The organism is Candidatus Chloroploca mongolica, from assembly GCF_004762035.2.
In the GTDB taxonomy this organism is placed as follows: Bacteria; Chloroflexota; Chloroflexia; order Chloroflexales; family Chloroflexaceae; genus Chloroploca; species Chloroploca mongolica.
In genome coordinates, this window is record NZ_SIJK02000006.1 from 57,672 (window position 1) to 115,342 (window position 57,671).

The following is a 57,671-nucleotide window of genomic DNA, read 5'->3' on the forward strand; positions in this document are numbered from 1 at the left end:
CGCTCGCCACGTTGAGTTTGAGCAGTCAATCAGGGAAATAGGTCGTCATCCTCACATTCACGTCTCTGTTCGTTGATCCAAGCCGCCTGCGTTGCAGGCGGCTTTTTCGCGATCGAGTCAGGTGACGATGCGCTGCCTCGCCTGTCTACACTATGGTATGATACGATATACGTATCATGGCAAAGGTAAGACTGCATGAGACAGCTTCGTTTTGATTGGCGTTGGGTGGCGCTGCTTGGTTTCATTATTGTACTGGCTAATGCCCAGACCTTGCCCTGGCCTGTGACTGTGCTGACCTTCTGGGGTGGCGGGGGCTACCTGCTCTGGCAGGCATGGCAGGCCTGGACGTTGAGCGGGGGGCGCTTGCCCGGTGCCCGTGAGACAACCCGGGTGACCTACTGGCGTGGTCAACGCATCGAAACGGCAGGATCACCCCGTCGCTTGCGTTCATTCAGTTGGGCCGAACTTGCCCCCGTTGTGCTCTATGGCTTGATCGGGCTGGCCCTGGTTTTTGCTGGCTTCGCCTCGCTGTTACGCGCTCTTTAACGCGCCGTCTAAAGCAAAAAACTCTGGGGGTAGTGCCATTGGCACTACCCCCAGAGTGAGAGGAGAAGGAGATGCTGTCTAGGATAGCACCTTCTGAGATGGGTTGCATGTGGGCTGAATTACATCAAATGTGACATATAAGGATATGAATTGAGTGAAAGCGTTAGGTTATGACATTTATGGATGGGCTGCTGCAACGCAAACGATTGATCACCGATCGCCAGGAGGCTTTGCTGGCCGAGTTACGATCAATCCTGGAACAATTGGCTGCTGCGCTTGAGTCATTTGGGGCCGATCTTGATGCAGCCGATCAGCGCACGCTGAACGAGACGCTTGAGCATCTTGAGGGCCTCTTTCTGATTGTGGTCGCTGGCGAGTTTAACTCGGGCAAGTCGAGTTTTCTCAATGCGTTGCTCGGTGACCAGTTGTTGCCCGAAGGGGTGACCCCGACCACCGATGCGATCACGCTCTTGCAGCATGGCGATGAGATAACAAGTAACCTGCGTTCCAGTGGGCTACGCGTGACGACCTTCCCTGCCGACGTACTGCGCCAACTGACCATTGTGGATACACCGGGCACCAATGCGGTCATTCGGCACCACGAGCAACTGACCCGCGATTTTATCCCCCGCGCCGACCTCGTGCTCTTTACAACCTCCGCCGATCGTCCGTTTACTGAGAGCGAACGCGGTTTTCTGGAGTTGATCAAAGAGTGGGGCAAGAAGATCATTATCCTGCTGAACAAAATTGATATTCTAAGCCCGGCTGAGCAAGAACAGGTGCTCGAGTTTGTGCGTGACAATGCGCATACCTTGCTTGGTGTCACCCCCGAGATCTTTCCCGTCTCGGCACGCCAGGCGAGCCGCGCCCGCCAGAGCGACGGCGAAGAGCGTGAGCGCCTCTGGGAGACGAGCCGCTTTGGCAAGGTGGAAGAGTATGTCGTTGATACGCTTGATGAAGAGACCCGCGTCAGGCTGAAATTGCTTTCGCCGCTCGGGGTGGCCCAGCGCCTCAATCGCAAATACCAGGGGGCAACCGAAGTTCTCCTCGCAACGCTGCGCGAAGATCTGGTGACGATTGAGAATGTCGATCAGCAGTTAACCCTTTTCCAGGAGGATCTGCAGAACGATGCACGCTACTATCTGGGCGAAATCGACCAGATCCTGCAAGATCTGGTGACGCGTGGCGATCACTTTTTTGATGAGCATATCAGGATTCAGCGGTTGACTGATCTGATGAATGGCGATAAGTTTCGGGCTATGTTTGAAGAGGAGGTTGTCGGTGACCTCAATAGCGCGATCGAGGACAAGGTTCATGCGCTCATTGACTGGATCATCGAGAAGAACCTGCGCCTCCAGCAGAGCATTGATGAGTATATCAAACGACGTTCGAGTCAGCACACTGATAAATTGATTGGCACGGTTGGCGGAAGTTTTGAATACAACCGACGGGCCTTGCTCGACTCGGTGGGACGCACGGCCAGTGCGGTGGTCGCAAGTTATGATAAAGAGCAAGAGTCGGCTCTGCTGGTCGATGAAGTCCGTGCGTCCATTGCTGCAACGGCGTTGACCGAAGCGGGCGCCGTCGGCCTCGGCGCGGTCGTCGTCACGCTTGCCTCGGCAGTCTGGATTGACTTCACCGGTATTCTGGCGGCGACGCTGATGGCGGTTGGCGGCTTTGCCTTGCTACCTGCCAAGCGACGGCAGGCCAAAAAAGCCCTGCGCGAGCGGGTTGATGATATGCGAGCCAAACTGCGCCAGGGGATTGAGCAACAGGTCACCCGCGAAGTCGAACGCTCGATGAGTCAGATCCGCGAACGCAATGCCCCCTTTACCCGCTTTGTGCGTGCGCAACGTGGGCAGTTGAGCGATCTGCAACAAACCTTCACTGATCTTGATGTCCGCCTGGCTCGTTTGCGCAAAGATATCGAGGGGTAAAAAACCTTGACACCACCTGAAACTTCGTGCTACAATTCACGAAATCAGCCGAGTGTCAATCTGTGGGCGGAGGAGTGGAGTGGAACGTCTTGATGTACCCCCTGATGTTGTCATCCGCCGACTACCGCTCTATGCGCGAAGTCTTCGTTATTTGCTGGATGAAGGTGTGCTCTCCGTCTCTTCCCAGGAGCTTGGAGAGCGCATTAATGTAACGGCAGCGCAAATCCGCAAGGATCTCTCCTATTTTGGTGAATTTGGCAAGCAGGGCATTGGCTACGATGTGGAGAAGCTCCTCACCCACATCGAACGCATTCTGGGCTTGAACCATCGCTGGCCCGTCGTGCTGGTGGGTGCTGGCTATCTCGGTCAGGCGATTGCCCGCTACGAAGGCTTCCAGAAACAGGGTCTGCAGATTGTCGGCCTCTTTGACACCGATCCAGCAAAGATTGGACAGCAGGTTGGCGAGAATGAGATCCGCGATTATGCCGAGATGCCCGTAATCATTGAAAAGCATCAGGTGCGCCTGGCGATCATTTCAGTTCCTGCAGCCCACGCGCAGAGCGTGGCTGACCTGCTGATCAAGGCTGGTGTGCGCGCCATCCTCAATTATGCCCCGATTATTCTCCAGACACCCGATGACGTGTGGGTGCGCTATATCGATCCAGTTGCGGTTCTCCACAGCATGACCTATTATCTCGCCCGCGAGCAAAGTTAATACGTGGGATGGCACCAGGCTGCTTGCTTTAACCCACGCGTATCCGTGAACGTAGCGAGAGCGCCGAGAGGCTGACAAGCCAGCGCGTGGCCTGTTCAGCCCGCGTTAGTGGGGCGGCTGGCTCAACCACGATGATCTGCTCACGCTTGATGATACCTCCCTGTTGGCGCGCGGTCATGGTCGTGAAGTGCCAATAAATCGAAGGGGGAAAGGGCTCGACAGAATACCGTGGCCCGGATGTCTGGGACTCCGGGCTGCTATACCAGCGACGCGGCTTCATCGAAAACTCCACACTCATATGATTCGGAAACAACCTTGAGGTCAGGTTTGCCCTAACTGTACTATAGTGGCACAGAGATGGCAATACATTAGCAGAAGGACTGACTGATCATTGCAGAAAAGTGCAACTGACTGGCCTGATACGACTAGGTTCGCGGGCGTTGGGGCGAAGTGCGCTGCGCCCTTACCGGAAGATGGCTATCCATCCGCAGAAGATAGACGGCGTACTAGCTTATGCGCTGATTGTGGGCAAAGAGGGCGAGTTGAGTCCGATGTTCGAGGTGGAGTTTATCGAGCAGGCTGCGAATATGGGTATGCACGGTACGGATCGAGATATGCAGTTCATCGGCGATCTGCTGATTGGTCAAGCCCTGCCCAACGCACCGTAACACATCACGCTCGCGTCCGGTCAGCGCGTCAAGCGGCGCTGGAGGTGGCGGGGCAGGATGTTGCAGGCGTTGGAGCAAGCGGCGCGCCACCAGCGGATGCAGCGCACTCTCACCGCGGGCCACGGCTCTGATGGCCCCAAGCAGGTCATCAGGGTTCGAGTCTTTGATAATGCATCCGGCAGCACCTGCCTGCAATGCGGCCAGTAACTTCTCATCATCGGTAAAACTGGTCAGAATGAGCACGCGTACGTGGGGTGCCGCCTGTAACAACCCGTGAATGGCCGTCACGCCATCCATACCGGGCATGATCAGGTCAAGGATCACCACATCAGGCGCGAGTGAGGCAGTGAGCGTGATCGCCTCGGCGCCACTGGCCGCTTCGCCAACCAGTTCAAATTCTCGCGTCGCCGAGAGCAAGAGCCGCAAACCTTGACGCACGATCGGATGATCGTCAGCTACCAGCACTTTCAACACGCTTCACCTCATCATCACTGCACTCTCAGCGAAAGGCTTTGTGCCGGGGGCCGCTCCGTTACCCAAGGCCAGCAAGGGTACCGTTACGCGCACCACCGTGCCATGACCAGGGGCACTCGCCACATGCAACTCACCACCGATCGCTTCGGCCCGTTCGCGCATGGTGATCAAGCCAAGCCCGGCCGAGGGGGCAACGGTCAGAAAGCCGCGACCATTGTCGTTCACCTCGAGCAAGACACCGTGCGCTTCATCACTGCAGAGCACCACCGAAAGCAGCGAAGCCCCAGCGTGGCGTAACGCATTATTCAAAGCCTCCTGCGCAATCGCATAGAGTTGCGGCTCAACCATCGAAGGCAGCAGGCGTTGGTAGCGATCTGCATCCAGACATACCTTGATCCCTGTTCGCTCTTCGACCGCCTCAAGGCGGAGCCGCAGCGCTTCGGCAAGCCCCTGCTGATCGAGTTGGGGCGAACGCAATTGATAGATCAGCAGGCGCATCTCTTTGAGCGCTTGGAGCGAGATCTCCTCAATCTGGCGAAACCAGTTGGTAAGATCTTCGGTCGTAGCCTCGTGAACCGTCATCGTCCAGGCACGAGCCAGCAACGTCATGCTGTAGAGCGACTGTGTAATCGAATCGTGCAGTTCACGCGCCAGGCGGCGCCGTTCTTCCTGTGCGGTACGTACCATCGTATCTTGATAGAGGCGGGCATTTTCGATGGCACTACTCAGCATGCCCGCAATAATCTGGGCGAGTTCACGTTCGTTCGTGCCAAAAGTCGTGCGTTCTGGAGGCGCATGGATGACAAAGAGTCCGAAGCCTCGTTTACGCGCAATCAACGGTTGCATAAGGTACGTACCTGTTGAGGGGGCTGTGCCATCATCAGGGCCAAGCAGTAGCGCACATGCAGGTTCTGTCGTAACCGTGCCATTGAGACTTGCCAGAACCATCTGGGCAGGGGTGAGCGCATCCATCGGAACAACCTGACCACTGCTGATTGCATCAGTATGACCAATGACCGCCAGTGCGACCAGGTTTTCAGTCTGCTCTTCACAGAGCCAGATAGCAATACGGTTCGCTTCAAAAAGTGGCAGCAACGCCCTTCCAACTGTGCGCAGGGCCATCGGCAGATCGGTCCAACTCATCAGCGACTGGGCAATCTGATTGAGGGCGGCCAGGCCATCGAGGCGCTGACGCAGCATGCGATTGGCTTCGAGGCGGCTCAAGAAGGCCCCGACCATCTCGGCCATCGCACTCAACAGGGCCAGTTCTTCGGGTTCGAGCGGTCGATAGGGTCCTGCGAAGCCAAAGCCAACGAAACCCCAGGGACGCCCTTCGACGGTAATGAGGGTCGCGGCGATCCCAGCGATCTTGCGGCGTTGCCAGAAGGCATGTTTCGGTGAACCAGGAATGAAGATCTTTTCCGCCGGGCCGCCAACAGGCTCACCTCTGAGCAGGCGCGCAAGAAAGACCGGATTGACTTCAGCGAGAGGGGTTCCATCATCGATTCGCATTGGATCGGGAGATTGAAAGAGTGCCCGATAGGCAGGCACGCCGTTGATCGGTTGCAGGATATAGAGGCCGATATGATAGAGATCAGTGGCCTGACGAAACTCCTCGAAGACCCTCATCAGCAGCGCCTGATGCTGCATATCCTCGACATTGGCACGCAACAATTGACGGGCACAACGCGCAATGGCGAGTTGCACGCGCAACTGGTAGGCCAGGCGGCCTTCGGCCAGTTTGCGCGGGGTCATATCATAGGCAATGCCACCGACAGCCATCATCGCTCCGGTCGCATCATAGATGGGGAATTTGGTAACGTAGTAGGTATGCAGTGTGCCATCTTGCATATGTTCAATTTCACGTTCAATCGGTCGACCACGGGCGATGGCCTCCTGTTCCTGGATCCGCCAGGGCAGCGCCCGTTCGCCAAAAAGATCGAGATCGCGCTTGCCTTCCAGTTCCTCCTGGCTCAGGTTCAGGGCCTGTTGGGTAAAGGCATTGGTCAACAGGTAATGCCCATCACTGCTTTTGACATAAACCGCTATAGGAGAATTGTCAATCAATGTCTGAAGCAGCGCCTGACTGCGACGCAGTTCTTCGGTGCGAGCTTCGACCAATAATTCAAGTTGGCTATTCAAGCGATCACGTTCGGCAAGGGCAGTTGCCGTTTCACGCAAGCTACGGGAGAGCCGGTTGATCAACCAGCCAATGGCATTGCCGATCAAGACCGCATAGGTAATCAAGGCAACTGTATTGACTAGCAACGCATCGGTGCTCACCACCCGAACACCAAGATCAGGGGCTACTGGCACGATGCCGACAGCCATTCCAACAAGGATGCCTGCTACCAGCGTCACCGCAAATACAGTGAAAGGGACAGCACGCCGTGGCTCAAGGAGAAGGCTGGCGAGAATGACGGTAAAGAGAAGGTGCAGGCGACCGATGCCGACCAACCCGTATTGGAACGTACTGATGATTGCCAAACCCAACCCGATGCTCAAGAGCGTGTAGAGTTGGAGGCGATACCTATTCTCGGGTATGAACACCAGGACAAACAGTGCGATCAACAGGAGCGTTCTGATTCCCAGGGACACAAACTGTTGGGTTTCCCATCGCTCGACAAAATAGAGAAGATAGTGGAGGCCAAAGAAGACCAGGGCAACACGGATCAACACTTTGAGCAAGCGATCACGCCAGCGCTGCAACGCATCAGGCTGATCAGGTGTTATCGTCGAGGCACTCGTGGACTCTCCAGTGAACATTTTGCTCTCGCCAAAGCTGACTACTATCAGTCCAAGTATAACATCTGCCCAGGGGCATGTAAACGTGGAGTTGGCGGGGGCCTAGAGCAGCAACAGAAAAGCCCCAAACTGACACAAGGCGGTGCCAACAATCAGGCCAATGCTCCAGAAGCCGAGCGCATCCCAGGTGGCAGGTTTGTACCATGCCCCGCGGATCACCTGGAAGCCGAGCCACAGCGCAATCGGTGCCGTGATAAGCACCGCAAGCCCAACGGGCCATGGCAAGCCAGTGACAACGAGCAAGGGCAAACTCAGGTAGGCAAGGGCAAGCATTGCCAGATAGGGGCCACGCATACGATCCGGGCCAAGCCAGACGATCAGCGTATGCTTGCCTACGAGCCGGTCGCCTTCGGCATCGGGCACATTGACGGTTACCAGTTGCCCGAATTGCATCAGGCAGAGCGGGGCGGCCACAAGCAGAGGCAGCAGTTCGAGGTTGCCGCGTTGCACCACAAAACCAAGGAGCAACGTAGAACCAGGCACGGTCACGGCACCAAAGAACTCGCCGAGACGACGCCGATTCAACCAGAGTGGCGGGCTGCTGTAGCTCCACGCAAAAAAGGCCGCGACAAGAAAAACAACGATGGTCAACCCTGGTGCAGGCGTTTGTGGGGCAAACCAGAGGATCAAGAGCAGACCGAGCACCGCGAAGACGAGCGACGCAATCAGGGCAACCTGCGGGGGAAGATGCCCCGCAGGCAAGACGCGGCTCCCCCCGGACCATTGAGTTGGATTGGGATTCGCCAGATCGGCATCAAAATCAAAGAAATCATTGCTGTAGTGCGCCATCAACTGGGCCGCGAGCATCGCCAACAGACTCCCGAGCGCCGTAACCCAGTTGAGCGCCGCCCCGGCATAGATCGCTGTCGCCGCCCCCAGGCTATAAAAGAGCGCCCCACCGAGCAGGTGCAACGGGCGCCCCAGGGCAATAAGACTTGCCGTCTGCCTCCAGAGGGTGCGTGGCATCATCACAAGCTTACCCGAATGAGTTCATAGATGCTTAAGACTACAAACTCAGCATAAAAGAGCGCCCATATCAACATATAAAAACGAGTAATATTCTGATTGTCACTCAAATCCACCCGTATACTGCCCCACCAGAAGATCGCACTCAACACGGCGTGGCTCAAGAGCAGAAAGAAGGGGGCCGCACCAGGCAACCAGAGGAGCGCAAGCAGCATCGGGATCGCATAACAGACCGTCAAAATCACCCGCCCGCTATTAAGTACTTGGCGTGGCCCGAGGCGGGTCGTAAAGGTCTCGATCTGGTGCAATTGGTCGCCCTCGCGGTCGGGCAGATCTTTGTAGATTGCAATAACGAGGGCAAAGCCAAAAAAGAAGAGCCCGAGCAGACTCAGCGTCACCACCGGGATTTGGCCACCAAAAACTTGATTGTAGTGCAGCGCAAGACCGAGGTTAGCGATCAAACCACGGGCCAGTGCAATGCTCAGTGCCGCAGGAATAGGAAAGCGCTTGAGGCGCAACGGCGGCACCGAATAGATCGTCCCGATCGCCATGATGAGCGCAACCGTCACAAAGAGATAGGGGCCAGCAATCAGCGCTAGCACTAACCCGAGTGCGCCAGCGGCAAACGTAATGCGCCGCCCCTCTTGGGGCGAGAAGTCGCCCGCGGCTAGAGGCAAATGAGGCTTATTGATGCGATCAATGCTCACATCGGTCAACTGATTAAGCCCAACGACATAAAGATTCAAGGCAAGGCATGTGATCAACGCCAGACCAACCGGCCCCAGCGCCGCTGGCAGCGCCTGCAAACTCCCAACAACGATCAGGAAAAGCGTGAAGACCTGTACACTCGTGGCAATAATCGTATGCGGTCGTGAAAAACGCAATAAAGTACGCAGCATATCGGTTCCACAGAGGAGCCAGGCCCCTCCGCACCTCCTTATCAAGGGTTACCAGGCTCACCAGTATCATGCACAACGGTTTGCTGCTTCATATGTTCTTCTTCGATCAGCAACCGTCGGAGCACCTTGCCCACAATCGTCCTGGGCAAATCATCGCGGAACTCGATCTCGCGCGGCACTTTGTAATGCGCAAGGTGCAACGCGCAAAACGCACGGATCTCTTCAGCAGTAGGATGGGTATCGGGCCTGGGCACAATGAACGCCTTGACCGTATCGTCGCCGCGCGCACGATGCGGAATGCCAGCAACTACCGCCTCCATCACACTCGGATGCATATAGAGCACCTCTTCGACATCACGGGGCAGCACCTTAAACCCCGAGGCAATCATCATATCTTTCTTGCGATCAACGATATAAAAATAGCCTTCGGGGTCAGCTTTGCAAATATCACCAGTATGGAGCCACCCCTCGGCATCGATCGTCTCAGCGGTCTCTTCTGGGCGTTGCCAATAGCCCCGCATCACCTGCGGGCCACGCACGCACAACTCGCCTTGGGCCTGGTCATCAAAAGGCAAATTGGCACCAGTTTCAAGATCAACCAGCCGCGCATCAGTATCGGGAAAAGGCACGCCAATGCTGCCCACCTTGCGACGGCCGTGGACAGGATTGCCGTGGGTCAACGGGGAAGCCTCGGAAAGACCATAGCCCTCAACCAGGCGTCCGCCAGTCAGCGTCTCGAAACGCTCTTGCACCTGCACAGGCAACGGTGCCGAGCCACTGACACAGACGCGCACCGAGCGCAGATCATACGAGGCAATATCTTTATGGTTAATGATACCAATATACATGGCCGGCACACCCGGAAAGATCGTGCAACGCTCGGTCGCAATAATCCGCATCACATTCTCAATTGGCCGTGGATTCGGCACCGTCACCAACTCAGCGCCCAGACGCACCCCATACAACATCGCCGTCGTCATGCCATAGACGTGAAAGAACGGAATCGCCGCAAGCAACTTCTCGCGCCCCGGCTGCCCATCAACAACCCACGCATCAACCTGGGTCACATTGGCAATAAGATTCTTATGCGAAAGCATCGCGGCCTTGGGAAGACCCGTGGTGCCGCCGGTATACTGGAACAGCGCAACTTCATCAGGATCGATATTCACCTTGGGTGGAGTCGGCGGATAGCGGAGTAAGTCACTGAAAAAGAAGATATCCTTTTCAGGACGCACTTCTACCCATTCTGCCGAGCGCTGCTGACTCCGCTTGACCAGCAAGCGCGAAGGGAACGTGAGGGTATCAAAGACATGCGCAACAATAACGCGCTTGACTGATGTTTCAGGACGAATTTCGCGTAGGCGCGGCCAGAAGAGGTTGAGCAAGACAATCGTTTCGGCGTCTGCATCAGCGAGTTGATGTTGCAACTCACGGCTGGTATAGACTGGATTGATATTGACTACCACCGCCCCGATACGCATCGCGGCAAAAAAGGCGATCAGGTAGTGCGGTGAATTGGGCAGCATAAGCCCAACCCGCTCGCCCTTGCGCACACCCAGTTGATACAAGGCTGTCGCCATACGGTCGACCAGGGTGTCGAGTTCCTTGTAGCTGAGCTTGCCGCCAACCGTAAAACGCCCTCCCAACATATATTTGAGGACGAAATTGGTCGCAGTATGCTCAGGATAAAGGCGAGCTGTCTCACGAAGCAGATCGCTCAAGGTTTGTTGCGGATAGGTGAGGGTTGGCGCAACACCCTGCTCATACGACGCCAGCCATGGTTTTTCCATTGTAGTGTAGATCTCCTTAGATGAACAGCTCCAGGTGCCACATGCTGCATCTATTCCAGTATACCACTGCAACAAAAGCACGGTATACTGCATCATGATGAAAGATCTTCCCCACGACAACAGTTACCGGGTTGCGCCCAATTTCATTGCGGGTGAGTATCCAGGCGCGGCGGTGCCGGATCTGGCGCAACGGCGCATTGCCTTGCACCTCGATGCCGGCATTACGTCGTTCCTTGATCTCACCGAGGTCGACGCGCTTGTGCCATACGAGGCGCTGCTCGCCACCGAGGCTCAGTTCCGCCAGATGACCGTGCGCTACCGGCGTATGTCGATTGATGATGGCAGCATTCCGCAGTCGCGGGCCGTGATGGAGGCGATCCTGGACTACCTTGATGGCGAAATCGCCGCCGGGCAGACGGTCTACCTTCACTGCTGGGGCGGCATCGGGCGAACAGGCACCGTGGTTGGTTGCTGGCTGGTACGCCGCGGCATGCGCGGTGAAGATGCGCTGGCAACGCTTGCCCGTCACTGGCAAGGGGTCGCCAAACGCATCTACCATCCGCACAGCCCCGAGACCCAACAGCAACGAGACTATATTTTGAGGTGGTAAGGCTCACTCTTCAATGCGCGGCATCAAGGGCAAATCGGCATCAACCCAGGCTTGCCAACCGCCGACGAGGGCACGGGCACGGGGCCAGCCTGCTTTATGCAATTCTCGCGCCACCCGGGCGCTTGTCTCTTCGCTCCCTCAGGTGCAGTAGGCAACGACCCACGCCTCGCTCGGCACCCCAAAGGCTTTGAGGGCCGCAACGGCGCGATCGGGTGGCACACGCAGCGCACCATCGGCCATCGTTTCCGTCGCCCGATAACTGCGCTCGGTACGCACATCAATCAGCACCACTGGCTCGCCACGCGACCGGTGCAGACGCATCTGCTCCAGGTTCATCCGTTCCGGCAGACCTGGCGCAGGCATCAGCGGAATCGCTTCGACCTGGCCCGCGGTGGGCATCAGTGGGATGAACTCACCCTCGGTTAGGCGCTGCTGGGGAGCAAGCACCGGCGCTGGCGCACTAGACGGGGTGCGCCGCCGACGCCGCAGCAGCGGCCAGCCGCCCTGCAGGGCCACTGACACAAGGACAACCAGGCTCGCCAGGGCGACCACTCGTTCGCCATCGGGGAGGTCGCCAAAGACGGCGATCAGCGCCAGCAGCAGCACCCCGAGGCCACGCGGCCCGTACCACCCCAGGGTCAGGCGCTCGCGGAGGGTCAACCCGACCGCGCCGAGGGCCACGGCAAAGATCGGCAGACGCACCAGCAGCACGATCGCCACAAAGAGCAACGCCGCCGGCCCGATTACCCCGATACCACTCCAGATCGGCGATGTACCGAGCAACACATAGGTAAAAAGCAGCGCCATCTCGGCGGTAACCTGCCCATACTCAAGAAAGCAATCGCAGAGTTCAACGTCAAGCGACGAGACCACAAGGCCAGCGGCGAAGGCCGCGAGAAAGCCGCTGCCACCGAGGGCTTCAGCGGCGGCAAAGGCAGTCAGCGCCACGCCGATCACATAGAGCGACTCGTACTCGCGGCGCACCCCAAAGCGGTCACGCACCAAAACAAGCAAACGCACCGAGGCCACGCCAACAAAGATCCCGGCCAGCGGCCCAAGCAAAAAGAGGCTGACCAGCAGACTCACGAGCGTCCCTGCGGGCGGCGTTCCTCCGGCGACCCCAAACGCCAGCGCAATCATCACAATCGGCAAGAGCAGCACATCATTCATTCCGCTCTCGAGGCGCAGCGCAAGGTGCATCCTGGGTGGCATGCCGCTGCCCTGAAGCATGCCGCGCAAGACGACCGGATCGGTCGAAGCCACCGCAGCACCGAGAATGATGGCGGCAACGAGCGGGAGATCAAGCAACCACCAGGCTGCGCCGGCAAGGCCAAAAGCCGCTACCAGCGTCCCGGGGCCAAGAATCAATGCAGCGAGCGTCTTATTGCGACGCACCTCACCAAGATCGAGCGTCATCGCATCGGTAAAGAGCACCAGCACCAGGCTGAGCGTCGAGACAACGCGCAAAAAGGGATCATCAAGGGTCATATTGACCAGGCCCAGCCCAAACGGCCCGAGCACGAGGCCCAGCAGGAGAAACACCGCTAGCCCCGGCAAACCGGTACGCTCGGCAGGCCCTGCCATCAGTGCGCCGCCAATGATCACCGCGCCAATCAACCCGAACATCGCGATCAGTGTCTGCGTGTCAAAGATCATATGTTTTTGTGGTTCCTAGGTTACTGCTCGTGAAAGCTGCCAGCAAAGCTGGCAGCTTTCACGAGCAGTAACCTGTTTCCTGGCGCAACAGGCCCTCTTTCTCCGCATCACAACGCACGACGTGCTGCCAGTTCTTGGGGGAGCAGGCAGTGGTAGATGAAGCTGTTGGTTGGCGTAGGGACACCTGTGGCTGCACCGAGACGCACAATGGCACCGTTCTGGGCTTCGAGTTCCGACGGGCGGCCTTCCATCATGTCGCGCTGCATTGATGAGGTGCCGCCAGCGGGCATTTCGTCAATGAAGTTCATGACGGTGGCAACACGCTCGATGCTCAGGGCAACCCCACGGGCCTGGCCTACGGCAACAACTTCGGTCAAGACGGCTTCGGCAAGAGCGCGAGTACCAGGCGTGGCACGCCATACGCCAATGGGCACTCTTGTAATCGCCCCGAGACCACTCCAGGTACAGATTAACATAAATTTTTCCCAGGTTGCCACCTGAATATCAGGCGGAACCGAGGCACGGATCCCGGCGGCTTTAAAGGCCGCCGCGAGCGCTTCGGCGCGTGGGGTACGGCGGTTATCACGTTCACCAAAAGCGAGCGACGGCTCAATGCCGCTATGCTTGATCAGGCCAGGCCCACCGATTGACGCCAGAATGCGACAGATGCCATCCATCGTGTGATCCGGGCCAAGCACCTCGGCAAGCGTGTCGCTCGCCTCAACCCCGTTGAGCAACGGGACAACAGCCGTCTCGGGGCCAAGCAGGGGTCGCATCGAAGCCGCTGCCTCGGCGAGTTGCCAACTCTTGACACCGACCAGCACATAATCAACGGGACCCACGTCAGCCGGGTCATCAGTTGCCAGCGCCGGCTGGATCGTGAAATCACCCTGAAAACTCGCGACGCGCAACCCATGCTCGCGGATAGCCGCAAGATGGGCACCACGGGCGATGAAATGAACCTCGTGACCAGCCTGCGCGAGGCGCCCACCAAAATAACCGCCGACACCACCAACGCCAACGATGGCAATACGCATACCCAATCCTTTTTCTGCTGGCCTCGTGTACATGAAGTTGAGTAGTTTGTGAAATAAGGTTTCTGCTCTGCTGTCGAAGGGAGTGCCGGCTTCAGCCGGTTCATGGCTTTTCAGCATGACATCAGGTAGTGCCGACTTCAGTCGGCTGAGCCGGAAGCCGACTGAAGTCGGCACTCCCATTGACCCAATATCTTGCAAAGAAGGCGATTGTTTTGACGCAAAGGCGCAACGTTTTTCGCGTACGTGAGCGAACCCTTCGCGCCTTCGCGCCTTCGCGTGAGCTTATTTGAAAAGTATTGGCCCTAGACCCCGTGCTTATACTGGCGAGAACATTGCAAAGCTCAACCTCTTACGAGCGCTTGCTCGCAATGGCAGCTATCACCATACCACCTGCAAGGCCAGGGTAGCGACGTAGCTGAGCCCGAAGAACCTGGCTTGCTGAGGCTCCGGCGATGAGCCCCCACCATGCGTTGCCGGTCAGACAACGGCCTTGCGCGATGGTACCGTGTGAGCGCATAAAGTCTAACACGTTTTTGTCGTTTGTTGTCAGAGCCGGCACTATCTCGTTCTGTTCCAGCACTTGTCGCGTCTGGCTCTCGATGCTTTGCAGGCTACGTGCGAAGGCATTGAGATCATTGACTGCGGCAGCAGCAAAAAGTTGTTCGCCAGATTCTTCCGGATCTTCGATGGATGCAGACACACGGGCGATCTGAGCAAGCAGAGCGCGTTCGTCTGGCACCGAGGCACCAGGGGCGAGACGCGGCAAGACGAGGACAAAGACCCAGGCCTCACGCTCGGGATGGGCAATGCGCTGCTGCCGCACAAGGGCAGGCAGGCCAGACATGCGGCTCGCCTCATCCAGCGCAACCTCGACACCCAGCAAACCACCTTGCATTGCACCGTAGATGGCAAGCGCATCAGTTGCATCGAGGCCCACAGCAGCCGCGAGATCGACGAGATCGTCATCAGGCAGAGCATAAAATCGAGCAAGCGTTTGCGCCACCGTCAACGCCAGCGCGGCATCAGAGCCAAGTCCCTGCCCAACGGGGACCGCCAGTTCAACCTGAAGTTCAACGTGCGCAGGTAGGCCATGGAAATTCAGGAAAGCTTCGGCATACTGCAATGCCGCATCAGCACGCGCCCCGGTGACCAGCAACCCATTGCAAGGTTGCGCAACAAGATGCACCGGTGGATGCTGCAACGAAAGCCCGACCAGGCACGGCACTGGCTGGGCTTGATGCGCCACCTTCGCCACACCAAAGGGCAAAAGAGCAGAGCCAACGACGCTCGCTTTCATGACTTCACATACGCATAGCTTGCGGTCTCGCGAATATCCCGTAACACCTGGCCCTCAAGTTGGGCAATCGCGTCCACCAGTTCTTCGCGGGTACACCCAACAACTTTGAGCACAACATCCCAGTCCTCGGGCTTCTTGGGTGTACGCACATTGCCTAGGGCCATAATCGTCCAGCCGCGATCAGTCACGGCACGAATAAGGCGGAGCAAATCACCGCGTTTGCCCTTGATCCGCACGGTCACGCGCCAACCCGGCTCGAAGGCACCGAGCAGATTGCTCAACTCGACCAGCAGATGATTGTCAGTAATCAGGCCAAGCACAATCTGGCCTTCGAGCACCGGCAGCCCGCCAACTTTGGTCTTGATCATCAGATGCGACGCTTCCTCAAGTGTTGCCTGCGGGCCAATCGTCGGCAAATCTCGAGCCTTCAGCATCACCTTTTCGACAGTCAAGTTTGCTAGATAATTCGAGATTTCCCACACATCCAGACTCGCCATACGCTCGGGTGGTATCGCGAGACGCGGAGGCGTGATCATCCCAAGAAAGCGCTTGCCATCGCCCACCACAGGCAGATAATAGATATCATTTTCAACCAGCAACGCACGCGCATCGGCAAGACGTTTATGCGGTTCGATCATAATCGGATGCTGGAGCATATAATCCTTAACCAGCATAAGGCTCCTCCTGCGCCAGGGGGCGCTATTCCTGAGACATCTTGACGGCAGGCTCAAAGGCACGGAGTTGATCGAGCGGAATATGGCAGAAAATTCGATGACCATCACCGACATCTTGCCATGGTGGGACGGTCGTTGTGCATAGTTTACCATCATCGGGTAAGAGGTGGCGGCGAGGGCAACGGGTATGAAAACGGCACCCCGACGGCGGATCAAGCGGGCTGGGCACATTGCCCGAAAGCCGCACGTGCGCCTGTTCAACCGTGGGATCTGGGATAGGCACAGCCGCCAGCAGTGACTCGGTATAGGGGTGGTACGGAGGAGCATAGATCGCTTCGGCAGGGCCAAACTCGACGATCTGCCCAAGGTACATCACCGCAATGATATCAGAAAAGAAGCGCACCACACTCAGATCATGGGCAATCATCAAGAGCGTTGTGTTCTGCTGTTGCTGGATCTCGGCGAGCAGATTGAGCACTGCGGCCTGTACCGAGACATCCAGCGCCGACACGGGCTCATCGCAGAGCACAAGATCAGGCCGTCCGGCAAACGCACGGGCAATGCCAACCCGCTGCTTTTCGCCCCCACTCAATTGATTGGGCAAACGATCATAGTAGTGTTCATCGAGCTTGACCGCTCGTAACAGGCGCACAACCTCGGCCCGGATCTCACTCGGGGGGACAATCTTGAAGCGCCGCAACGGGCGTTCAAGCTGGCGTCCAATGGGATAACTGGGGTTCATCGTTGCATTCGGATTTTGAAAGACCATCTGCAACTCACGGATCGTCGCCATATCGCGTTTATTGACCTTGACCCCCAGATCAACACTCATAAATTCAATCTTGCCCCCCGACAGTTCTTCAAGCCCAATGATTGTCTTGATCAGCGTGCTCTTGCCACAGCCTGATTCGCCAACAACGCCGAGGGTAATGCCCTTGGGCAAGCTAAACGAGACATCATCAACCGCCTTGAGATAACGCGGTTTGGCGAGACCAATCAAGCTCAGCGGTGACGAACTCGCCTGGCGATAGTAGGTCTTGAGTGAATCAACCTCAAGGATTGGCTCGGCATCGCACGAAGTCTGCACAAGGGGCGTCATCGGCTCATTGGGCGTCCACTGTGAGGCGTCGATCTCTTCGGCGAAGAGGCAGCGCACGCTATGGTTGGGCTGAAACTGGCGCAATGGCACGCGCTTGGCCCGACACGACTCGTGGGCATACGCGCAGCGCGGCTCGAAGGTGCAGCCGGCGGGTTGGTTATCGGGTGAAGGCACACGGCCAGGGATCGGATAGAGGACACTGCTTGCCTTGCTGCGGCCAAGTCTCGGCACACAGCGAATGAGGCCCTGGGTATAGGGATGGCGCGGGTTGGCAAAGAGTTCATGCACGGATGCGATTTCAACCACTTCGCCGGCATACATCACGGCAACCCGATCGCAGACACGTGCAATCACACCGAGGTTGTGGCTGATGAACATGATCGCCGTATCAAACTCGCGCCGCAGATCATCAACAAGATCGAGCACCGTTGCCTCCACGGTGACATCCAATGCCGTCGTCGGCTCGTCCATCACCAACAATGCCGGATTATTCAACATCGCCATCGCGATCACCACCCGTTGCTGCTGCCCACCCGAAATCTGGTGGGGATACTTCTGCAGCACCAGTTCGGGGTCGGGCATATTGACTTTGCGCAGCATCGTGACGCAGCGTTCGCGGGCTTCCTCCTTCGCCATCCCTCGGTGCGTCATCAACACCTCGGCCATTTGCGTGCCAATGCGCAGCACCGGGTTGAGCGACGTCATCGGATCCTGGTAGACCATGGCAATCTGGTCGCCCCGCAGACGTCGTAACTCTTCGGGGCTTCGACCAACCAGCGACTGCCCCTGGAACGAGATCGAGCCATGGGCAATCTTGCCATTGCGCCCAAGATAATTGACCATGCCAAACGCCACGGTACTTTTGCCGCACCCCGACTCGCCCACAATGCCAAGCGCCTCGCCCCGAAAGATCTCGAACGAGACATCACGCACCGCAAGCACATCGCCAACACTCGTCTCGTAAGCGATGCCAAGGTTTTCGACTTTGACGACCGGGCGATTGGCGATGTCTTCTGACCTTCGCATAGCTATTCCTCTTTCTTCGACACGGACATTGATCGCAAGCCCTTAGCGATAGCGCCGCGTTTCCTCGGACATGCCATCGGCAATCAGATTCAGCCCGACGACAACCATCGCAATTGCCAGCGAACCCCAGAGTGCTTCCCAGGGGCGTCCGGCCTGGATTGAAGAACGTCCAGCCTGGACGATACTCCCCCAATCGGGCGAAGGTGGGGGCAAGCCGAGGCCAAGAAAGCCGAGCGTTCCAATTGAAAAGACGGCATAGCCCACGCGAAGCATCGAGTCAATAATGATCGGGCCACGGGCATTAGGCAGGATCTCAAAAACCATGATGTACCACGAGCGTTCGCCCTGGGTTTGGGCGGCAGCAACATAATCGCGGGTCTTGATGTCGAGGGTGAGGCCACGCACCAGACGGGCAATGCCTGGCGCACCGGCAATCGTGATGGCGATCAAGACATTGGTTGCCGACGCTCCAAACGAGGCAATAATGACGAGGTAGAGCAAGATCTGCGGAAAGGCAATGATCGCATCAAGAATGCGCATCGTCACCTCATCAACCATGCCGCCATAATAGCCCGCGAGCAAGCCCAGCGTGCCACCAATCAGCAAAGCCACCATCACCGACAGCGGGGCCAGGGTTAGGATCAGCCGTGAACCGTGGGCAAGGCGCGCCCAGATATCACGCCCACGGGTATCGGTGCCGAGCCAGTGATCCCATGAAGGACCTTCACGGGTACGTCCACGAAACTGCTCAACCGGTGAATAGCGCGAAAGCCACGAGCGATACTCGTCCGATGTTGCCCAGGTTGTAATATCATCGCCACGCACAATGCCCGCATAACAGGCCGGCGTAACAAGGCAATTATCGGCAAACAGGGCAACCACCACCCAGAAGCCAACCAGACAGAGGCCAACGAGGGCAATGCGTGAGCGGCGAAAGAGACCGAGTTGCGTCCCAAGGCGCTGCCAGCGCGACGTGCTCGTCGCTGGAGGGCTGGGCAACTGGTCACCAGCGGTCTGTTCTGCAGTAGCCATAGGCAGGTTCGCTCATGTATAACGAATACGCGGATTCAAATAGACATAGATCAGATCGGCCAGCAATTGCGAGACAACCGCAATCACGACCAGGATCATTGTTGCGGCCTGGAGGGCAAAGACGTCATTGTTGAGGGCCGAGGCGAGCACATAACTGCCCAATCCGGGAAAACCAAAGAGGGTTTCGACCACCACAATGCCCCCAATCAGCCAGTTGATATGCAGCATGATCACCGTAATCGGGGCGAGCAGCGCATTGCGCAGCGCGTGACGCCAGATGACTTTCCAGTAGGGCAAGCCCTTGAGCACAGCGGTACGAATATAGTTTGTGCGCAAGACTTCGCTCATGCTGGCACGGGTGACGCGCAGCACATAGCCCAGTTCAACCAGCATCAAGGTCATAATGGGCAAGATCAGCATCTGAGGCTGCTCAAAAATCGAGGTTCCTGGTGGAATGACGACCGCACCAGGGAACCAGCCAAGCCAGACCGCAAAGATGACGATGAGAAAAACGCCGCTGGCAAATTCTGGGGTTGCGGTCGCAACCAGGCCACCAACCGACAAGATACGGTCAAGGGGGCGGCCTTCGTACAGCCCAGCAATCACTCCAAGAAAGAGCGCCAGGGGCATAATGATCACAAACGCAATGCCGGCGAGAAAGAGCGTATTGAGCAAGCGCGGCACAAGCGTCTCGATCACAGGCTGCCGCGTGATCAGCGAAATCCCAGGATCGCCCCGTAAAAGACCCTTCTGGAGCGGAATATACGCGCTTGGGGCACCAGCTGTGCTAATCCAACCGGCCCGTGTCAAACGCTCCTCGCTCTGGTTCAACCCACGGATCCACATCGCGGCACGGCCATCTTCATTGACACCCCAGAAGATCTCTTCGCCTTCGTCATTCGTCACCCAGATCTCATCGCCGAGGGTGACAATGCGTGATGGGCCAAGCTTGCCATCGGGCAACGTGTCCCGTTCAAGCTGTAAAATCGTTTCACCATCCTCTGAGCGATGACGATAAATCGTCCCCTCGGAACCACCCACCCACCAGCCGGTCTGGTTATTTTCAGCATCGTAAAACCGATCGACAGGGGCACCGATCAGACGTGCCGCCTCGCGGTCACTGCCCAACATCCAGCGGCGATAGCGGGTCAGCGCTGGCTGATCGAGACCATTCTGGGCATTAAACGACGCCCGCTGATCCGGGGTGATCGTATTGCCAAGCACATTGGTTGCCATATCCCCTGGTGCCAGTTCTGAGATCGCAAAGACTATCACGGATACGGCAAAGAGCGTCACGATCAAGAAGAGGAAACGACGTAAGAGGAGTTTGAGCATAAAAGATCCTCTTCTAACGCATACGGTGCCTACGGCACCGTATGCGTTAGGGTTGGGGTTGGCGGCTCCAGAGCTTACGCCCTTGGGTCAAGGTCGGGATCGTACCAGACTCGCAACCACTGATTGTGCAGCGTTGGATGCGCAACCACGCCCTGGAAGGCCGGGTTAAAGACTTCCCAGACACGTTGCCAGACCGCGATCGCCACCGGGCCACGCTCGTTCTGGATGCGCTGCAGGTCAGCCATAAGTGACCGTCGAGCTTCGATATCGAGCGTGCCCTGGGCCTGGCGCAGCAATGTCGAAAACTCTTCGTCAACCCAGCGCGTCTCATTCCACGGCACGGGATTGCCCGCCTCATCGGCAATATAGGCCAGCGGCAACAGCATCACCGCCAACGGGCGATGCGTCCACGGCGTAATGCCAACCGTCGTTTCGGTCCAGATATCCCAGTAGGCATTGTTGGGCATCGTGTCCAGGGTAATATTGAAGCCACCTGGCTGCGCATCCTGCTGAAGCGTCTCGGCGTACGCGACAACATCGGCCCAACCCGTGCCAACCGAAAGATTGAAGCTGAGACCATCCGGGAAGCCTGCCTCGGCGAGCAGCGCTTTGGCTCCTTCAGGATCATAGGCAGGGGTATCCATCGGCGCAAATTCCGGCTGAACTGGTGAGACGTGAACATCGTGACCAATCAGACCTTCGTTGTTGTAGGCGACGCTGAGGATCTGTTCGCGATCCTGACACATTTTGAGGGCAGTGCGTACCCGATTGTCACTCCACGGCTCTTGGTCAACCCGCATGCGCAGCACGCGTGACTGTGAGGTGTCAATGCTGTAGACGACGATATTCGGGTCATCACGCAACGAGAGGTAGTTCTCGACATTGGGTTCGTACATCGTGTGGATGGCCCCAGTCTGCATTGCGGCCACATACGAGGTACGGTCAGTGCCAAGATCGATGAACTCCACTGCGTCAAGGTAGGGCAACGGATCGCCATCATCCCCCAACTGCCAGTAGTCCTCACGACGGGTGAACTTGGCTCGTTCGTCAACAACGTACTCGGTGAGCGTGTACGGGCCGGTACTCGGGTTGGTGCCAGTCTTGACGTCGCCATTGAAACTGGGATGCATGATCACGGCTGGATAGTGATAGAGGTTCTCGGGCACATCCAGTTTCGGCGCGTTCAAATTGAGGCGAACCGTATAATCATCGACCACCTCGACACCATCGATCGTCAGGAACCCCTCCCATAGACCGAGGATCGACGAGCCAACATCCGGGTTGAGCCACTCGCCAAAGTTATAGCGAATATGCTCGGCGACCAGTTCATCGCCATTCGTCCACTTGATCCCCTGACGCAACTTGAGGGTCCAGACCGTCAGATCATCACTGGCTTCCCAACTCTCCAGCAGCAACGGGTGCGTAATATTATTCTCATCGGTCTCAGTCAGATACTCAAAGACATGGCGAAATGCATTGGCGCTCTCAGTCCACGAGAACCGTGCCGGATGATCAACTGCCTGGACAGCAATGCCAACCCGTAGTACACCGCCACGCTTGATCGCACCAGGGGCCGGCTCGGCAGGAGCCACAGGGTCAACTGGAGGGGGCGCAGTCGTGGTTGTGCCGCCGCCACAGGCAGCCAGCACTGACGCAAAGGGAAGGGATGCGCCAAGTAGCGTTGCCACGCGCAAAAAATCACGCCGACTGATGCGGCCCTGTTGTAACTGCGCTTGCGCCTGTTCGATCCCCGGGTGAATGCGAGAAGTGGTGTCTTCCTTCATCAATGTGTGTTCCTCCTGAAGCTACGTAGTCTTCGATAGCGACCAATCAACCGCTCGTGAACCTGCGCCTTGCGCAAGTTAGGTGAAAGCTCAAAACGCTGCCCACAGCAAAGCGAGAGCTGCTGCCCTACGTTCAGCATAGAGTCATACGCACTTCACCACGATATGGAAAAGGCACGCGAGGAGAGGCAACACTGAACGCTACCAGTACAGGCCTGGCAGGTACACGAGTTTATGAAATCAGACGATCAGGGTAATTTAGGAGAGAGAAGTGGCAACCACTGCAGGCTACATCTGCTCAACTCTGAAATCAGACGCCATGCATACAACAACAAGCTTACACGAATCAGACTGCCTATGGGTATGCTACAAGCATTGGAAAATCATTCCTTGGCCGTATGCAAAAACGCAAAATGTACCCCTTTATGCATCTGTTGTTGCCCAGTATAACACAGCTATACAGAAATGGAACCTGCAAATCACTACGAATTTTGATGAATCAGCCATAACTTCAGGGCTACCGGCCTAAAAACCCGGCGTTCTTCTGACGCACGCTGCCAGCGTGCGTCAGAAGAACTCTTCCCATTCCCCTACAACTGAATGGTGATCACGAGCCGCCCCAGGCGCAATTCGTCGCCGTTGACGAGGGCAACCGGCTGACGAGGGGTAAGCCGGGCGTTGTTGCGAAAGGTGCCGTTGGTACTGTCGAGGTCTTCGAGGTAGATCTGGCCGCCATGCACAAAGATGCGCGCATGACGGCGACCAACGCCGTGCTCGACGGCACCGTAAGGGGTTAGATCGAGATCGGGGAAGAAGTTGCTCACCGGGTCGGCCCGCCCAAGAAGTGCTTCAGCCGCAGGGGGCAGCGAGAGCCGGGCGTTGTTTGCCTGCATGATCAAGACCGCCGGGGCGAGCATGGTGCGTGGTGGTGGCGGGGCCGGGCGTACCGGGGGCGGTGACGCTGGAACGACTGGTGGGGCCGGGCGCACTGGCGGCGGTGGTGGCGGCGGCGGCGCCTGGGGCACCGGACGCGGTTGCTGGGCCGGGATGACTGGCTGGGGTGGAGGGTAGGTTGGCTGGGCTGGGACGCCACCAAAAGGGAGCACCGGGGCTGCCGCAGGCGCACTTGGCCGCATCGGGCCAAGCAGGGCCGCTCCACAGTTATCGCAGAACGCCTCGCCCGGAATCACCGATGTGCCACACTGCGGACAGACACTCGGCCCTGGTGAGGCAACCGCAACGCCCCCCTGCACGCCGGGGCTCGCCGGAACGACCGGAGGCACCGGGCGCGCTGGCGGCGGTGCTGGCGACGGTGCCGGTGGCAATGTTTGGGCGGGCAAGGGGATCATCTGTGCGCCACATTGATCGCAAAAACGCGCTGAAGCAGGGTTCTGTGCCCCGCATTGAGGACAAAATGGCATTGGTTGTACCTTACCGTGCATCTGCTGGCACCAGAGGCCAGCGCAGCTGGCCTCTGGTGCCAGCAGATGCACGCTTCTGAGGACGTATCTTCCACAAATATTATACGTCAGGCAACCGCGAAATGATGCATCTCTCTTGCCTAAAAGCGTCTGACTGGTATGCTAAAAAGTGGTACAATCAACCGCGTTAGGAACACTCATAGCCGCGCACCTTGTGTGCCAGGACATGTAAGGAGTTGGGTATGCACATTGTCGTGTGTATGAAGCAGGTACCACGCGATAACTCGGTCAAGATCAATTCTGACCTCAGCATTAACGCCGATGGGATTGAGAAAATTATTAATCTCTTCGACGAGTACGCCATCGAGGAGGGTCTGGCCTGGAATGAGAAGCACGGTGGCAAGTTGACGGTGCTTTCGATGGGTAGTGATGAGTGGGTTGAGCAGATGCGCCGTGCGCTGGCGATGGGGGCAACCGATTCGTTGTTGCTCAAGGATGCGTCGTTCGCGAACCTTGACACCCTCGCGGCCGCCAAGGTTGTTGCCACTGCCATCAAGAAACTGGGTGATGTTGACTTGGTCTTCTGTGGCCGGAATAGTACCGATGATGAGAGTGGCGCTTTTGCGCCAGCACTGGCCCGTGCTCTGGGATGGGCGCAGTTGACCTATGTGGGCAAGGTGCTCGAAGTGGACCCCGCTGGCAAGAAAGTGACGGCGGAACGCCACCTCGAGACGGTGATCGAGACGGTGACGGCAAGCCTGCCGGCTGTTGTCAGTGTGATCAAGGATATTAATAACCCACGCTATCCGTCGTTGTTGAAGATCAAGAAGGTGGCGAAGATCCAGCCTCCGGTCTGGACGGCTGCTGACCTCGGGGTGAGTGGGTTGAGCGCAGCAGCTACGATTTCGAGCCGCGTTCCACCGCCTCCACGGCCTTCGGGTGAAATCATTGATGGCCCTGATGCCGCAGCAAAGGTTCGCAAGCTGGTCGATAAGTTGCTCGAAAATCAGATCATCTAGAAGGAGCTTCCCAATGGCGGGTGTTCTCGTCTATATTGAGCAGGTCGGCGGTGATGTCGCCGCTGTCTCGCGTGAGTTGATGGGCAAGGGCCAAGAATTAGCGGCAAGCCTCGGCGGGCCGCTCAATGCCCTGGTGGTCGGTGGCGATGTGGCGGGCCTGGCAAATCAGGCGGCCGCCCTCGGTGCGGCAACGGTCTATACGGTGAGCGATGCCTCGCTGGCGACCTACACAACTGATGGTCACGTAGCCGCCGCCATCGCCGCTGTCGGGGCTGCTCAGCCAGCCTTGATGCTGGCGAGCGCCAGTTTCCAGATGCGCGATTTCGGCGCAGCGCTGGCCGCCGATCTCGATGCCGGGTTGGCCGTTGATGTGACCGATCTGAAGGTTGAGGGTGGGGCCGTCAGCGCAGTGCGTCCGTCGCACGGCGGCAATGTGATCAATACCTACACCTTTGCTGCCGGGCGCACCGTGGTTGCCCTGGTGCGCAAGCAGAGTTTTGCCGAGGCGGCAGGTGGCGCAAGTGGCGGTACGGTCACAAGCCTCCCGTTGCCCGCTACAACCATGCGTACCCAGGTCAGCAATGTGGCCCCGAAGACTGGTGCCGTCAACCTGACCGATGCGGCGATCATCGTCAGCGGTGGCCGCGGCCTCAGCGACAAGGATAATTACTACAAGCTGATTCCACCGCTCGCCGAGGCGCTCGGTGGGGCCTATGGGGCCTCGCGTGCCATTGTTGACGCCGGCTGGGTGCCCTACGAGCACCAGGTCGGGCAGACGGGCAAGACAGTCAGCCCCAAGCTCTATGTCGCCGCTGGCGTCTCGGGGGCGATCCAGCATCTTGCGGGAATGCGGACCAGTCGCAATATTGTTGCTATCAACAAAGACCCCGAAGCACCAATGTTCCGCGTGGCAACCTTTGGACTCGTCGGCGATGTGAATGAGGTCTTGCCCCTACTCACTGCCGAGTTGCGCCAACGCCTCGGGCGTTAGGGTCTATGTGCAAACACAAACAGGCCAGCAATGCTGGCCTGTTTGTTGTTGTCCTGCAAAGGACAAGCATACGGTGTTTTAGTTCTACCGTTACCTCCTAGACCAGATCCCGGATCAGAGGTGTACTTGCATGTATTGATCCGAGTCGATGCGCATGTGGTCGATGTGAGTTTGCTAGGCATGATTTTCCTCATTGCTATGGCTCGGCTGGTTGATCGTTCTGATCCCAGCCTACCTCAATGAGGGTTCACAAATGCGCACGCCTAAAATCGGGGCACGGCCTGCCCGTGCCCGTACCTCCCACCGTGCCCAAACGATGCCCGTGCCCACCCACCAACCCAATCGTAGGGGCACGGCGTGCCCGTGCCCCCCACCGTGCCCGTGCCCCCCACCGTGCCCGTGCGCACCCCGCTGCCTGTGCCCCCCGCCGTGCCTGTGCCCCCCGCCGTGCCCGTGCGCACCCCGTGGCCGTCAGGCCGAAGCACGCGCCCCACGCGCTTCGCTTGCACCACGCATCGAGTGGGGCGCGTGCTTCGGCCCTACGATGCCACCGTGCCCCGCTGCCCGTGCTGCGATGCCGTGCCCGCCGCCCGTGCTGCGATGCCATGCCCGCTGCCGCCCTGCGGACGTGCCCCCTGCCGTGCGCGAGGGTGAATCACGGCGATAGGGCGGACACGCACAGGCGCCGGGGATGGATGCAGATGCAGGCTGCTACAATACGCACATCATCGTTTCAGGGTCGCAACCAGGCAAAGGAGGGCAGGTTGTCGCAACGCACACTCCTCGCAGGGTTGCTCGTTGATAGCGTTGGCTTTCGCCTCATGTTCATGATCTTTGCCATCATCCACATGCTGGTGCTGCCGATCATTGTTGCGATCTTCCGGCTGAGACGACCAGTGCTTCAGGAGCGTTAATATGCAAACTGGGGCAAACATCAACTGGAGCGAGATCGGGAACGAAGCAGCCCACGTGCTGAGCGGCTACCTGAAGATCAAATCAATCAATCCGCCCGGTGACGAACGGGCAACGGCCGCATACCTGCACGATCTGCTCGACGCACGAGGCTTGAAGGCGACGCAGTACCAAGCTGCGCCGCATCGAACGAACCTGGTCGCCCGTCTCTGCGGCGACGGTAGCAAATACCCGATCTTGCTCTATCACCACACAGTTACGGTCTCTTCCTGTCCATCATCACCCCCGGCGAACTGGCGTGCTTTCACGGCATTGACGAACGCAGTTCAATCGATAACCTGCGTCTGGGGACACAGATCTTCTACGAGGTTCTCTGCACTATGAAGCGGTAGACCCTCGGTCGATGTGCTGGAGGCACGTGTTTCGCCCACACCCCGCGCCGCAGAACAAGCCCGTCGGGGCACCGCAGCGCCGTGCCCTGACAGGTGCGTGCGCAGAGTCGGCGTAGCGCTGCCCGAGGCTCTTACGCGAGATTCTTGGGCGCGGCAGTTGCTTCGCCCACACCCCGCGCCGCAGAACAAGCCCGTCGGGGCACCGCAGCGCCGTGCCCTGACAGGTGCGTGCGCAGAGTCGGCGCAACGCTGTCTGAATCTCTGTTGTTGCAACAACGCCGCAACAACGCCGCAACAACGCCGCAACAGTGTCTGATAATAGGGGAAACGCGCAAGCCTGGGAGCGAGGGCGTCTCGCCCTCGGTGTGCGGTCGACGGCAAGATGCCCCCGCTCTCAGGAGAAGTGTGAACATGTAGGTCGCATCCTGGACTTGTAGTGGATAGAGGATATGGTATGGAACGGCTTGCTTTGAGGATCTGTTTGCTTGCTTTGTTGCTCGGTTTGCTTGGTGGCTTCGTGGGGACAACCAGTGCCGTTACCGATTGTGCCGCTCAGACCCAAATTTCTCAGGCCGAGTGTGAAGCCCTGGTCGCGCTCTATGATGCTACCGACGGCGCAAATTGGGTGGACAATACCGGCTGGAAAGAGACCAATACGCCCTGCAGTTGGCAGGGGGTGAATTGCAATCCTGAAAATCAGGTCATCAGTCTGTGGCTGCATGAAAACAACTTGACTGGCGTCTTGCCCCCAGCGATCGGCAATCTCAGCCATCTTGAATCGCTCTTTATGAAGGATAACAAGTTGAGCGGCACCATACCTGAACAACTTGGCAGCCTTGCCAACCTCAGGTGGATCGAATTGCAGCGCAATCAGTTGACTGGTACGGTTCCTCCCGTACTCGGCGATCTTGCCAACCTGCGGCTCCTCTGGCTGAACGGCAACGAGTTGACCGGCACGATCCCCACCGAGCTGGCCCAACTCACCGAGCTTCAGTATCTGAACCTACGTGACAATCAGTTGACCGGCACCATTCCGACCGAACTAACCAGCCTGTCCAATCTCAAGGAGCTTGTGCTGAACGGCAACGAGTTGACCGGCACGATTCCCCCTGCGCTCGGCAATCTGGCGAATCTGGGCACTTTGAATCTCGGCGGCAACGAGTTGACCGGCACGATTCCCCCTGCGCTCGGCAATCTGGCGAATCTGGGCACTTTGAATCTCGGCGGCAATGAGTTGACCGGCACGATCCCCGCTGTGCTTGGCAATTTGGCGAATCTGCAACGGCTGGAAATGTCGGGCAATGTCTTGAGTGGTACGCTGCCGCCAGAGCTCGGCAATCTGACGAATCTACAGATTTTGAACCTCGGTGAGAATCGACAACTCAGCGGCGCTATTCCCGATACCCTGGCGAATCTGAGCAATCTAATTCGTTTCGAAGTTGATGGCACGCAGCTCAGTGGCAATATTCCAGCCTGGCTCGGATCGCTGTCAAAGTTGGAAAATATTCAGTTAGATAATAATCAGTTGACCGGCACCATTCCGCCCGAACTCGGCAATCTTCCGGTGCTGGCGATTATCGAGCTCGATGACAATCAACTGACCGGCGCCATTCCGCCCGAACTCGGCAATCTCGCCGCACTGACCCAACTGGTGCTCCATGATAATCAGTTAACCGCTGCCATCCCGGCTGAACTGGGCAATCTGAGCAGGCTTGAACGTCTGGAACTCCAGCGCAATCAGTTGACCGGCTGCATCCCGCCGACCCTGGGCAACCTTGCGAACCTGCGCATCCTCAATCTCAGCGACAACCAGTTGAGCTGCGGCATTCCTCCAGAGTTGAGCGCAGTGCCGGTGCAGGCACCAGGTTTGGCTGCAACAGGGGTATTGACCAGCGTGGAACTGCTGGATTTGAGCATCAATCAGCTCACGGGTGAGATCCCGGCGGAATTTGCCACCTTGACAACCCTGACGAAGCTCGATATCTCTTACAACTTCCTGAGCGCAACCGATGCCGATCTCATCACGTTCCTGAATACAAAAGATCCGGATTGGGCTGCCCAGCAGAACGGCGGTCGCCCCAGCAACACCAGCATGGTCTACCTGCCGCTAGTTGTACGATAAGTTTCCTGGTACTTGGTGCCCTGGAAGCGAGGGCGTCCCGCCCTCGACGAGCGTTGGAGGGCGGGACGCCCTCGCTCCCAGGGGTGTCGGAAAGCTTCATTGACAGACCAGTAAGACGTATAGGCCAGCGCCGCGTAATCGCGGCGCTATGCCCTCTGCACAGCAAAGTGCAGTATAATCAACCTGTGCATCTCATCGGTCTGGAGCTAGCATTGGCACAGGGTTTCTTCACGCGCCATCAGGCAAAACTGCGCAAACTGGCCGCGCTCTCGTGGGCCGACCGCTGGTTGCTGGTCGAGGTCTTTGTGTTGCTGGGCCTCGCACGCCTCGCCCTGCGCGTCGTTCCGTTTCGCCGCCTGGCCCGCGCGCTCGGCACATTGCATGTCGAGACGCCCACCGAGGCATCGCCTGAACACCTCGCGCAGGCCCGCCGGGTGGGGCTAGCCATCGCTCGTGTGCATCGCTTGACCCCCTGGACAAGCAATTGCTTTCCGCAGGCGCTCGCGGCCCGATCCTGGCTCGCCCGCCGCCACATCCCCACGACGCTCTACCTCGGCGTCGCGCTGAACAAAACTGATCCCACCGCGTCAACCACGATGGAGGCCCACGCCTGGCTGCGCTGCGGTTCGCTGATCGTCACCGGGGGACACGGCAGCGAACGCTTCACCGTGACGGCTTGTTTTGGCGCATGATGGGGGCACGGCGCATGATGAGGGCACGGCGCGGCCGTTGGGGCACGGCGCGGCCGTGCCCCAACAAAAAAGCGCCCAGTTTGCAACTGGACGCTTGACCTTCAACTGGCGACCCCGGTGCGACTCGAACGCACGGCCTTTTCCTCCGCAGGGAAACGCTCTAATCCACTGAGCTACGGGGTCGTATTTGCACAACCAGCAAGAGTATACCACGCCTCTGGTGATTGTGCAAATACGGTAAATTCTTGACAGTGTGCCGTGCTCGTGGTACGATCCAGCAACACTAGATTTAGGCAAAACGAATGCGCCAGCACAGCTGCTCTCTCACGATCCTGGCATGATCGCCAGGCGGTGGTAGGTCTTACCACCGTCTCTCTTTATGTGCTACATCTGGATATCCAAGCGAGGATAGCGATGGCCCCATTGCTTGAAGTTCGGAACCTAGAGACCCATTTCCATACTCAGGATGGGGTGGTCAAAGCGGTTGATGGTGTCTCGTTTCATGTCGATCGTGGCGAAACCCTCGGGATCGTGGGTGAGTCGGGATGTGGCAAGAGTGTCACCTCGCTTTCGATTATGCGCCTTATTCCTTCGCCTCCAGGCAAGATTGCTGGGGGCCAGATTCTTTTTGACGGCGAGGATTTGCTGGCGCTGAGCGATGAGGAGATGCGCCATATCCGGGGCAATCGCATCGCGATGATTTTTCAAGATCCGATGACGTCACTCAATCCGGTGCTGACCATCGGGCGGCAGATCACCGAGTCGCTTGAATTGCATATGAGTCTCTCGCGCAAAGAGGCGTATAATCGAGCTGGTGAGTTGTTGCATATGGTCGGCATCCCTAGTGCCTCCAAACGCCTCGATAATTATCCGCATCAGTTTTCGGGTGGGATGCGTCAGCGTGTGATGATCGCGATGGCCCTTTCGTGCAATCCCGAGTTGCTGATCGCCGATGAACCAACGACGGCCCTCGATGTGACCATTCAGGCCCAGATTCTTGAATTGATTAATCGCCTGCGGGAAGAACTCCAGACCGCTGTGTTGATGATTACCCACGACCTTGGGGTCGTTGCCGGGATGACCGACCGCGTGACGGTGATGTATGCGGGCAAGGTGGTGGAAGAGGGCAGCACAAGAGAGATTTTTGCGAATCCACGGATGCCCTATACGATTGGCCTGCTCCGCTCGATTCCACGGCTCGACGAAGAACGCGGCCACAAGCTCAATCCAATTCGTGGGTTGCCGCCCAATCTGATCGACCTGCCCCCGATTTGTCCGTTTAGCCCTCGCTGTGACTATGTCGAGGAACGCTGCCTGACCCAGACACCCCCGCTGCGCAATGTTGCCCCCGATCATCGTGCGGCATGTCTTTTTGATATTTCGATGGAAACACCAATTCCTGAACTCAAACTTGAGGATCAGGGTGTGTGACGAGTCTGTGAACGAAGGTTTGCAGGCGATCATTGACAGTTGCTCTAGAGTGAAAGAAGACCGCGCATGACAGTTTCTGCCTATGACAGCACCAGTGGCGAAAATCTGATTGAGGTGAAGGATCTGAAGATGCATTTCCCCGTGACGCGTGGGATCATCTTCCAGCGTCGCGTTGGTACGGTCAAGGCAGTTGATGGCCTGAGTTTTACGATCAAGCGCGGTGAGACGCTCGGGCTTGTGGGTGAGTCAGGGTGTGGCAAAAGTACGACCGGGCGCGCTATTCTGCAACTCTATCGGCCTACCGAGGGCGAGGTGCGCTTTCAGGGTACCGACCTGACGGCGATCCGCGGTGATGAACTGCGCAAGATGCGCCGTAAGGTGCAGATGATCTTTCAAGATCCGTATGCCTCACTCAATCCGCGTATGACCGTGGGCGATATTATTGGTGAGCCAATTCGGGTTCACAAGCTCCGTGAGGGGCGAGCCGTCCGCGAACGTATCGAGGAGTTACTTGGTCTGGTTGGGCTCAATCCGGCCTTCGCTAGTCGCTATCCCCACGAGTTCTCGGGCGGTCAGCGTCAGCGGATTGGTATTGCCCGCGCTCTGGCTGTCGAACCTGAGTTTGTGGTCTGCGATGAGCCAGTCTCGGCGCTCGATGTCTCGATCCAGGCCCAGGTGGTGAACTTGCTCGAGGAGTTGCAGGATAAGCTCGGGCTGACCTATCTCTTCATTGCCCACGATCTGAGTGTGGTTAAGCATATTTCGGATCGCGTGGCTGTGATGTACCTCGGCAAGATGGTGGAACTCGCTGAAGGCTCGAAACTCTATAGTATGCCGTTACATCCCTATTCCCAGGCGCTGCTTTCGGCAGTACCAATTCCTGACCCAAGGGTGGAACAACAGCGCCGCCGCATTATTCTGCAAGGCGATGTGCCGAGCCCCCTCAATCCGCCGTCTGGGTGCCATTTCCATACGCGCTGCCCGATTGCGATTCAAAAGTGCCAAGAGGAAGAACCTCCTTTTGTTGATTATGGCGATGGTCATTTTGCTGCTTGCTGGCGGGCGCGTGAGTCTGGTGAGTTGATGCCAGCCGTGGCGCGTCAGCAGGCCGAAGAACTGGCCGCTCGCATTCACGCCGATATTATGAAGGTGAAGGGTGCAGCAGATTAGCTGTGGATCTCGCGACGTTTTCCTGGCTGCTGACCAGCACAGGCCAGGCCGTGCTGGCTGAATTGACACCACGCCTGACCAGTGAGGCGACTGTGTTGCCCGAACTTGAGCGGCTGCGCCGCCTCTGCACGCCTGAGCAGGCTCGTGCAGTAGTCGAGACGGTGCAGTTGCGTCAGCGTGCGCGTGCCAAGTTCCCTCAGGCTGAACGGCTCTATTTTACCCGTGAGGCCCTTGAACAGGCGAGTGCCGCCTCTGTCGCGGCTCATCGTGCAACCCGCCTGGGTAGGTATCGCCAGGTTGCGGATCTCTGCTGTGGCATCGGGGCTGATGCGCTGGCCCTGGCAACGGTCGGGGCCATGGTTACGGCGGTTGACCGCGATCCTCTGCGGGTCGCGATGTGCCAGGCCAATGCCGAGGCGCTCGGTTTCGGCGCACAGGTTTCGGCGCGGGTGGGCGATCTGCTTGCAAGCCCGCCCCCGGACGCCGAGGCGCTCTTTTGTGACCCCGGACGCCGCCGCGGTGACCGGCGCCTCAAAGATGTCGATGCCTACGAGCCGCCCCTGAACCATGTGCTCGGCTGGCAGGTCGTCACCCCAGCGCTGGCAATCAAACTGGCCCCGGGGGTTCCACGTGAGGCCTTGCCCGGTGACGCCGAAGTTGAACTGGTCTCACTTGATGGCGAATTGAAAGAGACGACGCTCTGGTGTGGCCCGCTGGTCTCCACCCGCCGCCGAGCAACGGTACTGCATCACCTCGATGCAACGGGCGGCTATCAGGTTGTAACACGCAGCACCGAGCATCCCTCGCCGCCTCCAGGTCACCGTCTCACTCCACCTGCGGCCTGGCTCTATGAGCCTGATCCAGCGATTATTCGCGCAGGCATGGTGACCAATCTTGCCGTTGAGCTTGATGCCGCGCAACTTGACCCCCAGATTGCGTATTTGACCGCGCCTGTCCATACGCCAACCCCGCTAGCCCGTGCCTGGCGCATTCTTGCCTGGCTCCCGTTTCAGCTCAAAGCCTTGCGAGCCCGTCTGCGTACGTTCGACGCCGGTGAAGTGACGGTCAAAAAACGCGGTTCACCGCTCGACACCGACCAGCTAGCCCGTCAGTTGCGGGGCCCAGGCCAACGGGCACTTGTTGTTGTGCTTACCAGAGTCGCCGGACGTCCGGCGGCGATCATATGCGATCCGCTTCAAGTTTGAAGATGTTGTAGGAGTAGACCATGCCAGCCAACCGCTTTGCGTTTTTCAATGGTGCCATTGTCCCGATTGAAGAGGCTCAGATCAGTGTGATGACCAATACGTTCAACTACGGGACGGGATGTTTTGAGGGGATTCGTGGGTACTGGGTACCCGAGCAAGAGCAGTTGTATGTCTTTCAGTTGCGCGCCCATATGGAACGACTGCATCGTTCGAGCCGCATTCTCTATATGAAGTTGGCCTATAGTGTTGATGAGTTGTGTGACATTGCCGTGGAACTGCTGCGGCGCGAGGGCTTTCGCGAGGATGTCTACATCCGACCACTTGTCTACAAGAGCGATCCGGCGATTGCGGTGCAGATGAATGGGTTGACTGACGCCTTTACGATGTTTGCCCTTGGCTTTGGCCAGTATATGGCCGGCGACTCGGTACGTGCCTGTGTCTCGTCGTGGCGACGCATTGATGACAATATCATCCCTTCACGCGCCAAAGCGTGCGGAGCCTACATCAACTCGGCGCTGGCCAAGACCGAGGCGCTCTTGAATGGGTACGATGAGGCGATTGTCTTGGGCAGTGACGGCCACGTTTCCGAAGCAAGTGCGGCAAACCTCTTTATCGTGCGCGACGGCAAACTGATCACCCCGCCGCTGTATAGCGACGTGCTCGAAGGCATCACGCGCCAGGTCGTGGTCGAACTGGCCCGCGAGCACCTCGGCGTGCCGGTCATTGAGCGTGCCATTGACCGCACCGAACTCTACGTTGCCGACGAGGCCTTCTTCTGTGGTACCGGGGCCGAACTGAAACCAATCGTTGAAATTGACCACCGTACCGTTGGTGACGGCAAGGTTGGCCCGATCTCTGGCTTGTTGGTACGTCTCTATGCCGATCTTGTGCGCGCACGGCTCACCACCTATCGCCGCTGGTGTACCCCGATCTATGCCTAAGCCTTCCGGCTAACCTGAGGCACTGCGAAGGGCTCCCATACGTCAGCTATGCTGACGTATGGGAGCCCTTGCAAGAAAACGTAACCCTAGAAGGGAATATCCTCGTCATTTTCGATTGGCTGGGGCTGGTTCCGCGCAATGCTGCGGCTAGGCGCTGACCGACTGCCATTCGATGTCGCAGCCGCCGGAGTTCGCCGTGGTGGCGCTTCGGCAGGTGGGGGCGGTGCTTCCTCAAACTGCTCGGCATCACCAAAATGCTCGTCACCTGCAGGCATGCCGCGTTCACCACGCGTCGAGAGCATAATCATATCCTGTGCAATCACCTCGGTGATGTAGCGGTCTTGATTGTCACGATCAACCCACTTGCGCGTTTGCAAACGGCCCTCGATGTAGACCCGTGAGCCTTTGGTCAGGTACTGGTTGCAGATCTCACCTAGTTTGTCCCACGCAACCACACGGAACCATTCGGTGTCTTCGTGAGCACCACCTTCGCGGTCTTTCCAGGTGCGGTTGCTCGCCACCCGAAAGTTGGTGACGGCACTTCCCTGAGCGGTGTAGCGCATCTCAGGGTCTGCGCCAAGATGTCCCGTAAACTGTACTTTGTTCAGATCCTTTGCCATGATGGCTTCCTCCTCGTTGTCTTGTGTTAGCCTTGTCCGCCGTAATGAATACCGAGCAGAACTGAACTTATGTGCTGATTTTACCACGGTTATCCTGGTTTGTCAAGTGAAGGTGTGATGAATTTCAAGCCTTGGCTGGATGATATCTATCGTTTTGTGCGTTTTTCGGCGAGCGGCGCAACGATGGTGCTGCCGGTGCTCGGGGCGGTCAGTGTTGAGCCGCGGTTGTCACCTGGTGCGATGATAAAGCTTGTAGGTATGGGGGCGGCTTTTCATATCTTTGCATATGTGCATAACGATCTGTGTGATCGCGAGCTTGATCGCACCCAGCCGCTGCGTGCCGACTATCCGTTGATCCAGGGGCGCATTTCGCCGCCCCAGGCCGGGGCAGTCGCCATCCTTGCGGTGCCCGCAGCGTTTGCATTGCAAACCACGGGTATGGTATCAACCACACCGCTGCGACCTGCTCGGCTTGCCCTCGGGTTGGCTGTGCTGGCGCTAGGAGCCTATAATCACTGGGGGAAGCGGGCGTGTTGGCCGATCCTCACCGATCTTATCCAGGCCCTCGGCTGGACGGCCCTGCTTGCGGCTGGGGCGCTGCAACGCGGCAAGCCCACCCGTCTCACGGCCCTGCTTGCCCTCTACGAGAGCCTCGTGATCATGCTGGTCAATGGTGTCCACGGTGCGCTGCGCGATCTTGCCAATGACCGCGACCGTGGGGCGCATACGACGGCGATCATGTTTGGTGCAACCGTAGATACCCATGGTAATATAGAAGTTCCTTTGTTGATGAAAATATATGCTCTGAGTCTGCAAACATGCTTGCTAAGCCTGCCTCTCTGGGGGGCCTCTACCAACCAGATGGCGCTGACCCCAGCAGCCCAACGTGTGGCCCTTGGTACGGTGAGGCTTACTGCGCTGCTCACCGCTGCACTGCTTGGACAAGGGCTGCGCGGCAAACTCAGACCCGTTGATCTTGGCATGCTCCATCTGATCCTGTTGCTCTCGATGCCCATCGCCCTCGTTAGTCCCGGTATGGCGCCGACAAGCCGGGGGCTTTTGCTCACCGTTCATCTTGTGCCGCTGCTTGCCAACGGGATGACATGGCAAGCGTTGCAGCGCCTTGGGCGGCGTTAAATCCTGTGGCAACGTTAGGCCTTCGGCTGAGGATTTGCGGGCCATAGGCCCGCAAGCCCTCAGCCGGTAATCAGACCTCTCTCTTTTGTGACCGAATCTCTCGTTGCACTGAAGCGATCTGATCGGGTAAACTGAGCAAAGAAGAGAGCTGAGCAGTTACACGAGGAGGTGTATGATGCGCGTGCGTGATCATTTTGATGCCGAACTTGCTTCGTTGCGGCACCAGGTGCAAGATCTTGGTGTCCAGACGAATATCGCAATTGAACGTGCGTTGACGGCGCTGACAAATCAGGATCGTGAACTGGCACAAGAAGTTCAACAAGATGATCGCCTGATCAATACGGCCCAGCGTGCCCTGGAAGATCATGCCATCGCCCTGGTTGCCTTGCAACAGCCCGTCGCACGCGATCTGCGGAGCATCCTGAGCATTATCGCCATCGGGAGTGAACTCGAGCGGATCGGCGATTATGCCAAAGGGATTGCCCGCATGGTGCTTGGGGGCGAGGAAGCCGAGCCACTTGAGCCACCAGCCGATCTGATGCAACTTGCCACGATGGTACAGGGTGTTTTTGGGCGTGCGCTTGATGTCATCAGTAACGGCGATTTCGCGGCGGCCCAGGCGCTGGCTGCTGAAGAGGCCGAAGTCGATCTGCTCTATCGACAGGTGAAGCATACCCTGGCCCACAGTCTGGCAAGCCATCCCAATCCTGCCCGGGCGGCCGATTTCTTGTTGATCGCGCATAAACTTGAACGGATTGGCGATCGCTCAACCAATATTGCCGAGCGGGTGGTCTATTGGCTGAATGCCCAGGTTGTTGAACTGAACCCGTGATCTATGGGGTTCTGCTGGCCGCCGGTCAGTCGCGCCGAATGGGGTCGCCCAAGCCGTTGCTGATCTGGCAGGGGCAGCCGTTGGTACGCCACGTTGCCACGGTTGCCCTCGCCAGTCGCCTCGCCGGGTTGACGGTGGTGCTGGGGGCCGAGGCCACGTCCGTAGGGCTGGCCCTCGGCGAGATGCGCAGCCGGGTGCATGTTGTGGAGTGCGCCGCCTTTGCAACTGGACAGGCGGCTTCGCTCATCTGTGGGCTGGCAAGTTTGCCCACCGATGCAATCGCAGCGGTGATCCTGCTCGTTGACCAACCCTTCGTCACGCCAGGGCTCATCAATCAATTGATGACCACATTTGCCGCGCACCCCGAAGCTCACGCCATTGTGCCGCGTTACCAGGGCCAGCAGGGTAATCCTGTCTTGCTTGCCGCCGCGCTCTTTCCAACGGTCGCAACCCTTGAAGGTGATACGGGCGCACGCGTCCTGTTACGCAATCCAACCACACACGTCCACTGGCTTGAGGTGGCTGATCCTGCGGTCTGCGTTGATCTTGATACCCCCGAGAGCTATCAAGCTTTTTGCTAGGGCTAATGCCCTGAAACCCAATGGTTCTTCTGCCACAAAACCCCAGCATTGCTGGGGTTTTGTGGCAGAAGAACCATATGTGCTTGGGGGAGGAACCAACTCAGGCACCAAAGAAGGTGCGGTTCTTCTCGATATAGCTCTTCCACTGCTCAGGCACCGAGTCGTCAGCAAAAATAGCCTCAACTGGGCATTCTGGCTCGCAGGCGCCACAGTCAATGCACTCGTCAGGGTTGATGTAGTACTGATCTTCGCCCTCGTAAATGCAATCAACTGGACAAACGGCTACGCACGACGCGTCTTTGGTTCCAATGCAGGGTTCGACAATAATGTACGGCACAGGCTTGCTCCTCATTAGCTCAAACTGAAGAAAGAGTTGTTCGTAGACAGATTACTATAAGGCCTATGCCCTCGTCTACCACTAAAGTCTCATAACTCCACAAACCTTTCGTATCGCAAACTTTATTCTTCGATCACGCGTGCCAGGCCCTCGGGGTCAAGCACGATGACGCGCCCGCGTTCGAGCCGTACCATGCCCTCTTCGGCCAGCCGGCGCAGCGCCCGTCCCGCGATTTCGCGTACGGTTCCAGCACGTTCGGCCAGTTCTTGATGGGTCAATTCCGCCGCACCACTACCCGCTTCGGCTAGCAGTTGTCGTGCCATCCGCGCCCGTACCGAACGAAAGGCCAGGTCTTCAACGAGGGTGACAAGTTCACGCAATTGCCCAGCCATCGCGTTGAGCGCCGCCAGGGCAAAATCGGGATGCTGGCGGATCAGGGCAATCAGGTCTTCACGTGGCAAAAGCAGGCAGACCACCGGACTCATCGCCCGGGCCGAACTCGGGTTGGGGTTGCCATCAAAGAGCGGCACGGCGTTAAAATGTTCTCCAGGGCCAACCATCGCCAGTACCTGCTCACGCCCATCAGCCGCCATGCACGAGAGCCGCACGCGCCCACGCTGCACAAAGAAGAGACCAGGCGGTTGCTCACCTTCCTGGAGGATCTGCTGTCCCGGGCGAAAACTTGAACGATGCATGCGACGGGCCGTATCGGCAAGCGTTCGGTCATCGAGCAAGGCAAGGAGCGGAATGGCTCGCAACTCATCAATCGTCATGGTCATACTGCGCTTCGGCTATAATAAGAGGGTGCTTGTTACTATTATAGGGGAATTTATATGCACCACGTTGTGCTCGATGATCTGAATCTTGCCTATGACGATGAAGGTGCAGGCCATCCCTTGCTGTTGTTGCACGGCTTTACGGGGACGGCACGTAGTCACCTGGGTGACTTGATTGATTATCTGAAGAGAAACTGGCGGGTCATTGCCCCCGATTTGCGGGGCTATGGGGCAAGTCGCCCCCCGTTCCGTGACTTTCCGCCTGATTTTTACCAGCGTGATGCCGACGATATGATCCGGCTACTCGAGCATCTCAATCCGGGGCCAGTCGTCGTGCTTGGCTTTAGTGATGGTGCCGAGAGTGCATTGCTGCTGGCGGCAACTAGGCCCGATCTCGTCTGTGGCGTGGTTGCCTGGGGTGTCGCCGGGGTCATCTCGGCCCCGATGGCCGCAGCGGCCCAGCAATGGCTCCCTGTCAGTGCCTGGGATGCCAGCCGTGCCAGTTGGCGCGACGAGATCATTGCCAACCACGGCGCAGACCAACTCGCCCCGTTGATCGAGGGCTGGGCGGCGGCGGCTCAGGCGATCTATGCAGCCGGTGGCAATATCTGCTACGACCAGGCCGACCGCATTGCCTGTCCAGTGCTGTTGCTCAATGGTGACGGCGAAGTCAATAATCTGGCGACCGATTTCTTTCGGCTCGCCGAGCGCATTGCGCACTGTCGCGCCACCATTATTGCGGCAAGCGGTCACGGCATCCAGTTTGACCAGCCAGCACAACTGCGTGACCTGATTCGGACGTTTCTTGAAGAGGAGTTATGCCTGAACTAGAGGAATTGGAAACCGAACTTACTGAATTGCTCCAGCCAGTCAATGAGTGGATGACGATCTTTGACGATCTGACCGCGATCTTTACGACTAATTCGCCAACACGCTGGCTGATTGCCCTGATCATCATGGCCGTCATCTTTCTGGTGATCACGCTGTTGCAACTTGGCTTGCGGTGGCGCTTTGCCCGTCATCCCGAGACAACCGACACCTTTGTTGATGACGCCATCGCCATTGTCACCAAAAAGACCAAGGGGTGGATCAAGTTTGTTGTTGCCTTCTATCTTGGTTCAACCATTCTGATCCTGCCTGATGGTCTCGAAGACTTGATCAGGACGGTTGCGGGAATCTCTTTCCTGATCCAGCTCGGGATCTGGGGCAATGCCCTGATTACGGGCTGGGGTGAACAGTATACCCAGCGTCATCTTGAACTTGACCGCGGGCGCGTGGCGACCGCCCAGTTGCTGACGACGATAGCCCGTCTGGTGCTCTATTCGATCGTTCTGCTGCTCATCCTCGAGAATCTGCCCGGGATCAATATTACGCCGCTGCTCGCAAGTGTGGGCATTGGCGGTATTGCGATTGCCCTGGCTGTGCAAAATATCCTCAGCGATCTCTTTGCGTCGCTCTCGATTACGCTCGATAAGCCCTTTGTGCCGGGAGAGTTTATTGTCGTGGGGACGATGTCCGGTACCGTCGAGCGCATCGGCATCAAAACCACCCGCCTCCGAAGCCTCTCGGGTGAGCATCTGGTCTTTTCCAATGCTGATCTGCTTAATAGTCGCATTCAAAACTTCTCGCGCATGCAAGAACGGCGCATCGTCTTTTCGCTCGGGGTTATCTACGAGACACACCCCGAACTATTGCGCAAGATACCCATAATTATTCGCGAGTCGATCGAAGCCCAGGCCCACACGCGCTTTGATCGCGCCCATTTTCAGAAGTTCGATAACTTTGCCCTGACCTTCGAAGTGGTCTATTTTGTCCTCTCCCCCGAGTTCCTGGTCTATATGGATACGCAACAGGCGATCAATCTGGCTCTTTTTGAGCGCTTTGCCGCTGAAAATATTCAGTTTGCCTATCCAACCCAGATGCTCTATGTCAATCAGGCCAACCATGACCCTCTCAAGGCAGCCCCAGAACCTGTGCGCTCGACGTAGCGCCGTGGCCAGGAGGAGTTGTGATGCGTCACGTTCTCATCTTCGTGTTTGCGTTCGTGTTGAGCGCCTGCGCCCTTATCCCACCGGCCACGGAGGCACCATCCCCCGAGCCGTCACCAACGGTAGCACCTTCGCCGACAGCCATTGTGCTGGCGAATTCGCTCACAGCCGAGGTTCAGGGGTTTCGCCTCAACTACCCGGCTGGTTGGGCCACGCGTCAGACTGGTCAGGTGCTGCAACTTGCTCCTGATGAGGCGACCCTCGATCTCGCTAGTCCCGGGCCTGCGCTGGTGTTGAGTATTGACGCCATCCCCCTTGATGAACTGACCGGACGCTTTGGCGCTGCGATTGCCGAGGATGCCGAGGCGCTGTTTGCTTGGAGTAGCATGGCGGCCCAGGAGTCCGGCTATGTCATCAGTCCGACGCGGGTGCTCACCCTTGATGGCGGGGCGGGCGTCACCGCCGAGTTGCGTGCGCCAGGTGCCGCCGGTCAACTTTCTGCGGTGCTGGGGTCGCAAATGGCTCTGCGGGTACTTGGTCAGGCCTCAGCTGAGGCATGGCCTGCCGAGGCCGCCCTCTATCAAGCGATTCTTGAGAGTATCCGCTTGATCCCGTTGCCAACCCCGACGCCAGTGCCGATTGTTGATCGTGCCGAGCAGCCGGTGGTGGTTGATCGTGGCCCCGACGATTTTGTTTTACGGCTCGGCGGAAGTGCCGGCCCACCTGATGGGCGTTTTGTGGCCGCCCGCGGGCTTGCGACCGCGCCTGATGGCACGATCTATCTCGCCGAGAGTCGCCGTGGCGTCTGGATCTTTGCTGCCGACGGCGATCTGATCGGCACCTTCGAACCCCAGACGATCCTTGATGCGTATGATGTCGCCTATGGGCCCGAGGACGATCTCTTTGTTGCCGATTTTGGACGCAATGCAATTGCTCGTTTCACCGCCGATGGAACCTTTGTCGAACGCTGGGGCAGCGCCGGCAGTGGCCCTGATCAGTTCGGGTTCGCCTCGCCGCAACGCATCGCGGTGAGCCCCGAAGGCAATGTCTATGCCCTGGATGCCCGTCCCGGCCCCGAGAGCGGGCGGATCATCAGTAGCATTGTGCGTTTTAGTCCCACCGGGCGTGCGCTCGGGCGCATAGAATTGACGCCTGACCTCTCGCCAACCGATCTGGCTGTTGATGCCAGTGGCAATGTCTATCTCGCCGATACCTTTGGTGGTGTCGTTAAGCTTGGGGCCAACGGGCAAGAATTGGCGCGCTTTGGCGATCCGGCGCTACCCGAACAATTTGCCGCCGGTGCCATTGATGTAGACGCCGATGGCTTCATCTATCTCGCCACCTACACCGAGGGCATCCTCCAACTCGCTCCAGGCGGAAGGGTTGTCGCCCGGGGCGGCCAGCCCGTCACTCGTGGCAATCTACCCGCCCCCGGCGAATTCAACCTTCCCAACGGGATTGCCGCCGCCCCTGGCGGCATCGTCTGGGTCAGCGACAATAGCGGCGAGTATAGCGCCATCACTGCACTCCGCCTCCAGCTTGACCAAGAGGCCCTTGCGGCTGCCGAAGAGGATACCAGCGCAACGGCTGAAAGTTTGGGGGAAGAATCCGCCCCCATACCGACCCTGAATCCCGCAACCCTGATCCGCCAGTGGGCCAGCGAGGCGACAGCCTCAAGTTTTTATGCCCCCGATTACGATCCGGCAGGTGCTACCGGGCCACCCGATGTTGTCGGCTGCCAGGATAGCCCCAACGCCTGGGCCGCCGCCACCCCTGATACGCTTGAGACCCTTGAGTTACGCTATGCAACCCCGGTCTTTGCTGTTGGTGTGGTGATCTATCACAGCTTTAACCCGGATTTTGTCAGCCAGATCGAATTGATCGACGAACGCGGCGAGGTCTTTACCGTCTACACCGGCGAACCAGGCCCGTCCGAAACGTGCCCATTGGCCCGCGAAAGCACCTTTCCCCAGACGCTCACCCGGATCGTTGGCGTCCGGCTCACCATTGACCAGCGGAACGGTGCCAACTGGAACGAAATCGACGCCGTCGAGTTGCTTGGCGTCCGCTAAACAGCTTTTCAGCAGTTTTTGGGTTGCATCAGCCCCGTTCCTATGCTGCGGCTGGGGCTTTGCCCCAGCCGCAGCATGGTATAATACCGTGTCTGTAGCGATAGCGTCACCAAGCTCAAGGATCTTCTTATGCCCAGCACTTCCCGCTCACAACAGCGTCGTCGGCAGCCGATCCGCAGCCCCCAGCAGCGGCGTCCAGGGCCAACCACTGTTACGCGACACCATGCGCCTGCGCCTGACTATACGCAGGACTATATGTATGTCCGGCGCGATTTGCGCCTGATCACCATCCTGAGTTCCGTCCTGTTTTTTGGCATGGTTGCCGTCTCCTTCGCCATCTAAATGCGCCTGGCTGGGCGAACAAGTCAGCGCAGTTGGCTTGTTCACCCAGCCAGGTAGCACGGATTGGGAGTCGCACGATGCACAAGCTCGATGACGCTGCAATTGCAACCTCAGCCCCCCAGAGTAGTTATGCCGAGGAGGATGATCATCGCGTTGCCAGCAAAGCGGCTCGCCTCCGCCGGATCGAGCATCGGCTCTACAATGCACCCGAGGGCTTGCGCGTCAGTGATCTGGCCCGCGATTGTGGGGTAACCCGACGCACCATCTACCGCGATCTGGAAGCCCTTGAATCAATGGGTGTTCCGATCTGGGAGGATAGCGGACGTTTTGGCATCAACCGTGCCACCTACCTCTCGACGATCCGGCTCAATCTCAATGAAACGGTTGCGCTCTACTTTGCCGCCCGCTTGCTGGCGCATCATAGCGACGAACATAATCCGCACACGGTCTCGGCGCTCGACAAGCTTGCCGCAGGGATGCCAGCCGGTACCGTTGCTGAGCACATTGCCCGGGTTGCCGATCTTGTCCGTGAACGCCCCGTACGCACGGCCTATGTACGCATCCTCGAAGTCCTGACCCTGGCCTGGGCCGAACAGCGCATGGTGCGGCTCCGTTACCGTGCCCCCAACCGTGAACTGACCGAACGTGACGTAGCGCCCTACTTCATTGAGGTTTCACGCAGTGCGCCAGCGGCCTATGTGATTGGGCATGATCGCCTACGCGTGGCGATTCGTACCTTCAAAATCGAGCGCATCGAGAGCGCCGAATTGCTTGATGAGACCTATACGGTGCCTGACGACTTTGACCCGTACGCCTTCCTTGCCCGTGCGTGGGGCGTGATGGACGAGACCGAGGTAGAAGTGCAGGTGCGCTTCAGCGCCCACGTGGCCCCCCAGATCCGCGAGAGCCTCTGGCATCACTCGCAGCGTCTGACCGAACTAGCCAACGGTGGATGCGAACTCGTGATGACCATTGGCGGCATCCGCGAGGTCTTGCCGTGGATTCTTGGCTGGGGTGCCGACGCCGAAGTCCTCGCCCCACCTGCCCTGTGCGCAGAGGTGCAAGCACACGCCATGCGCATGGTCGCTTTATATGACGGCGGACAAGCGTCCTGAGTCGTGTGGCATAACAAAAAGCGCACTGGCTTGGCCAGTGCGCTTTTTGTTATGCCACGTAAGCGACGCGAATTACGCATCGTCGCCATAGAGCTCTTTGAGCAAACTCTTCTTGGGCTGGGGCTGACTTTTGGCTGTGCGCTGCTTTTCGATGGCGGCCTGGCGATCCTGCGAAGCACTGAGGCGCTTCATAAAACGATCAACCTGACCGGCAGTATCAACAATGCGCTGCTCACCGGTGTAAAACGGGTGACAATTCGAGCAAATCTCAACACGCAGATTCTGGCGTGTCGTGCCAATTTGCCAACGGGTGCCACAGGTCGTGCAAACCACGCCATCGGTATTGTACTTGGGGTGAATGCCCTGCTTCACAACTACGCTCCTCGTTACGGAAGGCGAGAACGTATCGCTCTCATCAGGCCTTCCGGGCTATTTCTTCGCGTTTCGACAGGCTTGACGCAACAGGCCAGACTGACAACCGGCTCGTTAATCAGCGCTAGCAGCAACCTCGAAGGGGATGACACTCACCATCTTTTGGCTGCGCGAGTAGGGCTGAAACTTGACGACACCCTCGATCATTGCATAGATCGTATAGTCACGCCCAAGGCCAACGTTCTTGCCAGGCTTAATCTTGGTTCCGCACTGGCGAACAATAATATTGCCAGGAACGACGCGCTGCCCACCGTACGCCTTGACGCCACGCATTTTGGGCTTGCTATCACGGCCATTGCGTGAACTGCCTACACCCTTTTTATGTGCCATGACTTGTTCCTCTTCTAGATCGTAATCTCGTTAATTTTGATCTGTGTATAGCGCTGGCGATGGCCGGTGCGACGGCGATAGCGCTTCTTGTTGCGGTAGCGGAAGACAACAATCTTGTCGCCCTTGACATGGTCAAGCACCTCGGCCCGTACCATAGCCCCACTGACCAGCGGCGAACCAACCGTAACCTTTTCACCATCACTGACCAGAAGTACTTCGCCAAGCTCAAGCTCAGCACCGGCCTCAGCATGGGCTACGAGGTCAATGGTAAGAACTTGACCCTGCTCAACGCGGTATTGCATTCCGCGATCACGGATAATCGCATACACGGCAACCTTCTCCTTCGACAGCTGCATGACGAGTAGCAGGAGCCCGCTGCAGGTCTGCTGGTGCTGCGGCCAACAACTCGTTTCTCGACAACATGAAAATAGAGCGGGAACACCGCCCTTAACCCCGTGAATTATAGCAGAGCGTGAGGGGACTGTCAAACGTGGTCAACGGGTAACGTTGCGCCCACGTTTGGGCAAAGACGCCTCCGGCGGGGGGATTGGCGGGCCTGCGGCCTCCAGGAGGCTTTCTTCGCTGAAAAAACAGCCAGCGTAGCTGGCTGTTTTTTCAGCGAAGAGGTCGGGTATAGACGTAGTACAATACCCTACGTGTACCGCAGGCTCTAGTGTAGCGAGGATGTGCGTTGCAATCGGTCGTTCAGGATATGCGTCAGCAGCGACGCTTGCTTGTGGTGGGAGTGGTGCTTGCCCTGGTCGCGGGACTGGCTGCACCGCAGGGCCGGCTGGTTGTGTCCATGGCCGCGCTACTCATTGCCCCTGGTTATCTCGTTGAACGGTATCTGGTACGGGCGTCGTTGCCATGGCTGCCGCGTTTGACGATCTGGCTCGGTCTCAGTGTGAGCCTGGTGGCGTTGCTTTACCAGTGGTTATGGCCTCTTGGTCTGCCCGTGAGTGCCCCAATGCTCTGGGTAGGTAGCCTTCTCTTGGGGTTGGCTACCCTTGTGACGGCCTGGCGTGGTCGTGATGCGGTTCCCCCTTCGCTGGCGTTGCCTTCACCGCAATGGCCCTTGATGGCGCTGTTGACGCTCGCGATCTTTGGCTTCACCTTTCTCCAACGCATGGCCGAAATTGATGGCGTGGCCTTGCCACCCTGGGTTGACTCGGTGCATCATACCTTGCTGGTGCGCATTGCGGTAGAGACCGGGCTGGCCCCTCATTCGCTTGAGCCCTACCTGCCCGTCAATGACCTGCCCTACCACTGGGGCTATCACGTTGTCATTGCGACGCTCGTGCGCCTCAGCGGGGTTGCCCCAGTTGAGGCGATTCTGCTGACCGGCCAGATCTTCAATGCGCTCCATACGCTAACGGTTGCAAGCCTCGCACTTGTGTTGTGGCGGCGTCCAGTGGCGGCACCGGTCGCTGCCCTGGTCGTAGGGTTGCTCTCGTTGATGCCGGCCTATTATCTGTCGTGGGGGCGCTATACCCAACTGGTGGGCTTGCTGATGCTGCCCGGTCTGGCGCTGGTGTGGCATCAGGCGTTGCGTGGGTATGGGCGCCGATGGTGGGTACTTGTGGCCCTGTTGATGGCCGGCCTCAGCCTGGTGCATATGCGGGTCGTCTTTTTTGCCGGGGCGCTGCTTGTTGCCCAGGCGTTGCTGTGGGCCAGTACGCGCCCGTGGGCTGTCGTGCGCATTGCGCTCAGGGACGCGCTTGTGGCGACGGTTGCCGCAGGAGTGTTGACGCTCCCCTGGATCCTGCTGCTCGTGAGACGCACGCTCTTGCCCGCTGCTACCTCGGGTGGGCTCGCTGGCAACGAGGATTACAATGCCTTGAATGAAGGCTTGCTCTGGGTTGATCATACCCGGTTGCTGGTTGCCCTCGCCCTGAGCAGTGCCGTGATCGGGCTCTGGTATCGCCAGCGTGCTGCGGCGATCGTGGCGTTCTGGGTCGGGTTGCTGGCGGTGATGGCCAATCCCTGGCTGGTGCCGTATCTCTTGCCGGCAACGGGCCTAGTGATGTTGCTCAATGGACTACGCGTACGTCACCTTGCCTTGAGCCTGGTTGGTCTGGGCTTGCTGCTGCTCAATCCGTTCTTCGTTCGCCTGCCCTATCTCTGGTTGCTGACCAACGATGCCGTGGTGATCTCGCTCTTTCTGCCGCTTGCCGTGCTTATTGGCGGTGGGGTGGCACTGGTGAGTGAGCACCTGGTGCGTATGGTGCGTCCGGTGTTACGGCCTGCCATTTATGCGACCGGGCTCATCGGCCTGGTGGCGGCAGGTATCTGGGGTACACAAACAATGAGTGAAGTGCCGAATACAGTGACCGTGCTGGCGACCCCTGCGGATCGTGTGGCGCTTGACTGGGTCGCAACCAATACGCCACCCGAGGCGCGCTTTCTCGTCAATGCTGCCCCCTGGCTGCCAGCCGCCCGGCGGGGTGTTGATGGTGGGTGGTGGCTGTCACCGCTCGCTGGGCGCTGGACAACGGTGCCGCCAGTGCTCTTCAGCTATGGCGATCCGGAATATGTCGCCCATATGCACGCCCTTGGCGACCGGATTATCAACCATACGCTCGAGAACAGGCAGGATATCTTTGATCTGATCGCCAGCGAGTCGATTACCCACATCTATCTGGTTGAAGGCCGCGGCCCTCTGCAGCCGACCCTCTTTGCCAATGAGCCAGGATTTCGCCAGATCTATGCCGACAATGGGGTTGTTATTTTTGCGGTTGAGTAGGAATATTTCTGGTGAACGAGGCTAGTTTTGCTAGCCTCGTTCACCAGAAGCAACGTTCACCCCCGTGTCAGCCCGGCCATCCACCAGTCGCGGGCACCATACGCCAGGACGAGGTAACCAAGCAAGATCAGGAATAGCGCCAGATCAACCTTGCCTGGGCGCCAGCGACGGCGGGGCGTCGCCAGGTGCAGGGTCAGCCAAAAGAAGATCAGGCTCAAACCACCATAGAGCATCCAAGTCGCTCGGTAGAGGGGCAAGACACCCTGCGCACCTGCATCAATTACCCCGCGGGTAAGCAGGTTGAGCAGCACCAGCGGGCGCAAGCCTCCTGTAAACGAGATAATGTCGGGCGGGCGCGCCGGCACCAGGGCCGCAGCCATGGCCGACAATGGGTTGGCAAAGACGTAGATCGCCGGAGCAGGCAGCATGCTGTTGAGGAGCGACCAGAGATTAGCTGCCAGTAACGTGCCGCCAACCAGGCTGATCAAGAGCGCATAGCAGAGCAGGGTGGCGCTGTAGGTCTGACGGGTTGCTGCCGAGCAGAAGAGCCCAAAGACGCTGCCGAGCAGGGCTGTGATCAGCATCGTAATCAAGACCCGCACGAGATCATCAAAGCTTACCCCACCAAAGAGCAGTACGACCGCAAAGACCGGCAAGACCGCCAGGATCAGGATCAACAACAGCGCGAAGGCAGCGACGAGTTTGCCAGCGACCAGTTGAATCGGGGTCATCGGGGTCGTCTGGAGCATCGCAAAGGTACCGCGTTCGTGCTCGCTGCTGATCGCATTGACGGTTGTCGCAGGAGCGAGAAAGACGATCAGGGCCTGGATGACCAGGCTGAGCGTAATGAAGAGAATTTGCCCGATCTGGGCACTGACGAGCGGTGCCCCACGGTCAAGTTGCCCCACAATTGCGCCGTAGATCAGGCGGGCCGCAATGGACGCGAGGCCAATCAAGAGCGCCAACAAGAGGGCCGAACGGCTGCCCCGCATCTGTACGGCAAATTCTTTGAAGAGAATTGGCATCGACGGGCCGCGGCTCATGGCAAGACTCCTTGCAGGCGTGCCCCAAGATAGAGGCAGCCAGCCTCGACAATGCGCCCATCGAGCCGCAGTTGCAAGCGGCCATTGCGCAAAAATGGCGCGGGGTTTTCGAGTTGCAATTCACCGGGGCCATCAAACGACTGCTCCACCCAGCGTTCACGCTCCCAATCATAAACTTCGGTGATCACGCCCGCATTCGGCCAGGTGCGCTCACTCTCGAGTACCAGGCTGAGTCGTTCAGCGCGCAGCGAAGCCAGTTCATTGGGAAGCCGTAACTCCACAATGGTGGGCACCATTGTCGCCGGTACGCCTGCCCCTCGCGAACCAAAACATTGCGTCTGCTGCGAGGCGATCCAGTCTGGTCTGAGCCAACCTTCATTGAGCAAGATTGGCCCGCTGCCGCGGAAGACCGGACGTAGCGCCAGCAACGTTACCTCCTGGACGGCAGTGGGGACATTGACCTGCATACCGAGCGGATTCTGGTCGAGCCACGCGAAGACGAAGGGGCCTTCTTGATTGAGCACATTATTCTGAATGACCGCTGCATTGAGCAGCGCCTCGCGTGCCAGGACATTGCGACTCGCCGCCTGCCCCGGCCCTTGCCCGGCCTCCAATTCTTCGCGGAGCACCAGGAAACTGAGCGCCGTATTGCGCACGACATCTTCAGGGGGATCGAGGGGCCATGGTTCCGTGGCCTCTTCACCGGGATTGAGCGTTCCCAGCCTCACGACACGCTCGCCAAAGACCGCGACCACCTCACGGAGCACCAGATCGCTCGTGTTGACCACCTCGATCTGCAGCGTACCATCAACCAGCAGCATCGTCGCCCGTATGCCCTCTATGGGCATATGCGCTTCAGCCATCACCCCCTGGATCTGCCAGGCCTCAAGCGGCAGCGGAAGATCGGGGCTCAACTGCGCCAGATCGCCAATGACACCATTGACCTGCCCAAACACACCTGCGGCGGGACGAACAGGGCGCACGAGCGCCTCATCGCTCGTTGCGAGCCGCACCTCCTGTTGTTGTGGCACGAGCATGCCAACAAAACCGCGCACCCGGGCAAGGTCGGGTTCGGTCATTTCTACCAGGGCCAGGCGGCTCACCAGCCGTTGTTCGGGTCGAATGGCGAGGGCAAGGCCAACGACCAGTGCCCCGGTAGCGACCGCGACCCCTGGCACAACAACCCAGGCCCAGGCCTGGCGATCGAACTGGCGCAAAATGAGCGCAATCCCAGGCCCAATCAGGATGGTATAGAGGGCAAGTACCAGAAAAATGAGATCAACTGGTGGTAACGTCAGCGCAGGCAGATTCGACAAACCGGCGGTAATAGTCTGTTCTTGCAGAATATCAACGGTGCTCTGTGTGCCAAAGGGCGTGGTAATGCGTTGCCCAGGGCGCAACAGACTCTGCCAGAAGGCCGGGGCTTGTTCCCAACGAGCCAGGGCAGGTGCGCCAGGATCAAACGCGAGTTGGGTCACACTCCCACGACCGACCTGGCGACTCACCCATGCCGGAGCGTCCGCCGCGCCAGTCGCAATTGCCCCAGGCACAGCCAGCAACTGGAGACCAGGCAATGCGCCGGGGCCGGGTGCGGCACTCAACGCAACCAGCGGTGCATCATCAATCTGGCGGGTTGCTCCGAGCGTAGCGGGCAAGAGACTTGGCGGCATCTCGGCGATTGTGCGGGCAGCCGTTGGCCCACCACCAAGCAGCAGATGACCACCAGCATAGACCCAACCGATCAGCGCCTCACGCTGGGCAGGGTTCAGATTCGCGAAGGGAACATCGTGAAGAAGCACGAGATTGAGGCTACTCAAGCCTGCCATGCGGTCAGGGAAGAAGGCCGGGTCGAGCAGGAAGGTATTGAAGGGAAAGGTTGTGACATCCTGGCGGCGGGGCAGGTTCAACTGGGGATCGGACGCGACAAGCAAGCCGAGCATCCGTTCATCGCGACGGGGACGTAGCTCAAGCTCAGCTTCAGCGAGCACCAGATTCTGCTGCTCAACCTGCACCACCAGTGAGCGCACCTCTTGATCGAGCGCAACATAGAGCGTCAGTTGCTTGACTGCTCCGGCGGGCAATTCAACCCGTTGCCCATTGCGCAGCGACGATCCAGCGGCCCCGGCGACGACCAGCACATCAATGGCTGGGCCATCGTTGCGCAGGTCAAGCTGCACCGGCAACCATGTGCCGGGTGTATAGTTGCCATCAAAAGCAGGGAGAGCCGTGAGGCTCAGGTTTGCCTGGGCAGTGACTGGCGTGACAGCGAACACTCCACAAAGGAGCACGGCCAGGAGGAGGAGCAAGCGCCGCACAAGCATCTGGAAGGAGGGCATCACCAGGATAACACCATTCCTTATACTGAGAGGGCCAACAGCCCCTCACAACTCACGAATGCTCAAATTGCGAAACAACGCGACAACCTCAGGCTCACGGGCAAGGGCAATCATCCCATAGCGCGAGGTTGGTGGTGGCGCCTCAACAATCAGGGTCGCCACGGCTTGCCCATTGATGCCGAGTGCGACCTCAAGCCCAGCGAGGCGGGCAACAAGACGGTTGGTTGCTTGTGGCTCAGTGGCAATCGCGGGATGCACCTCATCGCGTAGGCGGTTATCGCTTCCATTCACCCGTTGCTCAAGCCGATACCGGCCTGTCGCGGGCTCAACAAAAAAGGCCAGAAAATTGCTTTCGGCAAAGCGCACCATCAAGCCACCAGCACCGCCGGTGACCGTCACATCAACACCGATCAGGTAATCCATCCCGGCCGGTGAGGTATTGAAGGCCCAGATATTGCCGGCGCTACGGACAGCGGTAATCCGATACCCATCCTGCGCAAACCCGACATTCCACCCGCGCCCACCCACCTCGGGCCAACCCTCACCCGACGTGAGATCGTTGGCATAGGCGATTGGCCCTGTTTCCGGCAAGGTGACGGGCGTGGCCGCCACCGGGGGCGCGGTGGGATCGCTGGTTGGTACCGGTGCGGTCCTTGCGGTGGCATCGGGTGACACCGGCGCAGTCGGCACCGTGCTGGCAGGGGTTGGCGCTGGGGGCACCGTTGGCGCAGGCGAGGCCGGTGGCGTCGTTGGCGATGGCAACGGATCAGCCTGTGGTGCCTCGGCAGCCGCATTGTCACTGAGACGGTCACGCAACCCCCAGCCAAGCGCTCCAAGGCCGGCCATCGCCAGCGCACCGACACCCCCGAACACCAGTTTACGCCGACTCTTATCAGGTTTTGGGGTTGGGCGAGCCTTGGAAGTGGCCCGCGTAGCCCGACGGAGCGCGGCCTCGGCCTGAGCCAACAACACCGCACTATCACGATAGAACGGATTGATCTGCTGGATGGTGCGGAAATCAGCAATTGCCTGCGGGTACCTTCCGGCATCAAGATGGTCACGCGCTTTGTCGTACAGGTCGGCCAGCGTATCACGAGGAGGTGGGGCCGGCGGCGCTGCCGAGGCACGTTTCAGCGACGCCACCTCGGGCTCAGCGTTCTCAGGGGCCAAGCGGCGATTATAGGCTGTACGTGCGACAAAATCGCTCAGCACCTGATAAGCCTCATTAATCCGTTGCGCTCGACGACTCGCATATGCTTGTTCATCGGCGTTCGTATGGATGTACCGATCAGGATGGTAGAGTATCATCTGCTGACGGTAGGCTTTTTTGATCGCATCGATCCTGGCATTGCGTTCAATGCCAAGGAGCGCATAATAATCAAGGTGCTCGAACTCTTCCATTCCGGGTTTGATCCTGAAGATTACCTCGTTTACAGTGTATTTTTGTATTATAGCATAGAGCTACCTGGAGACTTTGCCTCAATCAGCTGCGTGTGCGATCTGCTCAAAGTGAGCTAGACTGGCAAGGGTGGCTGGTTCACGCGAACGTTGCTGGACACTATGGCCCCGCCAGGTCTCACTGGCCTGAGGAAAGTCGCGGCGAAAATGCCCACCCCGGCTCTCCTGGCGTAAACTGGCCGCTCGGAGGATTAAACGCGCAGTTATGGCTGCATTGACAGCAGTAATGGCATCAGGATCGTCGCAGTCGGCCTGCTCGGGCCACCGGGTGAGCTGGACATACCCTTCGCCGAGGCCAGCGCCATCACGCAGTGGCCCAGCACAGGTCTGCATAATCGTCGCCAGACTGGCCCGCCAGGCGGCTGGCGCAGGTGACGACGTGAGGGCAACATTGCGTTCGGGAACCAGTTCCAGATGGACACCTTCGCGGCGTGAATCCTCTGCGTCGGCCCATTGCAGCGCAGCCTGACCTGCCCGTCGTCCAAAAACGATGCATTCGAGGAGCGAGTTTGACGCAAGGCGATTGGCCCCATGCACACCTGTACAGGCAACTTCGCCAGCGGCAAAGAGACCGGGAAGACTTGTCGCGCCGGTCAGATCGGTTCGCACTCCACCCATCAAATAGTGGGCTGCGGGGGCCACGGGGATAGGCTGACGCACCGGATCAAGGCCATGCTCACGCAGCCGGGCGCAGATCGTGGGAAAGTGCTGTTCGATCCGGGCCGATGGCAGATGCGTCAGATCAAGCAAGACATGGTCGCTGTCAGTGCGTTGCATCGCAGCATAGATCCCGCGGGTCACAATATCACGCGGGGCAAGTTCGGCCCGCGGATCATAGGCCGGCAGAAAGCGCTCGCCGGTCGTCGCAAATAAGATCCCGCCTTCGCCGCGTGCCGCCTCGGTAATCAAAAAGCCCTCGCCGTTCGGCGTACGGTAGACCGTCGGGTGAAACTGGACAAACTCCATATCGGCAATCTCAGCCCCGGCACGATAAGCCATCGCAATGCCCTCACCGAGGGCGGCTGGTTGATTGCTGGTCAACCCATAGAGGGCTCCGGCCCCGCCACTGGCGAGCACCGTTGCGCCAGCCAACAAACGATGCCACTGGCCCTGCGGATCACGGGCAAGCGCACCAATGATCTGGCCCTGGCGATCAAGGAGATCGACCGCCTGCCAACCTTCGAGCAGATGAATACGCGGATGCGCCCGTGCCTCGGCAATCAGCGCAGCCGTGACGGCCCAGCCGGTTGCATCACCGACATGCACGATCCGGCGGGCTGAATGGCCGCCCTCAAGCCCAAGGGCAAAATGCATCGCGTCGGCGCGCTCGAAGGGAACCCCGCGTGTTGCCAACTCGCACATCAAGGCTGGTGCCTCGTTGGCTAACACGGTCGCCGCATCTTCGTCGGTCAGCCCGGCCCCGGCGACCAGCGTATCCGCCACATGCGCTCGCGGTGAGTCAGCGGCATCAAGGGCTGCCGCAATACCTCCCTGGGCAAGGGCTGAATTGCTCTCGCGGAGCGGCCCCCGCGCCAGCACGAACACGTCGGCATAGGCCGCCGCCGTCAACGCTGCGGTCAAACCAGCCGCCCCCCCACCAATCACCAGCACATCAGTATGCCGGTTCAAGATAACGCTCGGCAACGCTGCGAGCGCATAACGCGGAAGATTATTCATAAGTGTTTTCCACATCTTTGCTCCTGACACGGCTGTAGCCGAAGCCAGCAGACCAAGCTCAGAGCGCAACCATGCGCTCGATGGCCGTCCGTGCGCGTGCCGCGAGCGTCGGCTCAACCGTCACCCGATGGGTCAGGTCGCGCAGACTATTACGCACCTTCTCCAGCGTAATCATCTTCATATATTTGCAACTAATCGACTCATCAATCGGCACAAATTCCTTGGAGGGGTTGGCCTTCCGCATCCGGTGAAGCACGCCGATCTCGGTGGCAACCACAAACTGTTGCGCTGGGCTCGCAGCGGCGTGGCGGATCATACCCTCGGTCGAGAGAATATGGGTACCCTCGGGGTTCAGGGCACCAGTGGCAAGGTAGTGCATCGTACTGCTCACACAGCCACACTCGGGATGGATCAGAAAATCGGCACCGGGCAAGGCTGCGCGCTGGCGTTCAACCATGGCTGGGCGAATCGCTGCGTGAACATGGCACTCACCGGCCCAGATCTCGATGTTGCGCCCCGTTTGCTGGCGCAGATAGCTGCCGAGAAACATATCAGGCAAAAAGAGGATCGTCTTATCTTCAGGGATCGCCCGGATCACCCGCTCGGCATTGCCCGAGGTACAGCAATAGTCGCTTTCCGCCTTGACTTCAGCCGTGGTATTTACATAACTGACGACAACGGCACCGGGATGTTCGGCCTTCCACGCCCGCAACTGATCAGCGTTGATCGAGGCCGCTAACGAACAGCCGGCCTCAGGATCAGGGATCAAGACGATCTTTTCTGGCGAGAGGATCGCCGACGTTTCGGCCATAAAATGAACCCCGCAGACCACCAGCACCGGGGCCTCGCTGCGGGCAGCATACTGGGCCATGCCCAGCGAGTCGCCGACATAATCAGCAAGATCCTGAATTTCACCATACTCATAGTTGTGCGCAAGGATCACCGCGTTGCGCTCGGCCTTCAACGCAGCAATCTCTTCGGCGAGCACCGCCGCAGCCTCGGGCGGCGTATGATAGAGCGACACTGACACCTCGGAACCTCCATTGCTTAACACGTGCTTATTAGTGTATATTAAACACTATCTACGCCCACAAAGAGAGCCATGCGACCGAACGGGGAATTGTCATATTGACACTAACAGCCCGTCGCAAAAACGGTCGCACGGCCTGTTGTAGATCTGACACTAGTATACGCCCTAAGTGAGGCTATTGTCAAGAGGACACTAGTATGGAAGTAGGACTGCGGCAAGGGCCGCCTCCGGCGGTGGGGTGTGGAGCGGCTTTGCCGCTCCACGAGAGTTTGCGGTTCGTGTTGGCGGCGAAGCCGCCAACACGAACCACAAACTGGGGTTTGGGGCGCAACCCCAACAACTTTGCAAAAGCCCTAGAGATAAGGCGTTGCCGCTCCAAAAAAGAGGTAGAATCTATTATAATGACATGAAAGCTCCGTCAAACTACTGACGTGGCGTTGCAACGCCATACATTTAGGAGGTATCTGTGCAGCGTTCGCACACTATTCGTATATGGGCTATACCGCTCGCCATCGCAAGTACCTTTCTCTTGCTTGACCAGGCGACCAAGTGGTGGGTTGTGCAGACCCTTGGCCCCGAGACAATGGCGCGGTCGATCGCCCTGCCTGGTGGCGTGGTCCGCCTTGTCTATTCACACAATACGGGCGTTGCCTTCAGCATGTTTCAGGGGCACCCCGAGTTGCTGACGGTGGCCGCTCTCTGCATTGTTGCCGGGGCAATCTATTTTTATACAGCCCATCTCGACCATCACCAGACCCTTATTCAGGCGAGCATGGGCCTGATTATGGGGGGGGCCTTTGGCAACCTGATTGATCGCATCAGGCTCGGGTATGTGGTCGATTTCATCAGTGTCGGGTGGTTCCCGATCTTCAATGTGGCCGACAGTGCGATCACCATCGGGGCAGTGCTGCTCATCTACCAGTTTTTGCGTGAGGATCTGGCCGAGCGCCGTGCACGCAAGCATGAGACGCTGACCAGTCAGTGAGATAACCTTGAGTGCATCAGTATCTCCATCTACCCAGACGCAACGCTGGCTTCTTCCACTGCTTGTGGGGGTAAGTGTCTTTGTCCTTGATCAGATTAGCAAAGTCTGGGCGATCAATACGCTTGGGCCAGAACCCCATCAGCGCAGCATCTATTTGATTGATGGCTGGTTTCTGCTGATCTATACCCGTAATACCGGGGTGGCCTTTGGTCTTTTCCAGAACTTATCAGCGCTCTTTATTGTGACCTCACTACTCATTACCGGGGGGTTGATCTACGCCTATGCCGTCTATCTGCCCAATCATCGGCGGCTCATTCAAGGTGCAGTTGGCCTGATTGTCGGGGGTGCCTTGGGCAACGTGCTGGATCGGATCCGTCATGGGTATGTGGTCGACTTTATCAGCGTTGGCTGGTGGCCGGTCTTCAATCTGGCCGATAGCGCCATTACTGTTGGCACGATCACCCTTGCAACGTATCTGATCTTTGTTGGCGATGAACCCGCCCCAGTGTCCCTGCCTCCTCCCCGCGATGATACGCTGCTGGGTGAGTTATTGAGCAAAGATGTTGAGGTATAAGTGCCCTATGGATAACGTCACAGAGCCTGATTCGTTTGAGCTCTTTGTTCCCCCTGATGGCTCTGGTGAGCGGCTTGATCGCTTTGTGGCGCGGAGTGTCGCGGATCTGTCGCGGTCATACGTGCAACAACTGATTGACGAAGGTCGCGTGGTTGTCAACGGGCGGATGGTACGTGCGAGCCATAGTTTACGTGGGGGCGAACGGGTGATGGTAACGGTACCGCCACCGCAGCCAACAAGCCTGGAACCCGAGGCCATCCCGCTGTGCATTGTCTACGAAGATGCTGATATTGTGGTGGTCGATAAACCAGCGGGGATGGTTGTTCACCCTGCCCCCGGACATCCTGGGGGTACCCTGGCAAACGCCTTGCTGTCACGCTACCCCGAGATGCAGGTCAACGGCGGGATCCGCCCGGGCATTGTCCATCGCATTGACCAGGATACGTCAGGGTTGCTGGTGGTAGCGCGCCATGATCGTGCGATGCAAGCGCTGACCGAGCAGCAACGCGCCCGCCAGATGCTCAAGATCTATCTGGTTGTCGTGGCAGGGCGCTTCAAACAGCATGAAGGCGTGATTGATGCCCCCATTGGACGCCATCCATCTGACCGGTTGCGCA

General features: G+C 58.4%; 52 protein-coding genes and 1 tRNA gene (2 of these 53 cut by a window edge). 26 read left to right on the top strand and 27 right to left on the bottom strand.

Annotated elements, in window-relative coordinates; all coding sequences use genetic code 11:
* The 4 genes from EYB53_RS05070 to EYB53_RS05085 form a co-directional block, all read left to right on the top strand.
* On the top strand, positions 1–41 hold the 3' end of the coding sequence (locus EYB53_RS05070) for a response regulator transcription factor (RefSeq protein ID WP_135477128.1). 403 nt of this gene lie to the left of the window's left edge; only the last 41 of its 444 coding nucleotides appear in the window; its start codon lies beyond the left edge, outside the window; the stop codon is at positions 39–41.
* A 154-nt stretch (positions 42–195) separates the two neighbouring features.
* On the top strand, positions 196–546 hold the full coding sequence (locus tag EYB53_RS05075) for a hypothetical protein (protein WP_135477129.1): 351 nt from the start codon (positions 196–198) through the stop codon (positions 544–546).
* Positions 547–716: 170 nt separating this feature from the next.
* Positions 717–2,483 carry a dynamin family protein gene (locus EYB53_RS05080; protein WP_135477130.1) on the top strand — a complete coding sequence of 589 codons (1,767 nt, stop codon included), beginning with the start codon at positions 717–719 and terminating at the stop codon, positions 2,481–2,483.
* Between the two features lie 79 nt (positions 2,484–2,562).
* A complete protein-coding gene (locus EYB53_RS05085; RefSeq protein WP_135477131.1) occupies positions 2,563–3,198 on the top strand; it encodes a redox-sensing transcriptional repressor Rex in 636 nt (211 codons plus the stop codon).
* A gap of 28 nt (positions 3,199–3,226) precedes the next feature.
* Here the strand turns inward: EYB53_RS05085 and EYB53_RS05090 are convergent, their stop codons facing one another.
* The 6 genes from EYB53_RS05090 to EYB53_RS05115 form a co-directional block, all read right to left on the bottom strand.
* On the bottom strand, positions 3,227–3,496 hold the full coding sequence (locus EYB53_RS05090) for a hypothetical protein (protein ID WP_135477132.1): 270 nt from the start codon (positions 3,494–3,496) through the stop codon (positions 3,227–3,229).
* Between the two features lie 208 nt (positions 3,497–3,704).
* A complete protein-coding gene (locus tag EYB53_RS05095) occupies positions 3,705–4,331 on the bottom strand; it encodes a response regulator (RefSeq protein WP_371879069.1) in 627 nt (208 codons plus the stop codon).
* Between the two features lie 12 nt (positions 4,332–4,343).
* Positions 4,344–7,106: a sensor histidine kinase gene (locus tag EYB53_RS05100; RefSeq protein ID WP_135477134.1), complete on the bottom strand. Its 2,763-nt coding sequence runs from the start codon at positions 7,104–7,106 to the stop codon at positions 4,344–4,346.
* Between the two features lie 81 nt (positions 7,107–7,187).
* Positions 7,188–8,114 carry a prenyltransferase gene (locus tag EYB53_RS05105; RefSeq protein ID WP_254150898.1) on the bottom strand — a complete coding sequence of 309 codons (927 nt, stop codon included), beginning with the start codon at positions 8,112–8,114 and terminating at the stop codon, positions 7,188–7,190.
* Positions 8,114–9,010 carry a homogentisate phytyltransferase gene (locus EYB53_RS05110; RefSeq protein ID WP_135477135.1) on the bottom strand — a complete coding sequence of 299 codons (897 nt, stop codon included), beginning with the start codon at positions 9,008–9,010 and terminating at the stop codon, positions 8,114–8,116. The genes EYB53_RS05105 and EYB53_RS05110 overlap by 1 nt, the downstream gene beginning before the upstream one ends.
* A 41-nt stretch (positions 9,011–9,051) precedes the next feature.
* Positions 9,052–10,800: a long-chain-fatty-acid--CoA ligase gene (locus tag EYB53_RS05115; RefSeq protein ID WP_135477136.1), complete on the bottom strand. Its 1,749-nt coding sequence runs from the start codon at positions 10,798–10,800 to the stop codon at positions 9,052–9,054.
* A 94-nt stretch (positions 10,801–10,894) separates the two neighbouring features.
* Between EYB53_RS05115 and EYB53_RS05120 the strand changes: the two genes are divergently transcribed.
* Positions 10,895–11,410, top strand: coding sequence for a protein-tyrosine phosphatase family protein (locus EYB53_RS05120; RefSeq protein WP_254150899.1), 516 nt, complete (start codon positions 10,895–10,897; stop codon positions 11,408–11,410).
* A gap of 138 nt (positions 11,411–11,548) precedes the next feature.
* On the opposite strand, the gene EYB53_RS05125 is transcribed toward EYB53_RS05120, so the two are convergent.
* From EYB53_RS05125 to EYB53_RS05165, 9 genes are all read right to left on the bottom strand, one after another.
* Positions 11,549–13,066 carry a cation:proton antiporter domain-containing protein gene (locus EYB53_RS05125; RefSeq protein ID WP_135477137.1) on the bottom strand — a complete coding sequence of 506 codons (1,518 nt, stop codon included), beginning with the start codon at positions 13,064–13,066 and terminating at the stop codon, positions 11,549–11,551.
* Positions 13,067–13,173: 107 nt separating this feature from the next.
* Positions 13,174–14,103 carry a 2-dehydropantoate 2-reductase gene (locus EYB53_RS05130; protein WP_135477138.1) on the bottom strand — a complete coding sequence of 310 codons (930 nt, stop codon included), beginning with the start codon at positions 14,101–14,103 and terminating at the stop codon, positions 13,174–13,176.
* A gap of 349 nt (positions 14,104–14,452) precedes the next feature.
* A complete protein-coding gene (locus EYB53_RS05135; protein ID WP_135477139.1) occupies positions 14,453–15,400 on the bottom strand; it encodes a GHMP family kinase ATP-binding protein in 948 nt (315 codons plus the stop codon).
* Positions 15,397–16,074 carry a CBS domain-containing protein gene (locus EYB53_RS05140; RefSeq protein ID WP_167857267.1) on the bottom strand — a complete coding sequence of 226 codons (678 nt, stop codon included), beginning with the start codon at positions 16,072–16,074 and terminating at the stop codon, positions 15,397–15,399. Before EYB53_RS05140 ends, EYB53_RS05135 begins: the two co-directional genes overlap by 4 nt.
* Positions 16,075–16,099: 25 nt before the next feature.
* Positions 16,100–18,199, bottom strand: coding sequence for a dipeptide ABC transporter ATP-binding protein (locus EYB53_RS05145; protein ID WP_135477141.1), 2,100 nt, complete (start codon positions 18,197–18,199; stop codon positions 16,100–16,102).
* A 42-nt stretch (positions 18,200–18,241) separates the two neighbouring features.
* Positions 18,242–19,231, bottom strand: a complete 990-nt coding sequence (locus EYB53_RS05150; protein WP_135477142.1) for an ABC transporter permease — start codon at positions 19,229–19,231, stop codon at positions 18,242–18,244.
* A gap of 12 nt (positions 19,232–19,243) precedes the next feature.
* Positions 19,244–20,566: an ABC transporter permease gene (locus EYB53_RS05155; protein ID WP_135477143.1), complete on the bottom strand. Its 1,323-nt coding sequence runs from the start codon at positions 20,564–20,566 to the stop codon at positions 19,244–19,246.
* Between the two features lie 74 nt (positions 20,567–20,640).
* The gene (locus EYB53_RS05160; protein ID WP_135477144.1) at positions 20,641–22,350 is read right to left on the bottom strand and encodes an ABC transporter substrate-binding protein; all 1,710 of its coding nucleotides are present in this window, start codon (positions 22,348–22,350) and stop codon (positions 20,641–20,643) included.
* A gap of 590 nt (positions 22,351–22,940) precedes the next feature.
* Complete coding sequence (locus EYB53_RS05165; protein WP_307726694.1) at positions 22,941–23,792, bottom strand: double zinc ribbon and FHA domain-containing protein; 852 nt, start codon at positions 23,790–23,792, stop codon at positions 22,941–22,943.
* Between the two features lie 221 nt (positions 23,793–24,013).
* Here EYB53_RS05165 and EYB53_RS05170 point away from each other — a divergent pair, with 221 nt between their 5' ends.
* From EYB53_RS05170 to EYB53_RS05190, 5 genes are all read left to right on the top strand, one after another.
* On the top strand, positions 24,014–24,790 hold the full coding sequence (locus EYB53_RS05170; RefSeq protein ID WP_135477146.1) for an electron transfer flavoprotein subunit beta/FixA family protein: 777 nt from the start codon (positions 24,014–24,016) through the stop codon (positions 24,788–24,790).
* Positions 24,791–24,803: 13 nt separating this feature from the next.
* A complete protein-coding gene (locus EYB53_RS05175) occupies positions 24,804–25,781 on the top strand; it encodes an electron transfer flavoprotein subunit alpha/FixB family protein (protein ID WP_135477147.1) in 978 nt (325 codons plus the stop codon).
* A 764-nt stretch (positions 25,782–26,545) separates the two neighbouring features.
* Positions 26,546–26,695, top strand: a complete 150-nt coding sequence (locus EYB53_RS05180; RefSeq protein ID WP_167857268.1) for a hypothetical protein — start codon at positions 26,546–26,548, stop codon at positions 26,693–26,695.
* Between the two features lie 844 nt (positions 26,696–27,539).
* A complete protein-coding gene (locus EYB53_RS05185) occupies positions 27,540–29,207 on the top strand; it encodes a leucine-rich repeat domain-containing protein (RefSeq protein ID WP_135477149.1) in 1,668 nt (555 codons plus the stop codon).
* A 212-nt stretch (positions 29,208–29,419) separates the two neighbouring features.
* The gene (locus tag EYB53_RS05190) at positions 29,420–29,899 is read left to right on the top strand and encodes a lasso peptide biosynthesis B2 protein (protein ID WP_167857269.1); all 480 of its coding nucleotides are present in this window, start codon (positions 29,420–29,422) and stop codon (positions 29,897–29,899) included.
* Between the two features lie 106 nt (positions 29,900–30,005).
* Here the strand turns inward: EYB53_RS05190 and EYB53_RS05195 are convergent.
* A tRNA-Arg gene (locus EYB53_RS05195) sits at positions 30,006–30,082 on the bottom strand.
* 231 nt (positions 30,083–30,313) lie between these two features.
* Here EYB53_RS05195 and EYB53_RS05200 point away from each other — a divergent pair.
* The 4 genes from EYB53_RS05200 (at position 30,314) to EYB53_RS05215 (ending at position 34,646) form a co-directional block, all read left to right on the top strand.
* Positions 30,314–31,330 carry an ABC transporter ATP-binding protein gene (locus tag EYB53_RS05200; protein ID WP_135477151.1) on the top strand — a complete coding sequence of 339 codons (1,017 nt, stop codon included), beginning with the start codon at positions 30,314–30,316 and terminating at the stop codon, positions 31,328–31,330.
* A 66-nt stretch (positions 31,331–31,396) separates the two neighbouring features.
* Positions 31,397–32,500 (top strand): ABC transporter ATP-binding protein, encoded by a 1,104-nt coding sequence (locus tag EYB53_RS05205; protein WP_135477152.1) that lies wholly within the window; start codon positions 31,397–31,399, stop codon positions 32,498–32,500.
* Between the two features lie 2 nt (positions 32,501–32,502).
* Positions 32,503–33,705, top strand: coding sequence for a THUMP-like domain-containing protein (locus tag EYB53_RS05210; protein ID WP_135477153.1), 1,203 nt, complete (start codon positions 32,503–32,505; stop codon positions 33,703–33,705).
* A 20-nt stretch (positions 33,706–33,725) separates the two neighbouring features.
* Positions 33,726–34,646, top strand: coding sequence for a branched-chain amino acid transaminase (locus EYB53_RS05215; protein ID WP_135477154.1), 921 nt, complete (start codon positions 33,726–33,728; stop codon positions 34,644–34,646).
* A gap of 86 nt (positions 34,647–34,732) precedes the next feature.
* Here EYB53_RS05215 and EYB53_RS05220 read toward each other — a convergent pair whose 3' ends face one another.
* On the bottom strand, positions 34,733–35,266 hold the full coding sequence (locus EYB53_RS05220) for a single-stranded DNA-binding protein (protein WP_135477155.1): 534 nt from the start codon (positions 35,264–35,266) through the stop codon (positions 34,733–34,735).
* Between the two features lie 117 nt (positions 35,267–35,383).
* On the opposite strand from EYB53_RS05220, the gene EYB53_RS05225 reads away from it, so the two are divergent.
* The 3 genes from EYB53_RS05225 to EYB53_RS05235 all read left to right on the top strand — a co-directional run bounded on the left by EYB53_RS05225 (position 35,384) and on the right by EYB53_RS05235 (position 37,816).
* On the top strand, positions 35,384–36,403 hold the full coding sequence (locus tag EYB53_RS05225) for a UbiA family prenyltransferase (RefSeq protein WP_135477156.1): 1,020 nt from the start codon (positions 35,384–35,386) through the stop codon (positions 36,401–36,403).
* A 172-nt stretch (positions 36,404–36,575) separates the two neighbouring features.
* Positions 36,576–37,235: a phosphate signaling complex protein PhoU gene (gene phoU, locus EYB53_RS05230; protein WP_135477157.1), complete on the top strand. Its 660-nt coding sequence runs from the start codon at positions 36,576–36,578 to the stop codon at positions 37,233–37,235.
* Entirely contained in the window at positions 37,232–37,816 is a 585-nt protein-coding gene (locus EYB53_RS05235; RefSeq protein WP_135477158.1) for a nucleotidyltransferase family protein, read from the top strand. The genes phoU and EYB53_RS05235 overlap by 4 nt, the downstream gene beginning before the upstream one ends.
* A gap of 100 nt (positions 37,817–37,916) precedes the next feature.
* Here EYB53_RS05235 and EYB53_RS05240 read toward each other — a convergent pair whose 3' ends face one another.
* The gene (locus EYB53_RS05240) at positions 37,917–38,153 is read right to left on the bottom strand and encodes a ferredoxin (RefSeq protein ID WP_097654693.1); all 237 of its coding nucleotides are present in this window, start codon (positions 38,151–38,153) and stop codon (positions 37,917–37,919) included.
* A 122-nt stretch (positions 38,154–38,275) separates the two neighbouring features.
* Positions 38,276–38,932 carry a Crp/Fnr family transcriptional regulator gene (locus EYB53_RS05245; RefSeq protein WP_254150900.1) on the bottom strand — a complete coding sequence of 219 codons (657 nt, stop codon included), beginning with the start codon at positions 38,930–38,932 and terminating at the stop codon, positions 38,276–38,278.
* 54 nt (positions 38,933–38,986) lie between these two features.
* Between EYB53_RS05245 and EYB53_RS05250 the strand changes: the two genes are divergently transcribed.
* From EYB53_RS05250 to EYB53_RS05270, 5 genes are all read left to right on the top strand, one after another.
* A complete protein-coding gene (locus tag EYB53_RS05250; RefSeq protein ID WP_135477159.1) occupies positions 38,987–39,760 on the top strand; it encodes an alpha/beta fold hydrolase in 774 nt (257 codons plus the stop codon).
* The gene (locus EYB53_RS05255) at positions 39,748–40,917 is read left to right on the top strand and encodes a mechanosensitive ion channel family protein (protein ID WP_205712582.1); all 1,170 of its coding nucleotides are present in this window, start codon (positions 39,748–39,750) and stop codon (positions 40,915–40,917) included. The genes EYB53_RS05250 and EYB53_RS05255 overlap by 13 nt, the downstream gene beginning before the upstream one ends.
* A 23-nt stretch (positions 40,918–40,940) precedes the next feature.
* Entirely contained in the window at positions 40,941–42,989 is a 2,049-nt protein-coding gene (locus EYB53_RS05260; RefSeq protein WP_135477160.1) for an NHL repeat-containing protein, read from the top strand.
* 129 nt (positions 42,990–43,118) lie between these two features.
* Positions 43,119–43,331 carry a hypothetical protein gene (locus EYB53_RS05265; RefSeq protein ID WP_135477161.1) on the top strand — a complete coding sequence of 71 codons (213 nt, stop codon included), beginning with the start codon at positions 43,119–43,121 and terminating at the stop codon, positions 43,329–43,331.
* Between the two features lie 77 nt (positions 43,332–43,408).
* Positions 43,409–44,446 (top strand): helix-turn-helix transcriptional regulator, encoded by a 1,038-nt coding sequence (locus tag EYB53_RS05270; RefSeq protein ID WP_135477162.1) that lies wholly within the window; start codon positions 43,409–43,411, stop codon positions 44,444–44,446.
* 72 nt (positions 44,447–44,518) lie between these two features.
* On the opposite strand, the gene rpmE is transcribed toward EYB53_RS05270, so the two are convergent.
* From rpmE to rplU, 3 genes are all read right to left on the bottom strand, one after another.
* Positions 44,519–44,818, bottom strand: a complete 300-nt coding sequence (gene rpmE / locus EYB53_RS05275) for a 50S ribosomal protein L31 (protein ID WP_135477163.1) — start codon at positions 44,816–44,818, stop codon at positions 44,519–44,521.
* Between the two features lie 114 nt (positions 44,819–44,932).
* A complete protein-coding gene (gene rpmA / locus EYB53_RS05280) occupies positions 44,933–45,208 on the bottom strand; it encodes a 50S ribosomal protein L27 (RefSeq protein WP_135477164.1) in 276 nt (91 codons plus the stop codon).
* A 14-nt stretch (positions 45,209–45,222) separates the two neighbouring features.
* Positions 45,223–45,537: a 50S ribosomal protein L21 gene (gene rplU, locus EYB53_RS05285; protein ID WP_129673671.1), complete on the bottom strand. Its 315-nt coding sequence runs from the start codon at positions 45,535–45,537 to the stop codon at positions 45,223–45,225.
* 362 nt (positions 45,538–45,899) lie between these two features.
* Between rplU and EYB53_RS05290 the strand changes: the two genes are divergently transcribed.
* Positions 45,900–47,951, top strand: coding sequence for a DUF6541 family protein (locus EYB53_RS05290; protein WP_135477165.1), 2,052 nt, complete (start codon positions 45,900–45,902; stop codon positions 47,949–47,951).
* Positions 47,952–48,007: 56 nt separating this feature from the next.
* Here the strand turns inward: EYB53_RS05290 and EYB53_RS05295 are convergent, their stop codons facing one another.
* The 5 genes from EYB53_RS05295 to nadA all read right to left on the bottom strand — a co-directional run bounded on the left by EYB53_RS05295 (position 48,008) and on the right by nadA (position 55,495).
* Complete coding sequence (locus EYB53_RS05295; RefSeq protein ID WP_135477166.1) at positions 48,008–48,994, bottom strand: ABC transporter permease; 987 nt, start codon at positions 48,992–48,994, stop codon at positions 48,008–48,010.
* Positions 48,991–51,330: a DUF8815 domain-containing protein gene (locus EYB53_RS05300; RefSeq protein WP_135477167.1), complete on the bottom strand. Its 2,340-nt coding sequence runs from the start codon at positions 51,328–51,330 to the stop codon at positions 48,991–48,993. The genes EYB53_RS05295 and EYB53_RS05300 overlap by 4 nt, the downstream gene beginning before the upstream one ends.
* Positions 51,331–51,375: 45 nt before the next feature.
* Positions 51,376–52,731, bottom strand: a complete 1,356-nt coding sequence (locus tag EYB53_RS05305) for a J domain-containing protein (protein WP_135477168.1) — start codon at positions 52,729–52,731, stop codon at positions 51,376–51,378.
* A gap of 78 nt (positions 52,732–52,809) precedes the next feature.
* Positions 52,810–54,480 carry an L-aspartate oxidase gene (gene nadB / locus EYB53_RS05310; protein ID WP_254150901.1) on the bottom strand — a complete coding sequence of 557 codons (1,671 nt, stop codon included), beginning with the start codon at positions 54,478–54,480 and terminating at the stop codon, positions 52,810–52,812.
* A 43-nt stretch (positions 54,481–54,523) separates the two neighbouring features.
* Positions 54,524–55,495, bottom strand: a complete 972-nt coding sequence (nadA, locus tag EYB53_RS05315) for a quinolinate synthase NadA (RefSeq protein ID WP_135477169.1) — start codon at positions 55,493–55,495, stop codon at positions 54,524–54,526.
* 466 nt (positions 55,496–55,961) lie between these two features.
* Between nadA and lspA (EYB53_RS05320) the strand changes: the two genes are divergently transcribed.
* The 3 genes in view from lspA (EYB53_RS05320) to EYB53_RS05330 are tightly spaced (at most 7 nt apart) and all read left to right on the top strand, a layout consistent with a single transcriptional unit that may run on beyond the window.
* The gene (lspA, locus tag EYB53_RS05320) at positions 55,962–56,480 is read left to right on the top strand and encodes a signal peptidase II (protein WP_205712583.1); all 519 of its coding nucleotides are present in this window, start codon (positions 55,962–55,964) and stop codon (positions 56,478–56,480) included.
* Positions 56,481–56,487: 7 nt separating this feature from the next.
* Positions 56,488–57,054 (top strand): signal peptidase II, encoded by a 567-nt coding sequence (lspA, locus tag EYB53_RS05325; RefSeq protein WP_135477170.1) that lies wholly within the window; start codon positions 56,488–56,490, stop codon positions 57,052–57,054.
* Positions 57,055–57,061: 7 nt separating this feature from the next.
* On the top strand, positions 57,062–57,671 hold the 5' portion of the coding sequence (locus EYB53_RS05330) for an RluA family pseudouridine synthase (protein ID WP_135477171.1). The gene runs 344 nt beyond the window's last position; 610 of the gene's 954 nt are visible here — the first part of the coding sequence; the start codon lies at positions 57,062–57,064; the stop codon falls past the right edge of the window.

Coding starts and splice junctions, on each gene's coding strand:
- EYB53_RS05075 (WP_135477129.1), top strand. CDS start 196: ATGAGACAGCTTCGTTTTGATTGGCGTTGGGTGGCGCTGCTTGGTTTC.
- EYB53_RS05080 (WP_135477130.1), top strand. CDS start 717: ATGACATTTATGGATGGGCTGCTGCAACGCAAACGATTGATCACCGAT.
- EYB53_RS05090 (WP_135477132.1), bottom strand. CDS start 3,496: ATGAGTGTGGAGTTTTCGATGAAGCCGCGTCGCTGGTATAGCAGCCCG.
- EYB53_RS05100 (WP_135477134.1), bottom strand. CDS start 7,106: ATGTTCACTGGAGAGTCCACGAGTGCCTCGACGATAACACCTGATCAG.
- EYB53_RS05105 (WP_254150898.1), bottom strand. CDS start 8,114: ATGATGCCACGCACCCTCTGGAGGCAGACGGCAAGTCTTATTGCCCTG.
- EYB53_RS05110 (WP_135477135.1), bottom strand. CDS start 9,010: ATGCTGCGTACTTTATTGCGTTTTTCACGACCGCATACGATTATTGCC.
- EYB53_RS05115 (WP_135477136.1), bottom strand. CDS start 10,800: ATGGAAAAACCATGGCTGGCGTCGTATGAGCAGGGTGTTGCGCCAACC.
- EYB53_RS05120 (WP_254150899.1), top strand. CDS start 10,895: ATGATGAAAGATCTTCCCCACGACAACAGTTACCGGGTTGCGCCCAAT.
- EYB53_RS05125 (WP_135477137.1), bottom strand. CDS start 13,066: ATGATCTTTGACACGCAGACACTGATCGCGATGTTCGGGTTGATTGGC.
- EYB53_RS05130 (WP_135477138.1), bottom strand. CDS start 14,103: ATGCGTATTGCCATCGTTGGCGTTGGTGGTGTCGGCGGTTATTTTGGT.
- EYB53_RS05135 (WP_135477139.1), bottom strand. CDS start 15,400: ATGAAAGCGAGCGTCGTTGGCTCTGCTCTTTTGCCCTTTGGTGTGGCG.
- EYB53_RS05140 (WP_167857267.1), bottom strand. CDS start 16,074: ATGCTGGTTAAGGATTATATGCTCCAGCATCCGATTATGATCGAACCG.
- EYB53_RS05145 (WP_135477141.1), bottom strand. CDS start 18,199: ATGCGAAGGTCAGAAGACATCGCCAATCGCCCGGTCGTCAAAGTCGAA.
- EYB53_RS05150 (WP_135477142.1), bottom strand. CDS start 19,231: ATGGCTACTGCAGAACAGACCGCTGGTGACCAGTTGCCCAGCCCTCCA.
- EYB53_RS05155 (WP_135477143.1), bottom strand. CDS start 20,566: ATGCTCAAACTCCTCTTACGTCGTTTCCTCTTCTTGATCGTGACGCTC.
- EYB53_RS05160 (WP_135477144.1), bottom strand. CDS start 22,350: ATGAAGGAAGACACCACTTCTCGCATTCACCCGGGGATCGAACAGGCG.
- EYB53_RS05165 (WP_307726694.1), bottom strand. CDS start 23,792: ATGCACGGTAAGGTACAACCAATGCCATTTTGTCCTCAATGCGGGGCA.
- EYB53_RS05170 (WP_135477146.1), top strand. CDS start 24,014: ATGCACATTGTCGTGTGTATGAAGCAGGTACCACGCGATAACTCGGTC.
- EYB53_RS05175 (WP_135477147.1), top strand. CDS start 24,804: ATGGCGGGTGTTCTCGTCTATATTGAGCAGGTCGGCGGTGATGTCGCC.
- EYB53_RS05185 (WP_135477149.1), top strand. CDS start 27,540: ATGGAACGGCTTGCTTTGAGGATCTGTTTGCTTGCTTTGTTGCTCGGT.
- EYB53_RS05200 (WP_135477151.1), top strand. CDS start 30,314: ATGGCCCCATTGCTTGAAGTTCGGAACCTAGAGACCCATTTCCATACT.
- EYB53_RS05205 (WP_135477152.1), top strand. CDS start 31,397: ATGACAGTTTCTGCCTATGACAGCACCAGTGGCGAAAATCTGATTGAG.
- EYB53_RS05215 (WP_135477154.1), top strand. CDS start 33,726: ATGCCAGCCAACCGCTTTGCGTTTTTCAATGGTGCCATTGTCCCGATT.
- EYB53_RS05220 (WP_135477155.1), bottom strand. CDS start 35,266: ATGGCAAAGGATCTGAACAAAGTACAGTTTACGGGACATCTTGGCGCA.
- EYB53_RS05225 (WP_135477156.1), top strand. CDS start 35,384: ATGAATTTCAAGCCTTGGCTGGATGATATCTATCGTTTTGTGCGTTTT.
- phoU (WP_135477157.1), top strand. CDS start 36,576: ATGATGCGCGTGCGTGATCATTTTGATGCCGAACTTGCTTCGTTGCGG.
- EYB53_RS05245 (WP_254150900.1), bottom strand. CDS start 38,932: ATGACCATGACGATTGATGAGTTGCGAGCCATTCCGCTCCTTGCCTTG.
- EYB53_RS05250 (WP_135477159.1), top strand. CDS start 38,987: ATGCACCACGTTGTGCTCGATGATCTGAATCTTGCCTATGACGATGAA.
- EYB53_RS05255 (WP_205712582.1), top strand. CDS start 39,748: ATGCCTGAACTAGAGGAATTGGAAACCGAACTTACTGAATTGCTCCAG.
- EYB53_RS05260 (WP_135477160.1), top strand. CDS start 40,941: ATGCGTCACGTTCTCATCTTCGTGTTTGCGTTCGTGTTGAGCGCCTGC.
- EYB53_RS05265 (WP_135477161.1), top strand. CDS start 43,119: ATGCCCAGCACTTCCCGCTCACAACAGCGTCGTCGGCAGCCGATCCGC.
- EYB53_RS05270 (WP_135477162.1), top strand. CDS start 43,409: ATGCACAAGCTCGATGACGCTGCAATTGCAACCTCAGCCCCCCAGAGT.
- rpmA (WP_135477164.1), bottom strand. CDS start 45,208: ATGGCACATAAAAAGGGTGTAGGCAGTTCACGCAATGGCCGTGATAGC.
- EYB53_RS05295 (WP_135477166.1), bottom strand. CDS start 48,994: ATGAGCCGCGGCCCGTCGATGCCAATTCTCTTCAAAGAATTTGCCGTA.
- EYB53_RS05300 (WP_135477167.1), bottom strand. CDS start 51,330: ATGCCCTCCTTCCAGATGCTTGTGCGGCGCTTGCTCCTCCTCCTGGCC.
- EYB53_RS05305 (WP_135477168.1), bottom strand. CDS start 52,731: ATGGAAGAGTTCGAGCACCTTGATTATTATGCGCTCCTTGGCATTGAA.
- nadB (WP_254150901.1), bottom strand. CDS start 54,480: ATGTGGAAAACACTTATGAATAATCTTCCGCGTTATGCGCTCGCAGCG.